We start from the raw sequence: 57,671 nt of genomic DNA on the forward strand, positions 1-57,671 counted from the left end.
TTCGGGCATCTTGACTCGCTGGCTTGTCTGATTTTTGTGGCGTTGAAAATCTATCGAATTCGGCCACCATTTTCAAGGACAATTTCGGCAGCCGACGAGAGGGCCGACTGCGCTCTCGCGGTGGGGGGACGGAGTCTCCGGATGCGTGGCAGGAGCGATAAGCCGACGGTGGGGCTTGCCTGTTGCGCCTCGTCTTTGCGAAGCCGCAGCCCTGCTCGCTGGCGCGCCGACGGCGAGCAAGCGCCACGCGTGCCTGTCAAGGCGTGTGAGGCGGCGGGGCTGAGCACATTCTTGCCCGTGGCGATCGGAGCGGCACCAGCGTGCTGTTGATGTAACCTTTTCCGCATTCTCCTCGTCTAAGGCAGTGTAGCGCGCAGGAAAGCAGAACAGGAGGGAAACATACGTGCTTTGTCGGGCCCTGGCGATTGCGTTGCCCACATCCATTGCCACAGTGACTGGCATTGCTGCTCGTCCTGCCCTCCAGGAGGTGGCCGCGGTGCCGCCCCGCGTGTTACAAGCAGTGCGCCTGGAGGGCGGCAAGGTGCGCCTCGACGGGCGCCTGGATGACCCTGTCTGGCAGGTGGCGCCCCTCGGTAGCGACTTTGTGCAAATGGAACCGGACGAAGGTGCGCCTGCCACCGAGCCGACTACGGTGCAGGTCGCCTATGATGATGAACACCTCTACGTGGCGGTGCGCGCATTCGATTCGGAGCCGGACAAGATCCGTGGGCTGCTGACCCGTCGCGATGTCGCATCTCCCTCCGACTGGATCCTCGTCGCCATCGATAGCTACGGCGACCATCGCACCGCCTTCCAATTTGGCGTGAACCCCGCCGGCACGCGCAGCGACCTCTACCGCTCCGACGACGTCAACGAGGACCCGAGCTGGGATGCCGTTTGGGATGTGGCAGTGGCCCGCGACTCCTCCGGGTGGACGGCCGAGTTCTGCATCCCCTTCAGCCAGCTCCGCTTCCCGCAGGGACACCATCGCTGGGGGTTTCAGGTCGGGCGCATCATCAGCCGGAAAAAGGAAACGGACTTGTGGCGCCTCATTCCGCGCAACGCCAACAGCGTGGTGGCCCTGTTCGGTGAACTTGAGGGGATCGAGGACGTTCCTGCGCCGCGCCGCCTCCAGCTGCTGCCGTACAGCGTGGGCAGCCTTGAGCGCCGGCCAGTGGAGCAGGGCAATCCCTTCTCCAGCGCGAAGACCTGGGCGGGCAGCGTGGGAGGGGACCTCAAGTACGGCCTCTCTTCAAACCTCACGCTTGACCTCACCGTTAACCCCGACTTTGGCCAGGTGGAGGCCGATCCCTCGGAATTCAACCTGACGGCCTATGAGAGCTACTTCGAGGAAAAGCGCCCCTTCTTTCTCGAGGGCAACAACATCTTCAATTTCGGCGTGGGAGTAGGCGATGGCGACATGGGCAACGAGACGCTCTTCTACTCGCGGCGCATTGGAAGGACTCCCCAACACTATCCGGACGTGTCCGATGAGGGCTATGTGAGCCTGCCTCGCCTGACGACCATCCTCTTCGCCGGCAAGGTGACCGGCAAGAGCCGCCACGGCTGGTCCATCGGCGTCCTTGAGGCGCTCACGGACCGCGAGGTCGCAGAGGTGGATGAGCAGGGGAGGCGGTACACCGAGACGGTGGAGCCGCGTGCCAACTACCTGGCCCTCCGCACGCAGAAGGATTTCCGGCAGGGCAGAAGCACGCTCGGCGCCATGTTCACCAGTGTCGTACGCGACATGGACAGCCCCGCGGTGCAGAGCTTGAACCGGCAGTCCTTCGCCGGTGGGGTCGACTTTAGCCATCGCTGGAACCAGGACCGCTTCTTCCTGGAGCTGAAGGTGGCTGCCAGCCACATTCGCGGTCACCGGGAGGCCATCGCTGAGGCGCAGACGAGCTCGGCCCGCTACTTTCAACGGCCGGATGCGCGGCACGTCAAGTTCGATCCTTCGCGCACCACACTCTCGGGTGTGGCCGCCTCCTACGTCGTCGGGAAAATGGCCGGCGGCAACTGGTCGTATGGGGTGGGAGGCGTTGTGCGCAGCCCAGGCTTTGAGGTCAACGACCTGGGCTACCAGCGCGATGCTGACTTTGTCATCCACTTCGGTTTTCTGGGCTACAACTGGTACCGTCCGGGAAGGGTCCTGCGAGACTACGGGGCGAATGTGAACCTCTGGCACGTGACCAACTGCGGGGGTGAAAAGCTGGGCATCGGGGGCAGTGCCAACTTCCGCTTTCGTTTTCTCAACTACTGGGGCGGGTTCGTGGGCGTCAATGGCAACGGCCCTCGCCTGTCGACCTCGAGCCTGCGGGGTGGGCCGGCTATCTTGGTGCCAGCCAACTTCAACCTCTTTGCCCGCTTTTTCACCGACGAGCAAAAAGCGCTTTCCTTGAGCGTACAGGCAATGTGGTCCGCAGACAGGTTCGGGACGCACTGGTTGCGGCTGATGCCTTCACTGGCAGTGCGGCCGGATGGCCGTGTGCAGTGCTCGTTGGGCTTCGGCATTGTGCCGCAGGTGGATGACAGGCAGTATGTGGACGAAATCGCCCAGCCGAGCGGCAGCAACTACATCTTCGCACGGCTGGACCAGAAGACGATTTTCGCTACCCTCAGGCTCGGTTACACGTTCACCCCAACGCTCAGTGTGCAGTTCTACGGTATGCCGTTTCTCACTGCGGGAGCCTACTCGCGCTTCCGCACGGTCGTCTCGCCTCGGGCGGCAGTCTATGAAGAGCGCTACGCCCCTTATGACTACCCGGACAACCCGAATTTCAACTTCCGCCAGTTCCGGAGTAACCTGGTGCTCCGCTGGGAGTACCGCCCAGGTTCCACTCTGTTTCTGGTGTGGTCGCAAGGGAGAACCAGCGTAGATGACCGGGGGACCTTTTCTCTGACTGGCGACGGCCGTGCGCTCTTCGACACCCAGTCAGAGAACGTCTTCCTAGTGAAAGTCAACCGCTGGCTCAGCTTCTGAAGGAGTCCTCCGCTTCAGCTGGTCTTCGCCGATGTCCGCGAACGCCCCTTTGTGTGGGTAAATAGACATGCGTTTGCGGAAACGCCAGGCCACGTGTGGCCCGTGGTGGTGGGAGTGGCGGAAACAAGGAAGAGGCCTGCGCACGGTGAAGCTCCAGGCGAAGATTGTCCTGCTTCTGGCAGTGCTCATCTTCTTCTTCACCACGGTGGAGTATGGCATCCTGCGGTTGCGCATCGCGCAGTACCACCGCGCCGTGGATCGCGACTACGCAGAGGCCAATTTCCGCCGGTGTGCGGCCTTGCTGCAGCAAGAGGAGCGGCAATTGCGCGCGGCGGCCCGTGCGCTCGCCGGACAGGGCGTCGCCAGGGTCAAGGCGCTCACTTTTTCTTGCCGCAGCATGCAGTCCGCGATGGGGTCGCTCGTCCCGCCGTTTGACTTTGCCGCCTTAGCTGACCGCGGGAGCCTGGAGTGGTTGATGTTCGCCGATTCGGCCACCGCCGCGCGGTGTGGGCAGAGTGTGCAGGTTGCTCTTGCTCCCCTGCTTCCGCTCTCCGCCGCCGACACCTCCGGCCTCCTCAATACCACGTCCGGTCCGGTGGCCTTGGCAATTGCTCCCTGTTGGCGAGAAGGCCAGCGGCTTGTAGTCGGTCGCTTCCTGCCGCAGCGCATCGCGCGCGCAGCCACGCCATGGGAGTTAGAGGCTACCTTCGGCAGCGTCGAAGACACAGGCGGTCCTCAAGAGGTAGTGATCGACTACGGCCGCCCGGCGCAGCTTGTGGCACGCGGCGTACTGCTTGACATCGCCGGCAGACCCACCATCCGCTTAGAGGTCGCTATCCCGAAGGTCTTCTTGGCGCGCGGCGAGCAGACGCTCCTTCTTGCTCTGCTGGCCAACACGGCCATCGGCCTGGCCGTAGCCTTCATCGTCATGGCCTTGTTCCAAAAGCTTGTCATCAAGCGCATTAACTCCCTGGTCGACCAGGTGGCGGCGATTCGTGCCACGGGGGACTTTGGGCTGCGCGTGCAAGTGGCCGGCACGGACGAAGTCGGCACCTTAGCGACGGCTTTCAACGAGGCACTGGCGCGGCTCCACCAAATGGCGCAGCGCATCGAAGAGTCCGAGCAGCGCTATGCCACGCTGGTCGAACAGTCCCGGGACGGCGTGGCCATTGTCGTGGACGGCAAGGTGCGATTTGCCAATCGCCGGCTGATGGACATGGCAGGGTGTACAGACCTCGAACAGTTGGCTGCGGGCGGCTTGAGCTCCTTGCCTGAGGAGGTACGTCAGCAGCTGAGCGCTTCCTCGCCTGGAGCACCGCCATCGTCGGGGACCGCGCCCGTTCGCCTCCTGGCTTCCAGCGGAGAGGAGATGGAGTTGGAGGTGGACCTGGTGCGCGGAACCTATGAGGGCCAACAGGCCACCTTCCTCTACCTGCGCGATGTTAGCGAGGAGAAGCGCATGGAGCGCCATCTGCAGCGGGTGGATAAGCTCACCTCGCTGGGCCAGCTTTCCTCTGGGATCGCCCACGAGATCCGCACGCCCCTTGGCAGCATCCAGCTCAACCTCGACCACCTCCTGCAATGCACGCAACTCACCAAAGAGCAGCGGCATGTGCTGGAGAGCAGTATGGAGGCCGTCAACCGCATCTCCAGCATTGTGCAACGCACCCTGGATTTTGCCCGGCCGGCCGAGCCGAGCCTCGAAAAGCTCCAGATCCGGCAGGTGGTTGACAATGTGCTGAAAATGATGGCTACCAACCTGAGCAAGGCTAAAGTCGCGGTGGTGCAAGAGTGGGCAGATGACCTTCCCCTGGTTCAAGCTGACTGGCAGAAGCTCAATCAGGCGTTTGTCAACATTGTGCTCAATGCCGTACAGGCTATGCCACGTGGCGGGCGTCTGCGCATTTGGGGCAAGCGACGCGCCGCCGGAGAGACGCCCATGGTGGAGGTCGGGTTTGAGGATACGGGCGTGGGGATTGCACCGGAGGACCTCCGCCGCGTCTTTGACCCCTTCTTCACCACCAAGTACGAAGGGGTCGGCTTGGGCCTCTCGGTGGTGCACCGCATCGTTGAATCGCATCGGGCCACCATTGGTATCACGAGCAAGCTTGGGGAAGGGACCACAGTCTGCATCCTTTTCCCGGCTGCCTGAGAGCAGAGAGGAGAAGATGGCTGAGAATGCCAGCAAGGTAAGGATTCGCGCGTTGACCGTCGAGGACGACCCCTTGATGCGCGAGTCTATCATCACCGCCCTGCAGGGCAAGTGCAGCGTCAGTGGGGTGGAAAGCGGCGAGAAAGCACTCAAGTACTTGGAGCGTGAGCGCTGGGACATCGTGCTCATCGATATCGGCCTGCCCGGCATGGACGGGTTCGCCCTCCTGGAGAAGATTCGCGCCGCGCACGAGGACGTCGTCTGCATCATGATCACGGGCTATGGACAACCGGAGAATGTGGTGCGCGCCATGCGACTCGGCGCCTACGACTACCTCACCAAGCCCATCAGCCGTGAAAACCTCTTTCACACGGTGGAGAAGGCTGCCGAGCGTGTTGCCCTCAAGCAGGAGATCGAGCAACTGCGCCGCGTGGAAGTGGAGCGTAATCGCCTGGACCAGATCGTCTGCCAGAGCCCGGCAATGAAAGAGATCATGGTGATGGTGGATAAGCTCATTAAGGTGCCTGGGGCGACCGTGCTCATCACCGGCGAGACCGGCACCGGCAAGGACCTCATCGCGCGCGCCATCCACTACTTGGGCCAGCGCTTCCAGCACCCCTTTGTGGTGGTAAACTGTGCGGCCATCCCGGAGAACCTCTGGGAGAGCGAGCTCTTCGGGTACGAACGCGGTACCTTCACGGGCGGGTTGGACAAGGGCAAGCCCGGCAAGTTTGAGTTAGCGCATCGGGGTACGCTCTTCCTGGACGAAGTCGCCGAGACCCCGCTCAGTCAGCAGGCCAAGCTGTTGCATGTGATCGAGAACCAGGAGTTCTACCGCGTCGGCGGGACGGAGAAGATCCAGGTCGACGTACAGATTATCGCCGCCACCAACCGCGACCTGCAGGCCGCGGTGCGCGAAGGCAAATTCAGGCAAGACCTGTACTACCGCCTCAACGTGGCGCAGATCGCCATACCCCCTCTGCGCGAGCACAAAGAGGATATTCGCCCCCTTGCCAAGCTCTACCTGAAGGAGTTCAACCGCAAGTTCAACAAGTCCTTCGTACGAATTCCTGACGGAACGCGCCGCTTGTTGGAAGAGTACCACTGGCCCGGCAACGTGCGCGAGCTGCGCAACGTCATCGAGCGCGCCGTGTTGACTCACGACGGTGAAGAGCTGCGGCCCGAGTTCTTGGACTTTGTGCGGCGCGAAGAAGGTGGTGCACCCAGCGCAGGTTTCTCTCTGCCACCGGATGGCATCGATTTGGAAGAGGTGGAGAAGAATCTGCTGAAGCAGGCGCTGGAGCGCGCTGGGGGCAACAAGGCGCAGGCAGCCCGCCTGTTGGGCATTACGAAACCCACTCTGGTTTACCGCCTGGAAAAGTACGGGATCGCTTAACGCGACCTCCCGAGCGCAGCATTTCATGCGCCAGCGCAGCAAATGCTGCGCTCCCCGAGGTGCTTGCCGCCTTGCCTCAAGCCTTAACTCCCACGAAATCAATGGGCCCACATTTGTGGCACGTCAGTTGCGAAATGGCGGACGGACGAGCAGGCCAGCCGCGCAGTGCGGGGTGGTGAAGAGGTGAAGGCGTGGTGAGCATCGTTCTGTGACAACCGCAACCCTGTGTGCACTGATCGACGCGTCGCCGACGCAAAGGAGACGAACTACGTGAGCGCAACCTTGCGGCACGAGGTGACCGGTGGGCGGTCGAGGATGTGGAAGGTGGATGGTCCCCGCGCCCAGGCCGATTGCGCAGAGGACTGGCAGCACTGGCATCGGGATGATGGGCGGTGAGGTGGAGGGCGATGCGGCGGAGGCGGTGACGGGTGGTGAAGGGGTGGCGTTCCAGGCGGCGATGAACACGGGGATTGCGGTTGTCACGGCGGCGTGGTCGGAGGTTTGGAAGTGGTGATGGTGCGCGGCCGGCCCTGGCACTGTGAACACGGGCGTGACGCCTGCAGTGGAAGTGCGGTAGGGCAATCCAGGGTGAAAGCAGGCCACACGCAAAGGGTGCGCTTCAATCCCACGATAAGAGGCCGGACCGAAACACGGTTCGGCCTCTCCTGCGCGGAGGGCAATACAGTGGAGACTCCCGGCCTGGACTCTCGGTGCTGGTTCAGACAATCTTCTGTGCCATGCAAGGTGCATGGGCGCGGCAACAGAAAAGCGCTTGGGCGCAACGAGCGGGGCGGCACGCTGGCCGTTTCTGCCGTTGCCCTTTTCATCTGTCTGCTGGTCTGCGGCTTGGCGATTGACATCGGTGCGATCTTAGTGGCGCGGTCCCAGCTGCAGGCAGCAGCAGATGCCGCTGCGTTAGCCGGAGCAAGGGGGCTGATAAACGGGCAGGAGGCAGCAATAGCTTCTGCTATCCAAGTCTTTGGGCGCAACAAGGTGCAGAATCGCGCGCTCTCTTTGGCGGCAGAAGAGGTTTCGTTTCCCGGCGCCGGACAGGTGGAGGTCAGGGTTACCAGGCCGGTCGAAATCTACTTTCTGCAGCTGGTGCGTGCCAACAGCGTGGATGTGTCGGCGCGTGCGGTGGCCGCCTATGGCAGCGCGCGGTCAGTGGTCGGGCTCAAGCCGTGGGCAGTGCCGGACCTGCACTGGCTCCCAGGGGACGCTGTGGTGCTGAAGGCAGGTCCGCAGGGCGAGGTGCCAAGTTGGCGCTATCCGGTGTGCTTCCCCCCGCTGAACAGGGGCAATCCAGTCACCGGGGCGGCAGCCTACCAGGACGCGATCGTCAATGGTTCCTCAATGGCCATTGAGATTGGCGACGAGCTGCTGTTGGAGACCGGCGACATGGTAGGCCCCACGCGTCAGGCGGTCGACCAGATCCTGGCGCTGGACCCAGACGCCTGGCTCAGTCCCAGCGGCATTCAGGGTTCCCGTTACCCGGGCGACAGCAGTCCGCGCATCTGCAAAATCGCCCTCCTGGACCCGAACTCTTTGCCTGGGCCGGGGCGAAGTTCCGTGACCGTCGTCCGCTTTGGGGTATTCTTCATCGAAGGCATGCAGGGACAGTCGCTCATCGGGCGCTACATGCGGGCGGCGACGATTGGCGAAATGGGCGGCGGCGGCTCTGACCTCTTTTGCGTGAAGCTGATTTCTTGAGAGTAACCTGACTTCCACGCAGAGAAGGAACTCCTCGTGAGCCGAGCAACCCTTGAGCGGATGAGGGCCGCCCAGTGCACGAGCAGAGGGAGCGCAGGATTTGCTGCGCTACCGCATGAAATGCTGCGCTTACTGGACCTTGGCCGGCCAGCCGAGGTGGTGCTAACTCTTTAAAAGTCATGGCCCGCGCAGGGGTGTCAAATTCTGGCACAGCAGTTGCGAAGAGATGGGACGAGGAAGTCGACAGGCCGCGCGGTGTGTGTGGTGGTGATGGGTTGGGTGCGGAGCGCGGCGGATGGTAGCGGTGAGCACCCGGAGGGCAAGAGTGCAGCAGAGCGTTCAACACGTTCGCAGAGCCTATGGCGACGCTCGAGCAGCGCTGGGAAGCGGCGGTTGGGTGAGGGGCCTGCTCGGCGATCAGCGAGGGAGCGCTCTTGCCTTAGCGACTGCAATGATGTTTGTGTTTCTTTGCTGCGCGGGGATGGCAATCGACCTGGGGTCGATCCTCTCCTCGCGCACCCAATTGCAGTCGGCGGTGGATGCGGCGGCGTTGGCTGGGGCGCGCGGGCTCATCCGCAACAACCAGACCGCCATCTCCTACGCGGTAGCAACCTTCGGGGCGAACAAGCTGCAGAACCGGTCACTGCAGCTCAACCCCAGTGAGGTCTCTTTCCCGGCGACGAATCAGGTCTCTGTCTCCGTCACGCGGCCTGTCAACCTCTTTTTTCTCCAGCTCATCGACTTGCGACGGGTGAACATCTCCGCGCAGGCCACCGCCACCTGCGGCACGGTGCGTTCCACCTATGGCCTCAAACCATGGGCAGTGCCTGACCAACAGTGGCAGGTGGGAGACCGTGTGGTGCTGAAGACTGGCGCCCATGGACATGGTGGCCCCACCGGGAGCTGGCACTACCCGGTATGCTTCCCGCCGGTGAATCGTGGGTCGCCGGTGCGCGGCGCCGACGCCTATCGGGACAACATCATCAACGGCGCATCGTGCAAGGTAGAGATCGGCGACCGCCTGATGGTGGAGCCGGGGAACAAGCAGGGCCCCACGCGCCAAGGGGTCAACAGCGTGCTGTCCCTTGACCCCAACGCCTACTGGGCTGGCGACCATGTGGAGGGGTCGAGTTACCCGGGCGACAGCAGCCCGCGCATCTGCAAGATCGCCCTCATCGATCCAAACGACGACCCCGGCAACGGACGCGGCGAGGTGACAGTCATCCGCTTCGGGGTGTTCTTCCTGGAGGGTATGGACGGACAGGACGTTGTAGGCTACTACATGCGCGCCGCGACGCGCGGTGAAATGGGCGGTGGCGGCTCCGACCTGTTTGCCATCAAGCTCAGCCAGTGAGTAATGATGGCCGCACAGGCAGGCAAGGATAGCGATGGACTGACATAGAAACTCCCTCTCTACTGCTTCACACTCTCATTCCACATTCGCTGCAGGGCCGCTCTTCAGAGATGGAAAGCGGCCTTTGCATTTCCCAGGACGGCTCCCTCGCGCCTTCTGCGCGAGCCGTTGGCACCGCCATTTTCTGCTTGCGAATGCCGTGGATATTGCTATATTTGTAGGTGCGCGATGAATGGCACGCGACGGCGAGAGGAGCACACTGCAGAAAGGGCTGGGGCGCGTGAAGAGAGCACGTCCGTTCACGATGGCACAGGGGATGGGGGCACTGTCCCTTCGTCTCCTCTGCCTTGTCGCCTTGCTCGGCGGCATGGTCGGCTGCGCGGCTGTTGCTATGTTGCCGCCGCCGCTGGTGCCGGTGAAAGAGGTTACCTACCAGGAGGGGACAGTCGCCGTTGAGCTTGCCGGTGGAGGGTGGTTCACGGTGCGCCAGCACCAGTGGGGGAACCGGGTGATCCTGGACCTGGCCCCGTGCGTGGTGAGCAAACCCGGCAGGGTCGGCGTGGATGATGACCAGGTAGCGGAGTACCACTGGGCCCAAAACGATCCCCAGACGGTCCGTTTGGTCGTCACAGTTCAGGCAGAGACCAGGGTCAGGGTGCGGCGCTTGCGCAACTACGTGGTGGTTGCGGTGGCGGCCAGGCCGAGAGCGCGGCCACGAGAACCAGAGCGCCCGATCATGGTCTTGATTGACCCTGGGCACGGCGGCACAGATGCGGGCGGCGTGGGCAGATTCGGTACCCTCGAGAAGGATGTCACGCTGGACATCTCGCGCCGTCTGGCGGCTCGCCTGTTGGCCGACCGCCGGTTTGACGTGCGCATGACCAGGATCGACGACAGCGGTCCCTCGTTGGTTGCGCGGCGGGACATGTCGCGCGCGCTGCAGCCGAACCTGATGATCTCCGTGCACCTGAACGCCTCCCGCGACCGGCAGAAGAGCAAGACCGAAGTCTACTTCTATTCGGAAAGAAGCCGGGAGTTGGCGCGGCACGTGGGGCTTGCCTTGATGAACGCCCTGCAGACCGATGAGCTCGTGTACGGCGGGAGGTTGTTCTATGTGCTGCGCTTTAATGGTGCTGCATACTCGATTCTTGTGGAGCCCCTCTACTTGTCCAATGCGGCGCACGAACGTTTTTTGGCCAGCGGCGCCGGGCGCGAGCGGGTGGCGCGCGTTCTCTATGAGGCGATAGCCAGCTACTTCCGCGACAAGCCGGGGAGGAGATAGGCCCGGCAACTGGCGATGACGCAGTTCGGAGGGAAATTCGGCAGTGCCAGCGAATTTGACCCCCGAATATCTGGAGGCGGAGCGCGAGTACAAGCAAGCGCGCACGCCGCAGGAACGGTTGGATGCTCTGCGCAAGATGTTGGCCACGGTGCCCAAGCACAAGGGCACCGAGAAACTGCAGGCGGACATCAAGCGCCGCATCGCCAAACTCAACGAGGAGATTCAAAAGTCCGGCAAGCGCAAGGGGTTTGCCCTTGCCGTGGCCAAAGAGGGTGCAGGGCAGGTCGCGCTCATCGGGGCGCCGAACGTGGGCAAGTCGCAACTTGTGGCGGCGCTGACCCACGCCACTCCCGAGGTGGCCCCCTATCCTTTCACTACCCGCGCGCCCTATCCTGCCATGATGCCTTTTGAGAACGTGCAAGTGCAACTGGTCGACTTGCCGCCCTTTAGCAGTCAACACATGGAACCCTGGGTGGCAGGCATCGTCCGCACGGCAGACGCTGCCCTCATCGTGATCGACTTGGCCTGTGACGACCCTCTGGGGCAGTTCGAGGAAACTTTGCGCCTCCTGCAACAGTGCAAGATCAAGCCGGTGGCTGGCCAGGCGCAGTTTGACCCATGGGCCAGCGTCATCGAGAAGCAGTGTCTGGTAGTGGGAAACAAGATGGACTGCCCCAACGCCGCAGAAACATTTGCCTTTCTCCAAGAGCTCTACGGCTGCGATTACCAGATGCTTCCGGTTTCTGCGCAGAGGGGCGACGGACTGGAGGAGCTGCGCCGCGCCGTCTTTGGCATGCTCAACGTGCTGCGCGTCTATTCCAAGCCGCCGGGGAAGGAGCCAGACTTTTCGCGGCCGTTTGTGCTCAGGCGGAACGCTACGGTGCTGGAGTTTGCCAATATGGTGCATCACGATTTTGGCGAGAAGCTTCGTTTTGCGCGGGTGTGGGGCAACGGCAAGTTCGATGGCCAGCGCGTGATGAAGGACTATGAGCTGCAGGACGGCGATGTCATCGAGCTGCACATCTGAGTTGGCCGTGCCACGGGTGTGGCAAGGGCCGGGGAAGGCCGAGTGCTTGGATCCGCGCGGCTCTGCAAGCCCTCTCCGTGCAAGAGTTGGCGAAACCCCGCGCGCCAGGGTTACGGGCAAGTGGCGCCTTCCCGTGCAGAGTGGCTTTCCGGTGGCCTTGAGCAGACATGGCGCGAGCGACGCGGCCCGCCCCATGGTAGAGGGCGGCAGCAGTCTTCCCGAGATGACCCTGCGTCACGAGGGCATGAGGGAGCTTGTCCGGGAATTGGCTGCTCGCGGATTCTTCGAGGGATGGCGGGCGGCCCCACGCGTTGTGCCATCGGCCGAGGCTTCCGGAGGCACCGCTTTTCTGCAGATTAATGTCGGGTGCCCGCACAACGGCTGCATCTTCTGCCCCTTTTTTAAGGATGTGGCCTTCTCAGAAAAGCCGCTCCCGCGCATTGAAAAGGAGGTGCGGCTCTTGGCAGCCGAGTGCAGCCGGCGAGACCTGCCGGTGCGCCGCCTGATGCTCCTGGATGCCGATGCCTTGTGCACCGCTCAGGCGAAGCTGGAGCAGGTGCTGCGTCTGGTGCGTGCTCAGTTCCCTGGTCGCAGAGTGTCAAGTGCGCAGGTGACCGCGTACGACGAGCTTTTTGAATGCATCTACTTCAGGAGAGTGGAATCGCGCGTGGAGCCTGTGGAGGTAAGTGCCTTCTGCCGCACGGAGAGCGTGCTTGCCAAGGATGTGGATGGGTTGCGGTGTCTGCGCGAGTTGGGCCTCGGCCTCCTCTGGTGGGGCGTGGAGAGTGGCTCGGGTCGCTTGCTGCGCCTGATGGGCAAGGGTCGAGTGCCAGGAGCGGAGCGGGAGCGCATCCTTGCCGCAGGGGAGATGCTCCGAGAGGCCGGCATCCATTTTGTGGCCATCATTCTCGTGGGGTTAGGAGGCGAACGCTTCTACGATGAGCATCTGCAGGAGACGCTCTCGCTGCTTCGCCAGCTCGATCCCCCGGGTGTCTCCTTCTCTGACCTGGTCGTGGTGCCGGGCACCGGTTACGCCGAGCTGGTGGAGGCGGGCCTCTTGGACGTGTTGCCCCCACAGAGAATGGCCGAGCAGCGGAGGGCATTCGAACAGAGCGACCTTGCAGTGGTGCAGTACGACTATGAGCTGGGCGCGGACCATGGGAACAAAGGCGTGGCTATTTCCGCCGCGAGGCCCTTACATGTGACTGAAAAGGTCGTGCTATGAGGTCGAGCTTGCGCAGGTACCTGTTTCTGGCCCTGAGCCTGTGGATGCTGGGCAGGGCACTTGGCGCCCAGCCCGCCCAACTCTTGGCGCGTGCTGATTCTCTACGCGTGAGGGGGGACCTGCAGGCAGCTCGCCAGCTCTATCAAAAGGTCCTGAAGGCGGACAGGTCCTCCTTAGGGGCGCGTGCCGGCCTGGGCAGGATCGCCGTGGCCAATGAGGATTGGGGCGAGGCCAACGACCAGTTCGGCGCGATCTTGGAACGCAAGCCAGACGATTTGGAAGCCCATTACTACCGGGGCATCTGCTACCGCGAGAGCGGCAAGTACAAAGCGCTGTTGCTGCGCAAGTTGGACTGGAACAAGGCTGAGAAGCATTTCAACGAGGTGCTGGCACGCGACTCCTCCTTCCAGGACGTGCTCTACCAGTACGCGGTGCTCTGTCGTTACCGCGAGCGCTACACGCAGGCCATCCAGGCGGCGCACGCGCAGCTGCGGCTACGGCCCGAGCTCGAGAGACCGCAAGTCGGTATCTTCCGCCTCTATCGCCATTTCATCACTCACACGAGGCTCGACAGCGCCCTGGCTTGGCTGGCGGAACAGCCGTGGGAGCATGCGCGCCACTCGCAGGCAGAAGCATGGCGCCGCGCCGGCAACTTGGCCGCGGCCGATTCTCTCCTGCGGGCTCTTCTGGAGCAACCCCTGACTATGCCTCGCCAGCCCGTCTATCTTTCCCTTGCGCGCGTCGCATACGAGCGGGGCAACGCGGCGGAAGGTGAGAAGCTTTTCTGGCGGGCCGTTGACCAGATCAGCTCGCGCGTGGAGGCGGATCTCGTTTTTGAGGACGTGAAGTACGTGCTGAACGACCAGGAGTTGGAGTTCTATCGCTCCCTCGGATCTGCCGATTCGCTCATCGCCTTCTTCCGTGCCATTTGGACGCAGCGCGACCCGACGCCGGCAGCGGAGACAAACTGCCGCCTCGCCGAGCACTATCGCCGTCTGCTCTATGCCGAGAAGAACTATGAGTACGATGGCTTCAGGACGCGCTTCAACAACCCGGACAAACTCAACCGCCTGCAGTTTTCCAAAGTGAGCAAGTTGAACGAGGAGTACAACGACAAGGGGCTCATCTTCATCAGGCACGGCGAGCCCGACGAGCGGGCAACCACGCTGGGTCAGGATGTGGAGGCCAATGAGTCGTGGCTCTACTACCAGACGCCCTTCAACCCGCGCATGACCTTCCACTTCATGCTGGAGAACTCTCCCACTGCCTGGCGCCTGGCGCCGTACATCGACGACCCGCGCATGCTGGAGGACCGCCTGACGTGGGGCGGAGAGTACGCACGACTCTTGCGCGCCGACCAGCTGGAACGCCTGAACTTAGTGGAGCAGATGGCGCAGGAGAGTCAAAAGGTGGTCGCGGTGGCGCTGGCCACCGACCGGCACACCTGGGACAAGGCGATCCAGCCACTGGAGGTGCCCTTCATATTGGCCACCTTCCGAGGGGAAAAGGGGCTCACTGCTCTGGAGCTCTGCTTTGCCGTGCCGCTGCGGCCGTTGGCCCAGCGCGCCAAGCAGGACACGCGGCTCGTGCACGTGGAGCATGGCGTGGCCCTGTTCGACCGCTCCCTCCGCCTAGTGGGCGAGGAGCGCCTCACCGCGGAAGTGGACCCGCACCGCAGTGGCGCGGCCTACATCGAGGCGCGGCGCTTCCTGCTGGCGGCAGGGACGTACAACGTCGGCTTCCACGTGCGCGTGCCCGAGCTGGATCTGCTGGGAGGCTTCAAGCTGCAACGTGCAGTGGAAGACTATGCGGCTCCCGGGTTGCATGTCAGCGACCTTGTCGTTGCAACACGCATCGCCCAGGCGACAAGGCCCTCCAATTTCGTGTGGAACGACCTGGAAATCGTCCCTAACCCCACTCAAACCTTCATGCGCCAGCAGCCGGTGTACGTCTATTTCGAGCTCTACGGCCTGCATCCGGACCAGGACGGGCGCACCGACTATGTGCTGGAGTATCGGCTTGAGGCCGTCAAGCGCGGGAAGAAGGGAGTCGGCACGGCATTTGGCCTGCTCGGCAGCGGACAGAAGCCATCGTTGACCATTCGCGCCGAGAGGAGTGGCACCTCCGAGTTTGCCTCGGAGTATGTGGCCATCGACGTCAGCAGTGTGGCCAGCGGCCAGTACACGTTGATGGTCAAAGTCAGCGACCGACACTCCGGGCAGGCCGCTGAACGAGCCGTCGGCCTGCGACTACTGTGAGTCAAGCGACTGCCCATGCGCTGCACGAAGGTGCGGACGGAGAATTGTTCCGCTTTCGGCAGGGCGAGTTGACGAGCTGGCATGAGCTGTCTTGAGAAAACGAACATGCGAAGGATTTCCGCCCTCATCGACGCGGAGGGTGTGCAGGAGTTGGTCCAGCTGCTGGACGCCTGGACCGGGCGCTGGCACCAGGAGTGCCCGAACATGCCCGCCAAGCCAGACGGGTTGCTCGAGCTGCTGCAGGCTCTGCATGTGTGCAATTTCTCCCTCTGGCATGAAGAAGACGAGGCGCGCCGTCCGGATGTGGCCGATGCGGTCATCGTCGCGCATAAGAGGGCCATTGACCACTGGAACCAGCGGAGGAATGACACCATCGAGCAGCTGGACGGCCACTTGCTTGCCGCGTTGCAACGACTGGGTGTTCGCCCCCATTCGGGTGCCACGCAAAACTCAGAAACGCCGGGCAGCATCCTGGACCGGTTGTCCATCGCCTCGCTGAAGATCTATCACATGGCCGAACAGGCGCGCCGCGAGGACGCGGGTCCGGGACACCGTGCCGCCTGCGAGGGGCGCCGTGCGGTCCTGCAGGAACAGCGGGATGACCTGATTGTCTCCTTAGAACGCCTGCTCAAGGAGATCCTGGCCGGAGAGAAGAGACTCAAGCTCTATCGGCAGTTCAAGATGTACAACGACCCTGCGCTGAATCCGGCGCTCTACGGTGCCGGAAAAGGGAGCACGAAGGACCCACAAAGCGAATGAGGGAGAAGCTGTACAGCTACCTGCGGGGGAGAGCTGGAGCTGTGCCCTCGGCCCAGTTGGTGAGGGACGTGCTGGGGATTGAAGGCGCCTCGCCGCAGATTGCAGAAAGGCTCATCGCTGCTGCCGTGGCAGGCGACACGCGCTTCGAGCACACCGCAGCCGGGTGGCAAGTGAAGGGGCGTGACCTGCACCAGGTGCTCTTCCTGGCGGCCGTCGGGTCGCGCGAGACAAGTCAACTGGCGTTCACGGTCCTACATGGTCTCAGTGTAGCCGGGGGAGGGGTCATTGCATTCGCCGGGGCGCAGCGCCTGCCCAAGGTGAGTTGGCAGGGCAGCATTCCTGCGTGCGGCGGTGGGAAGGGCAGCTTAGCTGACCTTCTTCGGGCAGTGCAGGCGGGCTGCGTCGTGGAGTTCAAAGGAACAACAGCGTTTCGTTGGTTGAACAGCTTGAGCGTGCGCGCCGGCTTCGGGGAGTTGGAGTGCGATGTCTTCTCCCTCCAGGGCCTCGCGCGTGGGGTATTGGAGCAGAAGGTGACTTCGGGAGAAAAACTTGCCGCCGTCCTCGGCTTGCCTTTGCGACTTGAAAACGGTCCTCTGTCCGTGAGCAGGCTCTTGGCGGAGGAGCTCACCGTGCTCCTGGAACATTGCTTGGAGAAAGGCATCTCCACCTTAGATGAGCTCGTGGAGCTTGCCGAGCCGCCTGTTCCGCCGGCGCATTGGTCCAGCCTCCGCTTTGGCCCTGAGTTTCTGCGGAGCCTGCCGCAGACGCCGGGTGTGTATCTCATGCTCTCCAAGCTTGGCGAGGTCCTCTACGTGGGCAAAGCGCGCAATGTGCGCCAGCGGGTGCGCAGCTACTTCCAGGCCTCGCGCGCTGAAGAGGCAAAGACTGCCTTGTTGCGCCACCACTTGCACGACATACCCATCGTGGAGGTGGGCTCTGAGCTTGAGGCCTTACTGTTAGAACATCGTCTGATTGCGGAGCACGATCCGCCAGTGAACCGGCAGTCGGAGGTGCATGCGCGGCCAGTTAGGGCGCGGGCGCGGGCCAACCGCATCCTGCTCCTTCCCTCCGTGGTGCCCGGGGCCGTGGAGCTGTTCTTCGCCACCCACGGCGGGGCGTTCGCGCAGTTGCGGGCACAATCCCCGCTGGCCGACGAGGAAGCGCGCGCCCTTTTGCACAGGCTCTACTTCTCTCCTGGCCAAAGGGCGCCAGGGGAATTGGAACAGCAGCTTGCCGAGATCCTTTTTAGCTGGTTGGAACGAAACCAGGACAGCGTGAGCTGGGTGGAAGTGGATGAGTCGCGCGATGCAGAGGACTGCCTGCGCCTCCTCAGGCTGCATGTGGACAACTTCATGCCGGGCACCAGGCAGATCTTCCGCTGAATCGGCCATGGCGCAAGGGAATTGTGCATGAGAATCGCGGGGAGTGCATCGTGAGGAAAGCGCTGCGCACCCGCGGAGGTATCCTCATTGCCGTCCTGTTGCTCTTGGGGGCAGCGGGAGATAGCAGGGCGCAGGTACCCAGCCCGGAGCAGTTTTTCGGCTTCCGCTTGGGCAGTGACCGCTGCCTTGTCGATTATGACCAGCTGGTGGCCTACTTTCGCTCCCTTGCTGAGGCATCGCCGCGTGTACGCCTGCATTTTGTGGGCCCCACGACCGAGGGCAATCCGTTTCTTGTAGTGGCGATCGGTTCCGAGGCTAACCTGCAGCGGCAAGGCTACCATCGTGAGGTGCAGGCCCAGCTTGCCGATGCGCGGCGCACGCCCCCGGTGCAAGCCTCGCGCCTTGTGCAAGAGGCCCGCGGCATCGTGAGCATCAACTGCAGCATCCATCCCACCGAGATCGGCGCCGCGCAGATGGCCCCAGAACTTGCTTATGAGCTGGCGACAGACGAATCCGCCGCCGCCCAGCTTGTGCGTGACGAAGTGATCCTGCTCTTGATTCCGGCGCACAACCCGGACGGCCTCAATATGGTCGTCCGCTGGTACCGCCAGCAGCTGGGGACGCCGTACGAGGGGAGCAGCCCGCCGTGGCTTTACCACCGCTACGCCGGGCACGACCTGAACCGCGACTGGTTCATGCTCACTCAGGCGGAAACCGGCCTCACCGTGGACAGTGTGTACAATGCCTGGCTGCCACACGTGGTGCTGGACATGCATCAGATGGGCAGTTTTGGTGCGCGTCTCTTCCTCCCGCCCTACGTCGACCCCATTGACCCTAATGTCGACCCCGTGCTGCAGGCAGCGATGACCATGCTCGGCACCGAGGTGGCTCTGGAACTTACCGCCCGAGGACTTGCCGGGGTAATCATGAATGCCAACTTTGATGCCTGGACACCGGCGCGTGCCTATCCAAACTACCATGGAGGCATTCGCTTCCTCTCCGAGGCCGCCGGTTGTCGGCTGGCGACACCGGTGACGATCCGCCCAGAAGAACTTGCCGCCCGTGGTCGCCAGGAGCTGCTCATGCGCCGGTGGAATATGCCCTTGCCGTGGACGGGCGGCAGGTGGACTTTGCGCCACATTGTGGACTATGACAAGGCGGTGGCCTGGGCGATCTTGCAGCAGGTGGCTCGCAATCGCGAGCAATGGGTGCGCAACGCCTACCTCGTCGCGCAGAACGCCCTCTGCCCCCGGGACGATGTCTCTGCCTTCCTGGTGCCGCCCCATCAGCACGACCGGGTGGCAGCCATCGAGATGCTGAAGATTCTGCGCCGTGGCTTGCTGAAGGTCTACCAGGCGGCCAAGCCCTTCCGTGTCGGGAGCCGCTCGTATGGGGCAGGCACGTATGTGATCCCGCTGGCGCAGCCATTTGGCAGTTATGCACGCACGTTGTTGGAGCCCGCGCGCTACGAAGCGCCTCGCGTACACCCAGAGGCGCCACCTGCAGAACCGTACGACGTCACCGCTCACCAGCTTCCCCTGCTCATGGGCGTGACGACCGAGAAGGTTGTTGGCCCCTTGCCGTCAGACCTGGTGCTGCAAGAAGCCGCGCTCCTTCCGCAGGGGGGCATTGCCGGGCGCCGAACCGGTGCGGCTTACCTCTTGTCGCCTGCTGACGATCGTGCCTTCGCCATCGTGAACTTTGTGCTGGCACGAGGGGGACGAGTGCAATGGGCTAAGCGGCACTTCGAGGCGGCCGGGCGCCGATGGCCCGCGGGCACCTTCGTGCTGGAACACATGTCTTTCTGGCGGTCGGTGGACAGCTTAGCAACTGTCCTGGGAGTGGAGCTGCTCCCAGTCGAAGCCATTCCTTCGGCAGAGGCTTGGCCTCTCCACCAGCCGCGTGTGGGGATCTACCAGAGCTATGTGCCGGTAGCCGACGAAGGATGGCTCAGATGGGTCTTGGAGCGCGATGGCTTCGCCTACAAGGTCCTGCACGATGCCGATGTGCGGGCCGGAGACCTTGCGCAGGCGTTCGACGTCATAGTGCTGCCGAGCATGGGGGAGCGGGTTCTCTTGGAGGGGGCCAGCAAAGAGCAATATCCGGCTGCGTACAGCGGCGGCCTCGGCCGTGCCGGTGTCGAGCAGCTTCGCGCGTTCGTCGAGCAAGGCGGAACGCTTGTCGCCTTTGGAGCTGCTTGCTCGCTGCCTTTGCGCCACTTCGCCCTGCCGCTGCGCAACGTGCTGGCCGGTGAGCAGGGGCGTGATTTTCGGTGCCCTGGCTCGCTCCTCCGCGTGCGCTGCGACACCCAGCATCCCCTTTGCTTTGGCATGCCTACCTCCGCGGCAATCTTCATGAGCGAGGCCATGGCCTTTTCCTGCGACACCGCTCAGGCGCCGATTTCTTTCGCCTCGGACAGCTTGCTGCTGAGCGGCTGGCTGCAGGGCGAGAGGCTGATCGCTGGGCGCGCTGCGCTGGCCGAATGCCAGCTCGGCAGAGGCAGGGCCATTCTCTTCGGCTTCAGGCCCCACTTCCGCGCTTGGACGGTGGCGACCTTCAGAGTCTTGTTCAACACGCTGTATTGGGCTGCAGTCGAAAAGCGCCGGTGACAGAGGCGCAGTATTGGCGAGGCTCCCATGCCTAATGACCTGTTCCGGCCCCAGGTGAGCGCATATGTGGTGAACATTCGCCCCTGGCGGATCGCCAGAGCGGTGCGCCAGTACCTGAAGACGTCTGACCGCTTCGCCACCCTTTTCGAGGGCTTTATCAGGGAACTCGGCGTGGCAGCCGAGGAGCTGGAGCGCGTCAGGGCCATGCTTCAGGAGGTCCACCACGACCTGACGCTTGTCTTCCGCCGCCCGGAAGATATCGCTGCCGGCAGGTTCCAGCAAGTGGGTAAATTCACCCCGCAGGGGCCGGAGCTGCGTTTCCTGGTCAATGTGGAGCTGCTTTGGCACAAGATGAAGGTGGTGGAGGAGTACCGCTGCGGCGTCGGGTACTACCACGACGACCAGGAAGGCAGGCAGACTATCCAGGAGACCCTTTCAACCAATCTGGTGAACATCAAGAGTCTGTTCGATGAGGGGCGGGAGCTTCTCCTCGAATTGATCGCATCGTATGCCGACGATGTGCCTCTGCTGGCATGGATAATCGAAGAGCCAGATGAGGTGGCTTTAGGCCTAGGGATGTCGGCAGAGAGGCTTTTGGCGCGCATCCTGGGCCCGGAAGGAGTAGCAGACGCCTATCGCAAGGTGGGCGAGTACTACTTGGAGAGCGGCTGGGGGGAACGAGCTGCACAGGTTCTTGCTGCCGGAGCTCGGCTTAAGGACGCAATGGCTAAGCCGGTCGCCCACGTTGAGCTCCGGCAGCACGAGAAATGAGTTGCAATCTTGGGCGGAAATTCGTAAATTGGAGCGGCTTTTGGGATGGACCAAGCACGCGGAGGAAGCTATGGCGATCAAAGAGCAGTTGCAGGGAGACGTCGCAGTCCTTCAGGTCAAGGGTAATTTGATGGGGGGTCCTGAGACGGTTGAGGTCCACGAGAAGGTCAAGGAACTGGTGGGCAGGGGCATCAAGGGCGTGGTCCTCGACTTGTCCAAAGTGAAGTGGGTGAACAGCTCCGGTTTGGGTGCCATCATGGGCGCCATGACCACGTTGCGCAATGCACAGGGCGACATCCGCCTGGCGGGCGTCGCCGAAAAAGTGCAAAGCCTGCTCATGATTACCAAACTGGTCACCATCTTCGAGACATTCCCCACGGTCGAACGGGCGGTCGAAAGCTTCCGGAAGTAGGGGGTTCTCCGCCGGTGAGCAAGGAGGCGAAAGGAGCTGCCATGGTTACTGGGTACTGCTGGAGTCGAGTGTGGCGTTGGGGTGCCACGGTCATGCTGCTTGGTGGGCCACTTTTGGCCGCAGACCTGCAGCGGCCCTACGACCCCGTGGTGCTGCAGGGACGCCATCTGGCGCTATTTGTCGGTGCGCCGGTGGCAAACATGCGGGTCTACTCCTATCGCGCCGACAGTGACCAGTGGCTCCCCATCCCGTTCCAGATTGACGAGCGCGACAACCTCTCCACCTACTTCGCCCCTGCCTACAACGGGGTGCTCGATTCCCTCGATGAGGTGGTCTTCATGGCCTCTGATGCGGGCGACCTCTGCCCCGAGGATGCCTGGGTGGCAGATGCGGAGGCGCGGGCCAATAGGCGCTATCTCGTCACCGTGGCGGACACTCTGGATGGACTAAGGCAGGGGTATGTGTACATCTACCTGTCGTCCTCCCTTGCCACCTCGTCCTCTCACTACGTGGGGTATGACTCTGCCATGGACCTGGTCACCGGTGTCAGCTACACCATCCAGAACGGAGTGAAGGGCTTTGCCGACTACTTGGCCATCAATGCTGCGGCCGGGGGCGATAGCCTCGACTTCCTTGACCGGCAGAAGTTTCGCCTGCAGGTGAATGTCTACGGCCTGAACATTGAGCCATTCACCGAGGACCACCCCTGGATCAGTCTGCGTCGGGTCGATGCTCGCGCCGGTGCGGTGCGGGTGATCCGCTCCCAAGTGATACTGTTCAGTGGGTCGGTGTTGGGCGTGTCGTTCACCGATAGCCTCAAGCTGACGACCTTCTACTATCCGTACCTGTCCTACATGGCCACTGGCGAGCGCTCGTTGGTGACCATACCAAACGTGAGCTTGCGCATGCTCCGTTTTTCCTACGACCTCAACTCCCGCGCCTTTGGCATGATTTTCTACAATCCCTACAACCAGGCCGGCAATCGCATCAATGCGATCGAGGCCGCGGGCTTCAAAGATACCCTGCTCTGGCCAGGGACCAACTGGTACCTGATCGTGGCCGATCCAAGCTATCCGGGGGCGGTACTCAGCAGAGCTTCGGTATTGGGTGTCGTCGCGTTGGGCGGGAACCCGATTAGCGACCGCTATCGGCTCTTTTTCCGCGATACCGCCTCACCGGAATCGCCGAACACCGGCGAGGACGGTTCTTACGGGGAGACCGGGCTTATCTTGGAAGACAATGACACGATGGTGGGCACCCTGAACTTGACCTACTGGTCGTACTACTTCCCGTTCAACCTCTCTTATCAGCAGGCAGAGCAACTGGGCAGGCAAGCAAGCGCAGCGCTGCAGGCGTGGGGGGTGCCCGAGGTCTACGACGTGATCCCACCTGCGCGAATGGCCGACCTCGGAGTGGTGGATGTCCAGCAACAGTCGGTGACACTCAGCCTCACCGCTCCAGGGGATGATGGGTGGTCTGGAGGAGCGGCCACAAGCTACGAGGTTCGCTACTCCACGCAAGCGGTGGGGGCCGATACGGCCGCCTGGTGGGCGGCAGCTGCGGCTCTTGCTGCTCCACCGCAACCTGGGCCGCCTGGGCAGGCGCAGGTCATCATCATCGCCGGCTTGCAGCAGAGCACGACTTACTACTTCGTCGCCGTGGCGCTCGACAACGTGGGCAACCGCTCCGCTTACTCAAACGTCGCCACCGCCACTACACTGCCGGCTCCAGACAACGTGCCCCCTGCGCGGATTGCCGACCTTGCAGTGGTGGATGTCCAGCGGCAAGCGGTGACGCTCGGCCTGACTGCGCCAGGGGATGATGGCTGGTCCGGAGGTCCCGCCTCAAGCTACGAGGTTCGCTACGCCACCGAGGCGGTGGGAGCTGACACAGCGGCGTGGTGGGCGACGGCTGCGGTTTTCTCGGCTCCTCCACCGCCTGGACAGCCGGGTGAACCGCAGACCATCACCGTCCCTGGGTTGCAGGAGAACACGACGTACTACTTCCTTGTCGTGGCCGTCGACGAGGTGGGCAACCGCTCTGGCTATTCCAATGTTGCGGAGGGCACCACACTGCCTGCTCCGGACGAGATTCCTCCTGCGCGGATCGCCGACCTAGCGATTGAGCAGGTGCAAGATGACTACGTGACCTTGAGCCTTACCGCCCCTGGCGATGACGGATGGCTCGGGGGCGCTGTGTCGGCCTATGAAGTCCGCTACTCCACGCAGCCGGTGGGCGCAGACACTACTGCCTGGTGGGAGGCCGCCACGGTCTTCGCGTCCCCGCCGCAGCCTGTACAACCGGGCCTGGGGCAGACCATCACGGTGATTGGATTGGCCAAGAACAGGACGTACTACTTTGTGGTCGTGGCGCTGGATGACAGGGGCAATCGCTCGCCCTATTCGAACGTGGCCTCTGCAACCACGCTCCCTGTGGAGTTGGCGAGCTTCCAGGCCCATCCAGGCGAAGGCCAGGTGGTGCTGGAGTGGACGACGAAGAGCGAGAGCAACAACTACGGTTTCGAGGTGCAGCGCAGGGAGGGAAACGGGGGCGAGTGGCTGGCCCTGGGCTTTGTGCGCGGCGGCGGCACCACCACCAGACCCCGGAGCTACCGTTTCGTCGACCAGAAAGTGTTGGCGCGCACCTACTCCTACAGGCTCAAGCAGCTGGACAACGACGGGCGCTTCGAGTACTCGCCGGTAGTGGAGGTTACGGTGGAGCCGCCCAGCGCTTTCGCATTGGCTGGCAACTATCCGAACCCATTCAACCCAGGAACTGAGATCTCCTACCGCATAGCCAAGCCTGCCGATGGTGAACAGGTCCACGTGCGGCTGACCATCTACAACATGCTCGGCCAGGAGATTGCAACTTTGGTGGACGCCCCCCAACCGCCGGGATGGTACGTTGTTGCCTGGGATGGCCGGGACGCATTGGGGCGCGCTGCTGGCTCCGGCCTCTACATCTGCCGCCTGCAGGCAGGGGCATTTGCCGCCACAATGAAGATGCTCAAAATGCAGTGAGGTAGTGCCGCTGGCAGAGACTCGGCGCAAGCATGGCTTTGCCTTGACCATCTGCTCGTTGAGAAGCGCTTTGGCGGCAACCAGAGCCTGTGCGCCGGTCGACGGTGGCTTTCTGGCAGCGGCTAGCCGACATGAGAAAGTTGCCAAACAGGCAAGGCGAGATGATGAGTAGGATAGCTTTGTGGACTCTTGGCGCATTGCTGGGTCTGACTGCCCTGGTGGCGGGTTGTGCCACTACGCCGCGAGGGAAGGAATCCACCTCTGCTGCCAAGAAGGTGAGCGGCGTGGTGGAGGACTGGGACCCGGCAAGTCTTAAGGAGAGCGAGCCGGCAATCCCCGTGCCGGAGGGGGTGGCTCGTCCCAGCAAGGGTGTGGTCACGCAGCCGGAACCTTTCGGCACAGAGACGGCAGCGCAGCCATCGTTGCTCCAGGGTTACCGGGTGCAAATCATCTCCACGCCCTTCGAGGAAGTGGCCCGTGAGGTGCGCAAGGAGGCTGTGCTCAAGTTCGAAGAGCCCGTGTACATGGTCTTCGATGCACCTTACTACAAGGTGCGGGTCGGTGATTGTCTCTCCCGTTTCGAGGCGGAGGAGCTCCAGCAAAAGGCCATCGAGAAAGGATTTGGCCAGGCCTGGGTGGTGCGCACCATGGTCACGCCTGGGGGTGCGTCGCAGCAGCCGTAGACATTCCCGACAGCGCCGCGTAGGGCGCAGGCTGGCCTCCTGTGCAACATTGCGAAGCCGCGGCTCTGCCCGCGGATTTTTCGTTTGCATATCGGGGCCAATTTTATTAAATTTAACAGCCAAAACAGAGAGGCCCGGCCTACGCCGGCAGACGATCAAGCCCGTGGGAGGAAGTGCATGTCCGGACATTCAAAGTGGCATAGCATAAAGCACAAGAAGGCCAAAGTTGATGCGGAGCGTGGTCGGCTTTTCACGCGGCTGATCCGCGAAATCACCACTGCTGCACGCGTCGGCGGTGGGGATGAGAACGCCAACCCTCGCCTGCGCGCCGCGGTCGCTGCTGCTAAGGCGGCCAACATGCCGGCGGCGAACATCGAAAAGGCCATCAAGAAGGGTACTGGGGAACTGCCCGGCGTCGTTTACGAGGAAGCGATCTACGAGGGTTACGGGCCAGGTGGGGCGGCCATCATGGTGGAGACGCTCACCGACAACAAGAATCGCACGGTCGCCGAGATTAGGCACCTGTTCAGCAAGTACAACGGCAACCTCGGCGAAAATGGCTGCGTGGCCTGGATGTTCGAGAAGAAGGGTGTGATCACGGTCAAGCCCTCGGGCAAGTCGGAAGACGATCTCTTAGCCATTGCCTTGGAGGCAGGAGCAGAAGACCTGCGCAACCAGGGGGAGACCTACGAAATCACGACCTCGCCGGCGGAATTTGAGAACGTCAAGCGTGCGCTCCTCGCCAAGAATCTTGAGATTGAAAGGGCAGAGCTCACTATGTATCCGAAGCGCACGGTGAAGGTGGAAGGCAAGAACGCCGAGACCCTTCTCAAACTCATGGACGCCCTGGAGGAGCAAGAAGACGTGCAGAACCTCTACTCCAACTTCGACATTGACGACAAGGTCTTGGAAGAGCTGGAGCAGAGTTAGCGAGGGTGTTCGCCTCCCAGGCTGCGGGCAGAACAGGTGTATGTGTTAGGCGTTGACCCTGGGGTGGCGCGCACTGGCTACGGCGTGGTAGTCGCAGACGGACAGCGCCTTAGCGCGGGCGGCTATGGCAGCATCATCACCGCAGCGCACCTCCCCCTCGCCAGGCGGTTGCGCACCATCTATGACGAGCTGGGCGCCTTGCTCGAGTCCTGTCCCGTGGAAGGGGTGGCGATTGAAGAGCTCTTCTTGGCCAAGAACCCACGCTTGGCCTTGAACGTGGGACACGCGCGCGGCGTCGTGCTCCTTTTGGCCGAACAGCATGGGCTCCCGGTGTTCGAGTACGCGGTCACCGAGGTGAAACGGGCGGTTGTGGGCAACGGAGTGGCCTCCAAGGAACAGGTGCGGTACATGGTAAGCAAGCTTCTCGGCCTGCAAGAAGCGCCGCGCATGTACGATGCGGCAGACGCGCTGGCTGTGGCCCTGTGCCACGCCCAACGCTGGGCCCTGAAGCAGAGGTGAATCGTGGATGTGGTGGCGCAATATGGCCGGATGGTGTCGAGCAAGGTAGCGCCCTTTCCTTCTGCGAACGGCCGACAACGGGTGCTGACGCGGGAATGATTGCCTACCTCAAGGGTACGCTGGTCCACAAAGCCCCCACGCGCGCCATCGTCGAAGTGGCGGGCGTCGGATTCGATGTTGCTATCCCCCTTTCGAGCTTCGAAGCTTTGGGAACCCCTGGGGGCGAAGTCCGGCTTCTCACCTACCTGCACGTCCGGGAAGACGGTCTGGAACTCTTTGGCTTTGCCACGGCGGAGGAGCGAGAGATGTTCGTCCGTCTGCTCTCGGTGACCGGCATCGGGCCCCGGTTGGCGCACACCATCCTGTGTGGGAGCACGGTGCACGACCTGCGCCAGCACATCGCCAGGGGGGACGCCGAGGCGCTGGCCGCGGTGCGCGGCATTGGCAAGAAGCTGGCCCAGCGCCTGGTGGTGGATTTGCAGGAGCGCTTCGCTGCAGAGCTGGAGACGGCCGGCGGCGTTCCCGGTGCCAGGGGTAAGGTGGCGCCCGAAGTGGTAGAAGATGCCCTGCTGGCGCTCGTTTCGTTGGGCCATACCCGTGACGCTGCGCAGAAGACCCTGCAGGGCGTACTCGCGCAAGTTGCGCCGCAAGAGGCGCTTACGGCCGAAGAGCTCGTCAAACGCGCTTTGCGCAACGTGTGAGGTAGAAAGATGGCGGTTCAGCGACACACGGTCGACAGAGCAACCAATCCGGGGCGACTCGATGGCGAGATCGAGTTCGATACCGCTCTCCGTCCTACCTCCTTTGACGAGTTCGTCGGGCAGAAAAAGCTGGTGGATAACCTGAAGGTGTTCATCCAGGCTGCAAAGCAGCGCGGCGAACCGCTTGACCATTGCCTCTTCTACGGCCCGCCGGGGCTGGGCAAGACGACCCTGGCCAACATCATTGCCCATGAAATGGGAGTCAACATCCGTTGCACTTCTGGACCCGCCTTGGAGCGGCCTCTGGACTTGGTGGGCTTGTTGAGCAGGCTTGAGGAACGCGACGTCCTGTTCATCGACGAGGTGCACCGCCTCAGCCGCGTGGTGGAGGAGTACCTCTACCCGGCGCTGGAAGAGTTCCAGGTGGACATTATCATCGACAAGGGGCCAAACGCCCGTTCTGTGCGCCTGAAACTGCCGCCCTTCACCATGATCGGGGCAACCACGCGCGCCGGTTCTCTCACCTCCCCTTTGCGCTCGCGCTTCGGCGTGACCAACCGTCTCGACTACTACAAGCCGGAAGAGCTCTTTCAGATTATCAAACGTTCGGCCCGCATCCTGGAGATTGGCCTCGACGAGGAGGCGGGGCTGGAAATCGCCAGGCGCTCGCGAGGCACGCCGCGGGTAGCCAACCGCCTGCTGCGCCGGGTGCGCGATTTCGCGCAGGTTGAAGGCCTGTCGCGCATCACCTTGCCGGTGACCCTCGATGCCCTCCGTCGCCTGGAAGTTGACGAGCTGGGTCTCGATGAGATGGACAAGCGCATCGTCTGCACCGTCATCGAAAAGTTCAAAGGGGGACCAGTGGGGCTCAACACCTTGGCGGTGGCAGTTGGCGAAGATGGCGAGACCATCGAGGAAGTCTACGAACCCTACCTGGTGCAGGAAGGGTTCATCGACCGCACCGCCCGTGGCAGGACGGCCACGGAGCGCGCCTTTGCCCACTTTGGCTTCAAGCAACCCCAGAGAAAGCAGGAAAGCCTGTTCTAAGGACCAAGGTACAGCGACCGGTGACTTCTGAGGGAGTGAAGCTATGAAGCTTGCGGACTTTCAATACAACCTACCAGAGAAGCTGATTGCTCAGTACCCTGCGAAGCGACGCGACCAGGCCTGCTTGATGATCGTCAACCGCGAGACCGGCGAGATTGACGAGGCCTTGTTCAGCGATGTGGTGGACTATATGAACGAGGGCGATTGCCTGGTAGTCAACGAGACCAAAGTCTTTCCGGCGCGCCTGTTAGGCACCAAGGACCGCACCGAGGCGCAGGTGGAGATATTCCTGCTCCGCGAATTGGAACCGAGCCTGTGGGAAGTGCTCGTCAAGCCGGCACGCAAAGTGCGCATCGGCAATCGTCTGACCGTGGGCAAGGAGCTGATGTGCGACGTCATTGACAATACGGTTTCCGGCGGTCGTGTGGTGCGATTCCACTATGACGGTGACTTTTACGCAATTGTCGAACGCATCGGCAAGTCGCCCTTGCCGCCGTACATCAAGCGCGAACCGGAGCCTTTGGACAAGGAGCGCTACCAGACGGTCTACGCCAAGACCCGTGGGGCAGTGGCCGCCCCGACCGCTGGCCTCCACTTTACCAGAGAGCTGTTGAAAAAGATCGAGAAGAAGGGGGTCAAGATTGTCCCGGTCCTTCTGCATCTCGGATTGGGCAGCTTCCGCCCAGTGGCGGTGGAGGACTTGAGCCGTCACAAGATGGACTCGGAATACTATGAGATTTCACCAGAGTCAGTGGACGCCATCAATGAGACCATGCGCTCCGGGCACAAGGTCATCGCCGTGGGGACGAGCACAGTGCGCGTCCTGGAGACAGTGGTCACCTCCGAGGGATGGGTCAAGCCAGGCAAAGGGTGGACTGACAAGTTCATCTACCCCCCGTATGAGTTCACGATTGTGGACCGCCTGATTACCAATTTCCACCTCCCGGGATCGACGCTGCTGATGATGGTGTGCGCTTTTGCCGGCCGGGACCTGATTTTCAAGGCGTATCGCAGAGCGATCAGGGAAAAGTTCCGCTTCTGCAGTTACGGCGATGCCATGCTGATCCTGTAGCCTGGTGCGCCAGAAGCGGAAGAGAGTGTGGCCGTGCGCACCACGGTGATAGTGGTGGCGGCGGGACGCAGCGCGCGTTTCGGTTCCGACACCCCGAAGCAATTTGCCCTCGTCCACGGGCGCCCGTTGCTCTTCTACTCCCTCAGCGCCTTCCAGCGCATGCCTCTGGTGGATGCTCTGATCGCTGTAGTTCCCGAGGGGCGCGAGCAGTGGGTGCAGGAGGAGATCGTCGACCGTTTTGACCTGCACAAAGTCGTCGCGGTGGTGCGAGGCGGCGAACGCCGACAGGACTCGGTGTGGGCCGGCCTGCAAGCTGTGCCGCAAGCGAGCGAGCTGGTGGCGATCCACGACGGTGCCCGGCCTTTGGTGAACCCCGAAGTGGTGGCCGCAGTCCTTTCGGCCGCGGAAAAGCATGGTGCTGCTATCCCGGGCATCCGGCTGGCGGACACCATCAAGGAGGTTCAAGGCGGGCAGGTGGTGCAGACGCTCAACCGTGACCGGCTCATCGCCGTGCAGACACCCCAGGCCTTCCGCTATGCGCTGCTTCTTGAGGCATACCGCGCCGCCCAGGGGCAAAGGGTAGAGGTGACCGACGATGCCGCGATGGTCGAGCGGCTGGGGCACCCCGTTTGGGTGGTCAAGGGGGACCCCCGCGCCGTCAAAGTGACGACGCCCCATGACTTGAGCATCGTGGTGCAATGGCTGGTCGGGCAAGAGGGCTGATGAGAGTAGGGCAAGGATACGATGTGCACCGGCTGGTCGCCGGCAGGCCGCTGATCTTGGGTGGCGTGCAGATCCCCTTCCCACAGGGGCTGCTGGGGCACTCGGATGCCGATGTGCTTTGCCATGCCATTGCCGATGCGCTATTGGGGGCTGCAGCAGCCGGGGACATTGGCAAGCACTTTCCCAACTCAGACCCGCAGTGGAAAGGGGTGTCCAGCTTGTTGATCCTGCGGCGGGTCGCTGACGTCGTCTCTGATGCGGGCTTTGTCGTAGTCAATGTGGATGCTACCGTGGTCGCGGAGCGGCCTATGTTGGCCCCCTACATCGAGCAGATGCGCGAGAACATCGCCTCCGCCTTGCAGGTTTGCCCCTCTGCGGTTTCGGTGAAGGCCACGACGACCGAAGGGCTCGGCATGGCAGGTAGAGGCGAAGGGATCGCTGCCTCGGCCGTGGCCCTCCTGGCTCATGCGCGTGGCGAAGCAGCAAGCGGTGAACATGCCGGTTAGTCCCAGGGTAGTTTTCTCTGTAGCTGATGCGGGTCATCTGAGCCTTGCCGAGGCGCGGCTGGCGCTGGTAAGCTGGTTGCTCGCCAAGAAGGGCGGCGGGACTTTTGTCGTCCGCCTCGACGACTTTGCCGGCGGTCTCCAGCCCGCGACGCAACTGAGCCTGTACCGGGACCTGCAGTGGCTTGGCATGGCTGCAGATGAAGGGCCTGGTATCGGTGGGGACTTTGCTCCGTATCGCCAGGCAGAGCGGCATGAGCTCTACGCCCGCTTCTTGGAGAAACTCCTGGCTGAACAGAGTGCCTTCCGCTGCTTCTGCGTGGGGGACGGAGCGAGGTCTCCTCAGCCCGCGCCGGCGCAGTGCAGTGCAGGCTGTTCGACGCTGCCGGCCCGCCGCGTGGAGGAGCTCTCCAGGCAGGGCGTGTCCTCCATCGTCAGGCTCAAGGGCCAGGCAGGCGAGATTGTGGTTGACGACTTGCTGCGCGGGCCTATTTCGCTGCGTGGGGAGGCGGTGGGCGATGTGGTGCTCGCCATGCCCAGCGGCGCACCCACACCTGAGTTTCGGGCTGCAGTGGATGACGCGCTCATGTTCGCCTCGCACGTGGTGCGCGACGAACAGGCGATGCCTTTCACCTTCCGCCAGGTGCTCATCTGTCGAGCCCTGGACTTGGAGCCACCGCAGGTTGCTCACCTGGCGTCGGTGCGCGCGCTCCCTGGTTTCGATCCGGCAGCAGAACACCGCCGGGTCACCATCGAGCGCTTGCGCCGCGAAGGTTACCTTGCCAGCACGGTGCTGGCCTTTGTCGCGCGCCTGGTGGGCATGGAAATCGCCCAGCTGACCGTACGCAGCGCGGCTGAACTGCTGCCGCTCTTTCGGCTGCAAGAGCTGCCCACCCACGAGGCAGTGCTCAACCTGGAAGTCCTCCGCGAAGAGAGCCGTCGCCAGCTCCGCCCCCTCAGTGATGAGGAGCTGCACGAAGCCTTGCGGCCCGCCCTGGCACGTGCGGGCTTAGGGAGCGACCCGCGCCTGCCGCAGCTGGTGGCCCTGTACCGGGACTGGGCTTTTTCCGTGGGAGACTTGGCGCAAAAGCTCTCGGTGTTTGGCAGGGAGTCGGTGCCGGTCATGGACAGGACCGCAGTGCAGTTCTTGGCGCGGGAGTCTTCGCAGAAGGTGCTTTGGTCTTTTGCACGTGGATTGAGGTCGCTGCGCCACCTCGATGCGGAGGTTTTCTCCCGGCTCATGACCAAGGTCAGGCAGGAGACCGGGCTCATGGGCCATGACCTGTGGGTGCCGGTGCGACTTGTCCTTACCGGCGACCGAGATGGCCCACCTCTGCCGCAAGTGGTAGCGCTCATGGGCAGAGATAAGTGCCAGAAACTTATCGAGAGGATACTTGGTTAACAAACTGAAGATTGCGGTGCTCACGGGCGGATATTCCCCGGAGCGGGATGTATCGCTGGCCTCTGGGCTGCAAATTGCCACTGCCCTCCGCGCTCGTGGCCACAAGGTCATCCTGGTGGACCCTGCCCTCGGCGATGGACCGATAAGGGAGGGAGACAAAGTCACCAGGCTGGGCATTGGCCCCGAACCACCGTCGCTCGAGGAGCTGCCCAGGGATTTTGGTCAACACTACATTCGGTGTATCGACTACCTTGCCCACCAGGGCATCGACGTGGTGTTCAACGGGCTACATGGTGGCGCTGGCGAGGATGGCACCATTCAGGGGTTGCTCGACTTGGCAGGCTTGCCCTACACTGGGACCGGCGTGTTGGGGAGCGCGCTGGCCATGAACAAGGTGGCCTCGAAGCGAATTTTTGAGCGCGTGGGCATTCGCACCCCGGAGTGGCTCCTGGTCGACGGGCAACTGTCGGAGTGGGAAAGCGTGGCGCGAGCAGTGGCCACCAGTTTCGGCTTTCCCGCAGTGGTCAAGCCGAGCAATCAGGGCTCCACGGTGGGCGTGAGCCGGGTCAATGGGCCGGAGGAGCTGGCCGAGGCCCTGCGCAAAGCGCGCATGTACTCGCAGGAGGTGATTATCGAGCGGTTCATCGCCGGCCGGGAAATCACCGTGGCGCTTCTGGCGGGTGAGGCCTTGCCTGTGGTGGAGATCATCCCCGAACATGGTTTTTACGACTATGAGTGCAAGTACTCGCACGGCAAGAGCCGCTACGAAGTGCCTGCCCCGATCCCCGAACCCACGCGCCTCGAAGCCCAGGAGATGGCAGTCAAGGCCTACCAGGTGCTCTACACCCAAGACTACGGCCGGGTGGACATGCGATACCGTGAGGATGGCAAAGTGTACTGCCTGGAGATGAATACGCTGCCCGGCATGACCGGTATAAGCCTGGTGCCTAAGGCGGCGCGTGCTGCAGGGATGGAGTTCGCGGAGTTGTGCGAGCGGATTGTCGAGCTCGCCCTGCGCCGCGCTCAGGGGAGTGCTCGTGAGCAGTAGTTTGCTTCGCGCTGCATTTGGCGTCGAGCAGCCGCTCATCGGCATGGTGCACCTGCAGCCGCTTCCAGGCAGCCCGCGCTTTGCAGGAGACTTTGGCGCGGTAATCGACGCCGCTCTGCGCGACGCAGAGGCGTTGGCGGAAGGCGGCTTTGATGGCTGCATCGTGGAGAATTTTGGCGACAGGCCTTTCTTTCCCGATCGTGTTCCGGAGGTGACTGTCGCCGCCATGGCCATGGTCACGGACCGCCTGGTTCGGGCCACGCGTTTGCCCGTGGGAGTGAATGTACTACGCAACGACGCAATGGCGGCGCTCGCGATAGCCGCAATAGTGGGAGCGCGGTTCATCCGGGTCAATGTGCTGGCGGGCGCGATGGTGACCGATCAGGGGCTTATCCAAGGCAGGGCCCACGAGGTGATGCGCACGCGGGCCGCACTGGGCGCGAAAGTCATGGTGCTTGCCGATGTGCTGGTGAAACACGCCGCACCGCTCGGCGAAGCGGACCCGGTGCGACAGGCGGCAGACCTGCTCGAGCGAGCCGGGGCGGACGCTCTCATCGTCACCGGCAGAGCTACCGGTGAGGCACCAAGCCCTGCTCTGGTGCAGCACCTCCGGGAATCATTTCCCAGTGCTGCCATCCTGGTGGGCAGCGGCGTTACCCCGTCCAATGCGGGTCAGTTTCTCCCGTTCTGCGACGGCCTCATCGTCGGCACCTGCCTTAAGGCCGGCGGGGCAGTTTCCGTCGAGCGAGTTCGCGAGTTGGTGTCGGCAGTGAGAGGGACATAGTATGGCACTCAAGTTCTACAACACGCTCACCAGGCGAAAGGAAGAGTTCGTCCCCTTGTACGAGGGGAGAGTGGGTATCTACGTGTGTGGTCCCACTGTCTATGACCATGCGCACATCGGTCATGCCAAGAGCTACGTCTCCTTCGACGTCATTGTGCGCTACTTGCGCTACTTAGGCTACCGGGTGCGCTACGTGCAGAACATCACCGACGTAGGCCACTTGCTGGATACGGGCGAGGACCGCATCCTGAAGGGTGCAGCGCGCGAGCGTATCGAGCCAATGGAGCTGGTGGAGCGTTACACGCGCAGTTACTTCGAGGACATGGATGCGCTCACTGTCGTCCGACCGGACATCTCGCCGCGTGCCTCTGGACACATACCCGAGCAGATCGAGCTGGTCAAGACATTGATCGCCAAGGGCTATGCCTACGAGGTCAACGGCTCGGTCTACTTCGACGTGACCAAGTTTCCCGACTACGGCAAGCTTTCCGGGCGGTCGCTGGATGAACAAGAGGCCGGCGCTCGCGTGGAAGTGAGTCCGGAAAAGCGGCACCCGGCGGATTTTGCCTTGTGGAAGAAAGCCGATCCCGCGCACATCATGCGCTGGCCCAGCCCTTGGGGGTGGGGCTTCCCCGGCTGGCACCTGGAATGTTCGGCCATGGCCATGAAGTACCTTGGCGAGACCATCGACATCCACGGCGGTGGCCTGGAGAATTCGTTCCCCCATCATGAGTGCGAAATCGCCCAGAGCGAGGCGGCCACGGGCAAGCCGTTCGTGCGCTACTGGCTGCACAACAACATGGTGCTGGTCAACGGCGTGAAGATGAGCAAGTCGCTGGGCAACTTTACCACCATCAAACAGGCCCTCACCAGGCACTCTGCTGAGGAGTTGCGTTTCTTCGTGCTCACCAGTCATTATCGCTCGCCTCTGGACTACAGCGACGAGGCCGTCAGCGCCGCGGGGCAGGGACTTGCCCGCCTCCATACCTTGCTCAGAACCCTGGAGCACCGTCGCGGCGATGCGGCCGAAGGCGAAGCCGATGCCGAGCTTGCGGCCGCGCTGCAGAGGCGCAAGTCAGAGTTCTTGGCAGCCATGGATGATGATTGCAACACGGCAGCGGCCATCGGCGCACTCTTCGAGGCGGTGCACGACGTGAATGTCTTCCTGGAAGCGCAGCCCGCGCCCACGCGGGGGAGCGTCGATGCGGCCCTGCAGTTTTTCAAGGAACTGGCGGGCGACGTTCTGGGCATCACTCCATTTTCCAAGGCGGGACTCTCGGAAAAGGCTCAGGCGCTGATCGAGCTATTGGTTGAGGTGCGCACGCAACTTCGAGGTGCTGGCGACTGGCAGCGTGCGGACGATATTCGCGCGCGGCTGAAGGAGATGGGAGTCGTGTTGGAGGACGGCCGCGACAAGACGACCTGGCGGTGGGCTTAGGGCTGGCTGGTGTGCCGCGAGCTCGCGCGCCGGTGCAACGGAACAAAAAATTTGCCAGTAACGAAAAAAAGTCCTTGACGCGGCGGTTTTTTTTTATAGATTAGTAAGCTGTCTTTTGGGAGAAGCGCACCTGCCAAGATTGTGGAAGTTCGTTTGGGTTGCGCCACCATAGCTCAGTTGGTAGAGCACCTCACTTGTAATGAGGACGTCGCGGGTTCGATTCCTGCTGGTGGCTCAGACAGACGTACGCACGCCACCTGCGTCTTCCCCAAAAGATCGACAATTTCTCTTAGTGCGTGGGGAGGTTCCCGAGCGGTCAAAGGGAACAGACTGTAAATCTGTCGGCTCTGCCTTCGGAGGTTCGAATCCTCCCCTCCCCACAGAAGCCGGGATTTGAAGAGTGCCATTCCGCGAAGTCTCATCGGCAGGTGGGCTTCTCACACAACTCTTCGATCCCGCAGCTTTGCGGGAGTAACTCAGCTGGCTAGAGTCACAGCCTTCCAAGCTGTTGGTCGCGGGTTCGAGTCCCGTCTCCCGCTCGGCTGCGCCCTGGCCGAGGCAAGAGGGGCGCGCTTCCCTGTACGGGGAGCTCCGGCAGTGCGAACACGTGACGCCTGGGCAAGGCGACGGTGGCAAGCGAGTAGCGGCACGCTGGGACGTTACGGCGGTGATGCCCACGTAGCTCAGTCGGTAGAGCGCATCCTTGGTAAGGATGAGGTCACCGGTTCAATCCCGGTCGTGGGCTCGGCTGTCCCGGCCTTGGAGGAGTCGCCAGACACCTTGTGGAGGAGATGAGCGATGGCGAAGCAGAAGTTTGAGCGGACGAAGCCGCACGTGAACATAGGGACGATTGGTCATGTGGATCATGGGAAGACGACGTTGACGGCGGCGATCACGCAGGTATTGAGTCGGCGGGGATTGGCGCAGGCGAAGTCGTACGATGAGATTGACAATGCGCCGGAGGAGAAGGCGCGGGGGTTGACGATCAACGTGCATCATGCGGAGTATGAGACGGAGGCGCGTCATTATGCGCATGTGGATTGTCCGGGGCATGCGGACTATGTGAAGAACATGGTGACGGGGGCGGCGCAGATGGACGGGGCGATTTTGGTGGTATCGGCGGCGGATGGGCCGATGCCGCAGACGCGGGAGCATGTGTTGTTGGCGCGTCAGGTGAATGTGCCGTACTTGGTGGTATTTTTGAACAAGACTGACCAGGTAGATGATCCTGAGTTGTTGGAGTTGGTGGAGTTGGAGGTGCGGGAGTTATTGAGTCAGTATGAGTTTCCTGGGGATGAGGTGCCGGTGATCAAGGGGAGTGCGTTGTTGGCGTTGGAGCATCCGGCTGATCCGGAGAAGACGCGGTGCATTGTGGAGTTGATGGAGGCGGTGGATCGGTACATACCGACGCCGGTGCGGGATGTGGACAAGCCGTTTTTGATGCCGGTGGAGGATGTGTTTTCGATAACGGGGCGAGGGACGGTGGGGACTGGTCGGATTGAGCGTGGACGGGTGCGGGTAGGGGATGAGGTGGAGATTGTGGGTTTGGGGGCGCAGCGGCGGACGGTGGTGACGGGGGTGGAGATGTTTCGGAAGATTTTGGATGAGGGGATAGCGGGGGACAATGTGGGGTTGTTGTTGCGGGGGATAGAGAAGGACGAGTTGGAGCGGGGTCAGGTGATCGCGGCGCCGGGGTCGATTACGCCGCATACGAAGTTTGCGGGCAATGTGTACGTGTTGACGAAGGAGGAGGGGGGTCGGCACACGCCGTTTTTCAATGGGTATCGGCCGCAGTTTTACTTTCGGACGACGGATGTGACGGGGACGATTCGGTTGCCGGAGGGGGTGGAGATGGTGATGCCGGGGGACAATGTGACGATGGAGGTGGAGTTGATCACGCCCATTGCGATGGAGGAGGGCTTGCGGTTTGCCATTCGTGAGGGTGGCCGCACCGTCGGCGCCGGCGTGGTCGGCAAAATCATCGAGTAACCACGGGCTTCGCACGGCGAGAGATCTCGGTGAGGAATTGCGGCGATGCAAGAGATTATCACGTTAGAATGCTCAGAGTGCAAGAACAGGAACTACACGACCACGAAGGATAAGAAGAAACACACGGCGAAGCTCGAGCTGCGCAAGTACTGTCCGTTTTGCAAGCATCACACGCTGCACAAGGAGACCCGATAGCCCGGCAGCACGGATGGTACCCAGCGGCACAGGCCTGTAGCACAATTGGCTAGTGCACCGGACTCCAAATCCGGCGGTTGGGGGTTCGAGTCCCTCCAGGCCTGCCGTCGGAGAGAGCGTCACACAACGCTCTCTCTTTGCAACAAGGAAAAGGCAGAGAGTGACCCATGTTTGAAAAAGCGATCAACTTCTTGCGGGAAGTAAAGATTGAGATGGCGAAGGTGAGCTGGCCCACGCGTGAGGAGCTCAAGGGGTCCACTACCATCGTCATAGTCACCACTTTGCTCTTTGCCGTCTTCATCTTTATCACCGATCAAATCATTTCGCGCATTGTTGGGGTCATCTTCAGGCTGGCCGGTTAGGCCGTGGACAGGTATATATCTTCGGGGCGTATAGATTTGGAAAATGACGAGCTAAAATGGTATGCCGTGCGCGTGCTCTCCGGTCACGAGCGCAAGGTGAAGGCCTACGTGGATAACGAGATCGACAGGAGCGGGCTTCGGCATAAGATCAAAGAGGTCCTTCTCCCTGCCGAGCAGATTACGGAGATGCGTCAGGGGAAGAAGAAGACCAAGAATCGCATCTTCTTCACCGGCTACCTTTTCTTGAACATGGTGCTGGACAAAGAAACGCAGCACCTCGTCTTGGAGACGCCTGGCGTCACCAATTTTGTCGGTTCCAAGGCCAAGCCGGAACCCTTGCGCCCCGAAGAGATCGATCGCATCTTAGGACGGGTGGACGAATCGCGCGCTAAGGAGCGCATCCACGTGCCGTTCCGCGTCGGCGATGCGATCAAGGTGATCGACGGGCCATTTACCGACTTTACCGGGGTGGTGGAGGAGATTTACGAGGACAAGAACAAGCTGAGAGTGATGGTGAGCATTTTCGGCAGGTCTACGCCTGTGGAGCTCGACTTCTTGCAGGTGGAGTTGGAATCGTAGTGGAGCGAGAATGGCGAAGAAAGTCGTCGCAACAGTGAAACTGCAAATCCCGGCGGGCAATGCCACGCCCTCGCCGCCGGTTGGTCCGGCCCTTGGCCAACACGGCGTCAATATTGTGGAATTTTGCAAGGCGTTCAACGCTCGTACGCAGGACAAACTGGGCTACATCATCCCTGTGGTCATCACCATCTATGCTGACCGCACCTTCACCTTCGTCACCAAGACGCCCCCGGCGGCGGTGCTGCTCAAGAAAGCAGCAGGCATCGAGAAAGGCTCGGGCGAGCCAAACCGCACCCGGGTGGGCACCGTGACCAAGGCGCAGGTGCGCGAGATCGCGATGACCAAGATGGAAGACTTGAACGCCAGCAGTCTGGAGAGCGCTATTTCGATGATTGAAGGAACTGCCCGGAGCATGGGCATCAAGGTGGTGGATTGAGCGGCACGCCTTACTTGTGCGGAGTCGGAATGAAACGGAGCAAACGATTTCAGCAGGCCCTTGCCAAGCGCGATGCCAGTAAGCAGTATCCTCTGGATGAGGCGGTGAGGCTGGTAAAGGAAACGGCCACCGCCAAGTTCGATGAGACTGTGGAGATGAGCGTCCGTCTGGGAGTTGATCCCCGCCACGCTGATCAGATGGTGCGCGGCTCGGTAACCCTCCCGCACGGGCTGGGCAAGACCAAACGGGTCCTGGTCCTCACCAAGGGTGACAAAGAGAAGGAGGCGTTGGACGCAGGGGCCGACTACGTCGGTTTGGATGAGTACCTGGAGAAGATTCAGGGCGGTTGGCTTGAGTTCGATGCCGTGGTGGCCACTCCTGACGTGATGGGGCAAGTGGGTAGATTGGGCAAGATCCTCGGTCCGCGCGGTCTGATGCCTAACCCGAAAAGTGGTACGGTCACCTTCAACGTGGCCGAGGCGGTGAAAGAGATCAAGGCAGGCAAAGTGGATTTCCGGGTGGACAAGTACGGCATCTTGCATGTTCCGCTGGGCAAGGCTTCCTTTCCGGCCGAGAGGCTGGTGGAGAACGCAAAGGCGTTCATGGAGGCGGTGCTGCGCCTGAAGCCGCCAACGGCAAAGGGGCAGTACGTGCGCAGCGTCACCCTTTCGAGCACCATGGGTCCGGGCGTCAAAATTGACCGCGGTGCTCTTCTCGACGAAGTGAAGGCGTGAGCACTCCCCTGGCGGGTGTGTGCGCAGATGTGAGGAAGGATAATGGCAAGACCAGAAAAAGAACGAGTCGTCGCTGAGATCACCGAAGGACTTTCGCGAGCACGGGGGATCTATGTGACCGACTTTTCGGGCCTCAACGTGGAGGAGGCGACCGAACTGCGCAAGACGTTGCGGAAATCCAAGGTGCAGTATCGGGTAGTGAAGAACACCTTAGCACGGCGCTCTGTGCAACAGGCGGGCTTCGACCAGTTGCTCCCTCACCTGGCGGGCCCCACAGCTTTTGCCTTGAGCTTCGATGACCCCGGTCTACCCGCACGACTGCTCAGGGACTTTGCGAAGAAGAAGAACAAGCTGGCCATCAAGGCCATTGTTTATGAAGGCGAGTTAGTGGATGCATCGCGTGTGGACGAGATTTGTGACCTTCCTCCGCGTGAAGTGATGTTGGCAAGACTGCTCGGCACCATGAATGCGCCGCTCAGCAGGCTGGTGTACACTCTCAATGGGATGCTGGCGCAATTGGTCAGGGTGCTCGATGCCATTCGCGCCCAGAAGGAAGGACAAGCATCGCTCTAATGGGTAATTCTGGAGGAGAGAACATGGCAGAAGAGAAAGCTGCCCAGGAAGTGACCGTGGAAGGCAAGGGCGGTGATGGCAAGATCGAGGCGGTGATCAGGGCCGTCGAAGGCTTGACCGTGCTCGAGCTGGCCAAGTTGGTCAAGGCTCTTGAGGAGCGGTTTGGCGTTACTGCCGCTGCGTCAGTGGTGGCCGCGGCGCCGGTAGCTGGTGCGCAGGCGAGCCCTGAGGCTGCCCCCGCCGCTGAGGAAAAATCCGAGTTCTCGGTGATCCTGCAGTCTGCCGGGGCGCAGAAGATCCAGGTGATCAAGGTGGTGCGCCAGCTGACGAATCTTGGCCTCAAGGAGGCGAAGGACTTGGTGGAAGGAGCTCCGGCTCCGGTCAAGGAAGGCGTTTCCAAGGAAGAGGCCAACGAGATCAAAGCCAAACTGGAAGAGGCCGGCGCCACGGTCGTGCTGAAGTAGGCCAGGGGCGAGAAGGCGAAGGCCCCAGCTGGGCCTCGGTTGGGCTTTGAAGGTTTTTTGGAGCGAAAGGAAGTGACTTCCTTGGCGAACGTTGCGCAGGTGACGAGAAAATCGTTCTCGAAAATCGCATCGGCCATCGAGCTGCCTGATCTCTTAGACGTTCAGCTCAAGTCTTTCGACGAGTTCCTGCAGCCGAATGTGCCTCCTGACAAGCGGCTGAATCAGGGGCTTCAGGCAGTATTCCAGTCGGTGTTCCCGATCATCGACAGCCGCGAGAACTTTCGGCTGGACTTTGTGGAGTACTACGTCGAAAGGCCTCGCTACAGCGTCGAGGAGTGCCAGGAACGCGGGGTGACCTATGCGGTGCCCCTGAAGGCAAAGCTCCGTCTGTCCATCAAGGAGGACAGTGGGGACGATTCCTATGCCGAGACCATCGAGCAGGTGGTCTATCTTGGCAATATCCCCTACATGACGGAGCGCGGCACGTTCATCATCAACGGCGCCGAGCGGATTGTGGTCAGCCAGCTTCACCGTTCGCCTGGTGTCTTCTTCGATGAGTTGCGCCATCCCAACGGCCAGAAGCTGTTTAGCGCGCGCGTCATCCCTCTGCGTGGCTCCTGGGTGGAGTTTACCACCGACATCAACGACGTCATGTACGCGTACATCGATCGCCGGAAGAAGTTTCCGGTGACCACTCTGCTGCGCGCTGTCGGCTATTCCACCGACAGCGAGCTCCTCGGCCTCTTTGACCTGAGCGTGGAGGTGCCGGCCAAGGCGGACAAGCTGCGTCCCTATCTGCACCACATCGCCTTGGAGGACATAGTCGACGAAGAAAGTGGCGAGCTCTTGTGCGAGCGCGACCAGAGGCTCACGGAAGAGACCATCGAGCAGATCGATCGCTCCAGCGTCAAGAGGGTGCGCCTGCTGCGGCCAGAAAGCCCTTCGGGCCCAGAGATTATCAGCAATACCCTGCGCAAGGACACGGCCCGGAGCGAGGAAGACGCTCTGGAGACCATCTACCGCCACCTGCGCGCCGGCGAGCCACCCGATTTAGAAGCGGCCCGTGGCCTGGTGGAGCGCCTCTTCTTCAACCCGAAGCGCTATGATCTAGGCAAGATCGGCCGTCACCGTCTGAACAAGAAGCTCGGCTTGGACATCCCCCTGGATGTGACCGTCCTCACCAAGGATGACATCGTGGCCATCATCAAGTACTTGGTGGACCTGCGGGACGGCAAGCGCGAGGCTGACGACATCGATCATCTGGGCAACCGGCGGGTGCGCACCGTGGGCGAGCAATTGGCCCAGCAGATGAGTGTCGGCCTGTCGCGGATGGCGCGCACCATCAAGGAGCGCATGAACCTGCGCGAGAGCGAAAACCTCACGCCGCAGGACTTGGTCAACGCGCGCACCATTCTGTCGGTGATCAACACTTTCTTCGGCACCAGCCAACTGTCGCAGTTCATGGACCAGACCAACCAGTTGGCCGAGCTGACACACAAGCGTCGCTTGTCGGCCCTGGGCCCAGGTGGTCTGACCAGAGAGCGCGCGGGTTTTGAGGTACGCGACGTCCACTACACCCACTACGGACGTCTCTGCCCCATCGAAACGCCCGAGGGGCCGAACATTGGATTGATCTCCTCGCTGACCACCTACGGGCGCCTCAACGATTTGGGCTTCATCGAGGCGCCGTACCGTAAGGTCGTCAACGGGCGGGTGACTGATGAGATCGTCTATCTGACTGCCGACGAGGAAGAGAATCAGATTGTGGCGCAGGCCAATGCGCCGTTGGACAAGGATGGCCGATTTCTCCAGGAGCGCGTGAAGGCGCGTCTGCGCGGCGACTTTTCGGTGGTGCCGCCGGAACAGGTGAGTTACATGGATGTTTCGCCGACCCAGACGGTGTCGGCGGCAGCCGCGCTCATCCCCTTCTTGGAGCACGACGACGCCAACCGCGCCCTAATGGGTTCCAACATGCAGCGTCAGGCGGTGCCTCTGCTCCGCCCGGAGTTGCCCCTCATCGGCACAGGTCTTGAAGGCAAGGTGGCGCGCGACTCGCGGGCGATCATCGTCTCCGACGTGGACGGCGTGGTGGAAGAGGTGGATGCCGATCACATCGTAATCCGCGTGGAGCCGGCACACGACCCAGAGAGCGAGCGCGAGGAACTGCTGGACTTTGAGGACCGCACGCGCCGGGTGTACCGTCTGACCAAGTTCATGCGCACCAACCAGGACACTTGCATCAACCAACGGCCTTTGGTGACGCAAGGGCAGCGCGTTACCAAGAACCAGGTGCTGGCCGACGGCTTTGCCACCGATCGCGGCGAACTGGCCCTCGGTCGCAACGTGCTGGTGGCCTTTATGCCGTGGCGTGGCTACAACTTCGAAGACGCCATCATCGTGTCCGAGCGCATTGTGCGCGAGGACATTTTCACGTCGCTGCACATCGAAGAATTCGACCTCCAGGTGCGCGACACAAAGCGGGGCGAAGAAGAACTGACGCGGGAGATTCCCAACGTCAGCGAAGAAGCCACCAAGGACCTGGACGAAAACGGTGTCGTACGCGTCGGCGCCGAAGTGCAGGCGGGTGATATCCTGGTCGGCAAGGTGACGCCGAAGGGCGAGACCGACCCGACGCCAGAAGAGAAGCTGCTCAAGGCCATTTTCGGCGAAAAGGCCGGCGATGTCAAGGATGCTTCCCTCAAGGTTCCGCCCGGCGTGAAAGGGATTGTCATCAATACGCGCCTGTTCACGCGCAAGAAGAAGGATACCAAGAGCAAGAAGCAAGAGAAGAAAATGCTCGATGACCTGACGCTGTGGCGCCAGGAAGAGGAGCAGAAGGCCAGGCGGCTGCGCGACCAGAAGCTCATTCGGGTGCTGGATGGGAAGACAGCACAGGCCGTGCGCGATATTCAGACCGACAAGGCCTTGGTGAAGGCCAAAACGGCGCTCCGCGCAGAGGGTAACTTGGCCCGACTGGACTTCGACCGGGTCAACTTCCGACTGGAAGTGACCGAAGATGCGGAGGCCAACCAGTTAGCGCGCGAGATCATTCGACGATACGAGCAGCGCCTGGCAGCCATTGAGCAGGAGTACGAGCAGAACAAGCTAAAGCTAACCATGGGCGATGAGTTACCTCCCGGCATTGTGCAGCTTGCCAAAGTCTACGTGGCCAAGAAGCGCAAACTGTCGGTCGGTGACAAGATGGCCGGACGGCATGGCAACAAAGGCGTGGTTTCCAAGATTGTGCCGGTGGAGGACATGCCGTTCCTGCCGGATGGCACGCCGGTGGACGTGGTGCTTAACCCGCTGGGCGTACCTTCGCGTATGAACCTTGGCCAGATTATGGAGTGCAACTTGGGCTGGGCGGCTGCTAAGCTGAACCAGTTTTATGCCTCGCCGGTATTCGACGGTGCTACCTATGAGGAAGTTGTCGAAGAGCTGAAGAAGGCGGGGCTTCCACCCGCCGGCAAGACGATCCTGTATGATGGGCGTACCGGCGAGCCGTTCGACCAGCCGGTGACCGTCGGCTATTTGTACTTGATGAAGTTGTCGCACCTGGTGGAAGACAAGATCCACGCCCGTTCCATCGGGCCGTACTCGCTGATCACCCAGCAGCCCTTAGGCGGCAAGGCACAGTTCGGTGGGCAGCGGTTCGGCGAAATGGAGGTCTGGGCCCTCGAAGCCTATGGGGCCGCGCACACGCTGCAGGAGATCCTCACCGTCAAGTCGGACGATGTGCGTGGGCGTTCCAAGGTGTACGAGGCCATTGTCAAGGGCGACAACTTGCCCGAGCCCAGCTTGCCCGAGTCGTTCAATGTGCTCATTCGCGAGCTGCAAGGTCTTGGGCTCGATGTGGAGCTGATCGATGGCCGGATGCCCCAGTGGTCCGCGCGCCCGCGAAAGGGACCACATGGGCTGAGACCTACCGAGGGCAGCTCTGTGATTCACGGTTAGCGCATCTTGCGGAGGTGTAAAGTTTGGTGCTCACGACCAGACAAGATGCAATAGGCAGGGGGCCAACTACTGCCATCGCCATCGGTCTTGCTTCTCCGGACAAGATCCTGGAACGGTCTTACGGCGAGGTGACCAAGCCGGAGACTATCAACTACCGTTCCTTCAAACCGGAGAAAGACGGCCTTTTCTGCGAAAAGATTTTCGGTCCGGTGCGGGATTGGGAGTGTCACTGCGGCAAGTACAAGCGCGTGCGCTACAAAGGGATCGTCTGCGACCGCTGTGGGGTAGAGGTCACCCAGAAGAGCGTGCGCCGCGAGCGCATGGGGCACATCACCTTGGCCGTGCCGGTGGTGCACATTTGGTACTGGAAGTCCATCCCCTCGAAGATCGGCTACCTGCTGAACATGAGCAGCAAGGAGCTGGAGAAGATCATCTACTACGAGTCCTATGTGGTGATCCAACCGGGGCGCAGTGGTCTGAGCGCCAGAGAGCTGATCTCCGAGGAAGAGTACCTGCGCATCATCAACGACTACCCGGAGCTCATCCAGACGGAAAACGAAGAGGAGCGCTTCGTGGCCAAGATGGGCGGCGAGGCGATCCTGGACTTGCTCAAGCGGGTCGACATCCAAAAGCTCTCCGAGGAGCTGCGCCAGCAGGCCAAGACCGAGACCTCGGTGCAGCGCCGCATGGAGTGCCTGAAGCGACTCAAGGTCATCGAGGCGTTCCGGCGCAGCGGCCTCAATGGGCGCGAAAACAAGCCAGAGTGGATGGTGATGACGGTGATCCCGGTCATCCCGCCGGAACTGCGCCCGTTGGTGCCGTTGGAAGGCGGTCGTTTCGCCACCTCGGACCTGAACGATCTTTACCGGCGTGTGCTCATTCGCAACAACCGCCTGAAGAAGTTGTTGGAGATCAAGGCGCCTGAGGTCATCCTGCGCAACGAGAAGCGCATGCTGCAGGAAGCGGTTGACTCGCTCTTTGACAATAGCCGCAAGGCTTCGGCGGTGCGAGGTGACAGCAACCGCGCGCTCAAGTCGCTTTCCGACATGCTGCGCGGCAAGCAAGGCCGCTTCCGCCAGAATCTGTTGGGCAAGCGCATCGACTACTCGGGCCGCTCCGTCATCGTGGTTGGCCCGGAGCTGAAGCTGCACGAATGTGGGCTGCCCAAAGAGATGGCGCTGGAGCTTTTCAAGCCGTTCATCATCCGCAAGCTGATCGAACGTGGGATGGTGAAGACGGTGAAGAGCGCGAAGAAGGTGGTCGACCGGCGCGGCGCCGAAGTGTGGGCCATCCTGGAGGAGATTATCCAGGATCACCCGGTGATGCTCAACCGCGCCCCCACGTTGCACCGCTTGGGCATTCAGGCCTTCCAGCCGCTGCTCATCGAGGGCAAGGCCATTCAGATTCACCCCCTGGTCTGCGCGGCCTTCAACGCGGACTTTGACGGGGACCAGATGGCGGTGCACGTGCCGCTGTCCTTCTACGCGCAGATCGAGGCCAAGCTGTTGATGCTGTCCAGCCACAGCATCTTGTCGCCGGCCAGCGGCCGACCCTTGGCCATCCCCAGCCAGGACATCGTGCTGGGAATCTACCACCTCACCAAGGTGAAGCGGGGCGACAAGGGCGAGGGGATGCTCTTCTCTTCCCCGGACGAGGTGATTATCGCCCACAACAATGGTGTGGTGGGTCTGCATGCCCGCATCAAGGTGCGGCTGGATGGGCGTGTCATCGAGACAACTACTGGGCGGGTTATTTTCAACCAGTGTGTGCCGCGGGAACTGGGCTTTTACAACGAGCTCCTCACCAAGAAGCGCATCGAGCAGATCGTATACGACTGCTACCGGCGTCTGGGGAGTGTGCGCACCACAGAGTTCCTGGATCAGTTGAAGGACATCGGCTTCCACTACGCCATGGTCTCCGGCGCGACGGTGGGCCTGACCGACGTGCTCACGCCGCCTGAGAAGCAGGCCATTCTGCAGAATGCTACGCAGGCGGTGGAAGCAATTCAGAAGCAGTACGAGCGCGGCGTCATCACCGACGGTGAGCGCTACAACCGCACCATCGACGTCTGGACGCACGCCACCAACGAAGTGACCGAGAAGATGTTCGAGGGGCTGCGGGACGATAAGGAGGGCTTCAATCCCATCTTTATGATGGCCGATTCGGGGGCCCGCGGCTCGCAGGACCAGATCCGCCAACTGGCGGGCATGCGTGGCCTGATGGCTAAGCCCCAGAAGAAGATGATTGGCCAGATGGGCGAAATCATCGAAAACCCGATCACGGCCAACTTCCGTGAAGGGCTCTCCGTGCTGGAGTACTTTATCTCCACGCATGGCGCGCGCAAGGGTTTGGCCGACACAGCCCTCAAGACCGCTGATGCCGGCTACCTGACCAGGAGGCTGGTCGACGTGGCCAACGATGTGGTGGTGACCATGAAGGACTGCGGCACCATCATGGGCGTACGCACCGGAGCCCTCAAAGAGGGCGAGGAAGTCATTGAGCCGCTCATCGACCGAATCGTGGGCCGGGTTGCCGCAGAGGACGTCTATCACCCCGATACCGGCGAGGTGATGGTGCAAGCTGGCCAGCTCATTGACGAGGAGTTGGGCCAGGCCATCGTGGACGCCGGCATTGAGGAGGTGAGCATCCGCTCGGTGCTCACCTGTGCCGCCCGACGCGGTGTGTGCGCCATGTGCTATGGGCGCAACCTGGCTACTGGCCGCATGGTGCAGGTCGGCGAGGCTGTTGGGGTAATGGCTGCGCAGTCCATTGGGGAGCCTGGCACGCAGCTTACCCTGCGTACGTTCCACATCGGTGGCACGGCCTCGCGCATCGCGGCGCAGAGCAGCGTGGTCACCAAGCGGGGCGGCACACTGCAGTACGAAAATGTCAGAGCCATCCGGCAGGAGGATGGATCGCAAATCTGCATTTCCCGCACTGGGCGGATCAACATTGTTGACGAGAACAATCGCGTGGTGGAAAAGTACACCGTTCCCTATGGTGCCACCATCCTGAAGCAGGAGGGGCAGAGCATCGGCAAGGGCGAGGTGTTCTTCCAGTGGGATCCCTATAGTGCGAGTATCATTTCCACCCACAGCGGTACGGTGCGGTTCGAGGACATCAAGGAGAATGTCACCTACCGGGAAGAGCTGGATGAGACCACGGGGCTGAAACAGAGCGTCATCATCGAGGCGCGCAACCGCAACCTTAACCCGCAGGTCTTGGTGGTCGACGCAAAGGGCAAAGTTCTTGCTCGCCACCACATGCCGGTGCGGGCGTTCCTCCAGGTGCGTGAGGGCCAGGAGATTAAGGCGGGGCAGGTGATTGCCAAGATCCCCCGCGAAATCGCTAAGACGCGGGACATCACGGGCGGACTACCTCGGGTGGCCGAGCTGTTCGAGGCGCGGCGGCCGAAAGACCCAGCAGTGGTCAGCGAGATCGACGGCATCGTCAGCTTTGGCGAAATCCGCCGCGGCGTGCGCAGGATCGTGGTCACCTCCGAGGACGGTCACGACCAGCGCACCTACACCATCCCCTACGGCAAGCACGTGTTGGTGCACGACGGGGACCGAGTGCGGGCGGGCGAGAAACTGTCTGAAGGAGCTGTGGCACCCCACGACATCCTGGCGATCATGGGCGCCAACAAGGTGCAGGAGTATCTGCTGAATGAGATCCAGGAGGTCTATCGCCTGCAGGGCGTGCGCATCAACGATAAGCACATCGAGATCATCGTACGGCAGATGCTGCAGAAGGTGCGCATCGAGGACCCCGGTGACACCGACTACCTGGAGGGTGAGCAGGTCGATCGTCTCTCTTTCATGGAAGAGAACGATCGCATGAAGGAGCAGATGGTCATCACCGCGCCAGGCGACTCGACCTGGCGAGTGGGGCAGAGGGTGAATGCTGCCGAGTTCAAGGAGGTGTGTGCAACGCTGGAGAAGGACGGAAAGCAGGTCCCTGAGGCCCGTCCGGCCAAGCCTGCCACCTTCGAGCCGCTCCTGCTCGGCATCACCAAGGCGTCGCTGTCCACCGACAGCTTCATTTCGGCCGCTTCGTTCCAGGAGACCACGCGGGTGCTGGCCGATGCCTCGGTGGAGGGAAAGATCGACCGCTTGCTTGGTCTGAAGGAAAACGTGGTGATGGGCAACCTCATCCCCGCAGGAACAGGCCTGGCCAAGTACCGCGACATTCGCGTGTTCGCACCCAGCCAGGAAGAGGCTGAGCAGGTCACGAACGAAGTGGCTGCGTCTGAGTAACAGATGAGCAACGCCCGTTGTCGAGCGAAAAAGTAGTTGGATTTCGTAGGCTGTTTGCTTATATTTGGCGTTCGCAGAAGAGGAGGAAGCTTGCCGACGATTAATCAGCTTGTGCGCCATGGCAGGGCGCGCGTACTGGCCAAGAGCAAGGCGCCAGCACTGACGGGGTCGCCGCAGCGGCGTGGCGTGTGCACTCGGGTGTACACCACTGCGCCCAAGAAGCCTAACTCTGCGCTGCGCAAAGTGGCCCGTGTGCGCCTGACCAACGGCTACGAAGTGACGGCCTATATCCCAGGCGAGGGCCACAATTTGCAAGAGCACTCCATCGTGCTCGTCAGAGGTGGCCGAGTGAAGGACCTCCCTGGTGTGCGCTACCATATCATCCGGGGAACGCTGGACACCGCAGGCGTCAACGACCGTACCCAGGGGCGCTCCAAGTACGGGACGAAGAGGCCCAAGAAGTAACAGGCAAGCGAGACGAATTGTTCATACTCTGAGAGTGAGAGATGCCGAGGAGAAAACGGCCGGTCAAACGTGAGGTGCTCCCAGATCCGAAGTTCCAGTCGGTGCTGGTCACCAAGTTCATCAACAGCATCATGAGGCGCGGCAAGAAGAGCGTGGCAGAGACGATTTTCTACCGCGCGATCGATATCATCGAGAAAAAGACCGGGCAGAATGGCCTGGAGGTTTTTGAGAAGGCGGTGGAAAACGTGAAGCCGCTGTTGGAGGTCAAGTCACGACGGGTCGGAGGCGCCACCTATCAGGTTCCTGTGGAAGTGCGCCCCGAGCGCCGGCAGAGCTTGGCGATCCGCTGGATCATCAGCAACGCTCGCGCCAGGTCGGAAAAGACCATGGCCGAGAAACTGGCTGCCGAGCTCATAGCTGCCTCCAAGAACGAAGGCGCTTCCATCAAGAAGCGCGAAGACACGCACAAGATGGCGGAAGCCAACAAGGCGTTTGCCCACTTCCGCTGGTAGTTTCGTGCCGGGCTTGGCCTGGCGAGGTAACAACAACAAGCGCTCCCCTTAGCCAGGGAGTGCACAACCATGTGACAATCTCGAGCAGGACGCAGGAGCTAAAGGAAACCACTGCAGTTTTGGCGTGCCGTCGTCCTCCGAGCTTAGGTGAGAGACCAGAACGGGTCTTTCCAGATTTGGCGGACTTTTTTAATGTCAACACGATACCCAATCGAAAAAATTCGCAACATCGGCATCATGGCGCACATCGATGCCGGCAAGACCACGACCACCGAGCGCATCCTGTTCTACACGGGCAAGGTGCACCGCATCGGCGAGGTGGATGATGGTGCTGCCACCATGGATTGGATGGAGCAGGAAAAGGAGCGAGGCATCACCATCACTGCCGCCTCCATCAGCTGCGAGTGGGACGGTCACCGCATCAACATCATCGACACGCCGGGGCATGTGGATTTCACCGTGGAAGTGGAACGCTCCCTGCGCGTGCTGGACGGCGCCGTTGCCTTGTTCTGCGCAGTTGGTGGCGTGGAGCCGCAGTCGGAAACCGTGTGGCGACAGGCGGACAAGTATCGCATCCCGCGCATCGCCTTTGTCAACAAGATGGATCGCATTGGCGCGGACTTTTTCAACACCGTGCGCATGATCCGCGAGCGGCTGGGCGCCAACCCCATCCCCGTGCAAATTCCCATGGGGCAGGGCGATATGTTCACCGGCCTCATCGACCTCATTCGCATGAAGGCCGTCACCCACAGGGAAGATACGCTTGGCAGCCAGTGGGAGGAGTTTGATATCCCCAAGGACCTATTGGGGCTCGCCAACGAGTACCGCACCAAGCTCTTGGAAGCCATTTCGGACTATGACGACACCCTCTTGGAGAAATACTTAGAGGGCAAAGAGATTGGGGAAGAGGAAATCATCAGCGTGGTGCGCAGGGCGACGCTGGATGTGAGCATCGTGCCGGTGCTTTGCGGTTCAGCTGCGCGGAACAAGGGTATCCAGCGCCTGTTGGATGCGGTGGTGCGCTATCTGCCTTCGCCGATGGATTTGCCGCCGGTGCAGGGCGAAAACCCCTACATCGGCAAGATGGAGACGCGGCGCCCTTCGGAGGATGAGCCTTTCGCGGCCTTGGCCTTCAAGGTGATGTCCGATCCGTACGTGGGCCGTCTGACCTACTTCCGCGTCTATTCGGGGAAGATCCAGACGGGTGCGACGGTGCTCAACGCCAATCTTGGCAAGCGCGAGCGCTTGTCGCGCATTCTGCAGATGGCCGCCAACAAGCGCGAGGACCTGGAAGAGATTACCTGTGGCAACATTGCTGCCGCCGTGGGTTTGCGGCTCACTCAGACAGGTGACACGCTGTGCGACCCCAAGAAGCCCATTGTGCTGGAGGCGATGCGCTTCCCAGAACCGGTGATCAGCATCGCCATTGAGCCGAAGACCAAGGCCGATCAAGAACGCTTGTCCCTTTCCTTGGCGCGCCTGGCCGATGAGGACCCGACCTTTCAGGTGAAGGTGAACCAGGAGACGGGGCAGACCCTCATCTCCGGTATGGGCGAGCTTCACCTGGAGATCCTGACCGACCGCCTGCTGCGCGAGTTTAAGGTGGGGGCCAAGATCGGCAAGCCGCAGGTCAGCTACCGCGAGACGATCCGGCGCAAGGTGACTAGCGAGGGCAAGTTCATCAAGCAGAGCGGTGGACGGGGGCAGTACGGACACGTCGTGTTGGAGCTGGAGCCGAACGAGCCGGGCAAAGGGTTCGAATTCGAGAGCAAGATCATCGGCGGCGTCATTCCCAAGCAGTTCATCAAGCCGATCGCCGATGGGGTGAAAGAAGCGATGGGCGAAGGCGTGCTGACAGGCAGCCCCATGGTCGATATCAAGGTGGCCCTTATCGATGGCTCATATCACGAGGTGGACTCGTCGGATATTGCCTTCAAGATCGCGGCCTCGATGGCGTTCCGTGATGGAGCACGACGTGCCGACCCCATGCTCTTGGAGCCGTTGATGAAGCTGGAAGTGGTGGTACCGGAGGAGTACCTGGGCGACGTGGTGGGCGACCTGCGTATGCGGCGCGCCAAAATAAAGGCCATGGCGCCCCGCGCCGACGGCCAGGTCATCGATGCAGAGATACCGGTGAGCGAAACCTTCGGCTACGCAACGCAGCTACGCTCCATGACCCAGGGCCGGGCAATCTTTACGTTGCAATTCCTGCGCTATGCCCCGGCCCCCGACGAGGTAGCCGAAAAGCTGTTGGGCGAACATCGCCCCTATGCGATGGCCCGGTGAGCGGCCGACGTGGCAACTTGAAAGAGCAATCAGGAGGAGATGAGCGATGGCGAAGCAGAAGTTTGAGCGGACGAAGCCGCACGTGAACATAGGGACGATTGGTCATGTGGATCATGGGAAGACGACGTTGACGGCGGCGATCACGCAGGTATTGAGTCGGCGGGGATTGGCGCAGGCGAAGTCGTACGATGAGATTGACAATGCGCCGGAGGAGAAGGCGCGGGGGTTGACGATCAACGTGCATCATGCGGAGTATGAGACGGAGGCGCGTCATTATGCGCATGTGGATTGTCCGGGGCATGCGGACTATGTGAAGAACATGGTGACGGGGGCGGCGCAGATGGACGGGGCGATTTTGGTGGTATCGGCGGCGGATGGGCCGATGCCGCAGACGCGGGAGCATGTGTTGTTGGCGCGTCAGGTGAATGTGCCGTACTTGGTGGTATTTTTGAACAAGACTGACCAGGTAGATGATCCTGAGTTGTTGGAGTTGGTGGAGTTGGAGGTGCGGGAGTTATTGAGTCAGTATGAGTTTCCTGGGGATGAGGTGCCGGTGATCAAGGGGAGTGCGTTGTTGGCGTTGGAGCATCCGGCTGATCCGGAGAAGACGCGGTGCATTGTGGAGTTGATGGAGGCGGTGGATCGGTACATACCGACGCCGGTGCGGGATGTGGACAAGCCGTTTTTGATGCCGGTGGAGGATGTGTTTTCGATAACGGGGCGAGGGACGGTGGGGACTGGTCGGATTGAGCGTGGACGGGTGCGGGTAGGGGATGAGGTGGAGATTGTGGGTTTGGGGGCGCAGCGGCGGACGGTGGTGACGGGGGTGGAGATGTTTCGGAAGATTTTGGATGAGGGGATAGCGGGGGACAATGTGGGGTTGTTGTTGCGGGGGATAGAGAAGGACGAGTTGGAGCGGGGTCAGGTGATCGCGGCGCCGGGGTCGATTACGCCGCATACGAAGTTTGCGGGCAATGTGTACGTGTTGACGAAGGAGGAGGGGGGTCGGCACACGCCGTTTTTCAATGGGTATCGGCCGCAGTTTTACTTTCGGACGACGGATGTGACGGGGACGATTCGGTTGCCGGAGGGGGTGGAGATGGTGATGCCGGGGGACAATGTGACGATGGAGGTGGAGTTGATCACGCCCATTGCGATGGAGGAGGGCTTGCGGTTTGCCATTCGTGAGGGTGGCCGCACCGTCGGCGCCGGCGTGGTCGGCAAAATCATCGAGTAAAGCCGCCTCCCTGAGGCAAACACAGCACGCAGACTGCTGGAGAGTGCATGGCTGGGCAGACCATCAGAATCAAACTGAGAGCGTACGACCACTGGCTCCTGGACAAGTCCACGGAGAAGATCATCCAGACGGCCAGGAATACGGGCGCCGAGATATCCGGCCCCATCCCCTTGCCGACGCGCAGGACGGTGTACACGGTCTTGCGTTCGCCGCACGTCGACAAAAAGTCGCGGGAGCAATTCGAGACGCGCGTCCACAAGCGCCTCATCGACATCCACAACTCGACACCAAAGACGGTGGATGCGCTCATGAAGCTAGAGCTGCCCGCGGGCGTGGACGTGGAGATCAAGGGGTGAGGAGCCCCGCTACCAAACTGAATGGGCAACAGACGAGAGAGCTATGTTGGGATTGATCGGTAAGAAGGCGGGCATGACGCGGCTCTTCGACGCGTCGGGCAAGCTGGTGCCGGTGACGGTAATCGAAGCCGGGCCCTGCTACGTCGCGCAGATAAAGACCGCAGAAAAAGATGGCTACAACGCCGTGCAACTGGCCTTTGGCGAGCGACGTGCCAAGTTAGCCAATAAGCCCCTGCTGGGTCACTGCGAGAAGGCCAACATCAAGCCGCCGCGCGTGCTGCGCGAGTTCCGCGACTTTGCCCTGGCAGAGAGCGTGAAGCCGGGAGACGTGCTCAAGGCGGATCTGTTTAGCGAAGGCGATGTGGTTTCCGTTACGGGTGTGTCCAAAGGGCGCGGGTTCGCCGGCGTGGTCAAACGGCACCACTTCGGTGGCGGCCCCAAGAGCCACGGCCAGAGCGACCGTCATCGCGCCCCGGGTTCCATCGGCTCGTCGTCGTTTCCGTCCCGCTCTTTCAAGGGACTGCGCATGGCGGGGAGAATGGGTGGCGACAGGCTGACTGTCCGCAACCTGCAGGTGGTCAAGGTGGACGCGGAGAAGAACCTGATTGCAGTGAAGGGCGCCGTGCCTGGTGCGCCGAATGGCATCGTGATCATTAAGAAAAAGTAGATAGCGCCATGAAACTTGCGTTACACAAGACCGATGGGAGCACCGCCGCCGAGCTTGAGGTGCCCGACGAGATCTTCGCAGCGGAACCGAACCAGGGAGTGATCCACCAAGCAGTGGTAGCCGAGTTGGCCAACCGCCGGCAAGGGACCGCCTCCACGCGCACGCGCTCCATGGTGCGCGGTGGTGGGCGCAAACCCTGGCGCCAAAAAGGGCGGGGCACGGCCCGCGCCGGCACGATTCGCTCCCCTCTTTGGGTTGGTGGCGGCCGCGTGTTTGGTCCCCACCCGCGGGACTATCACCAGAAGCTGTCGAAGAGGATGAAGCGCCTGGCGCGTATATCGGCCCTCTCGGCTAAGGCGAAGGCCCAGGAAGTCCTGGTGGTCGAGGACTTTTCTGTGGAAAGCGGCAAGACGCGCGACATGCTCGGCATCCTCAAGGGGATTGGCGTGGCCGATAAGAAGACGCTGCTTCTTATCCCCACCGCCGATGAGATGCTGCTGCGGGCGGGACGCAACCTGCCCAACTTGGAGATCCGCCAGGCCAGTGCGGTATCGACCTGCGACATTCTCAATTGCCAGATGTTGGTCATCCAGAAGAGCGCCTTGGACGAAATGCAGAAGGTGTTGGTGTCATGAGAAAGCCGCACACTATCTTGCGCCGGCCCATAGTCACCGAGAAGATGCTCAAGCTGCAGGAGACGCACCGGCAGTATGCCTTCGAGGTCGACGCCGAGGCCACCAAGATTGCCGTCAAGGAGGCGGTGGAGAAAAGGTTCGACGTCACCGTGGAAGGCGTGCGCATCATGAACGTGAAGGGCAAGACCAAGCGCATGAACACCAGGCGTGGCCTCACCCGTGGGCGGCGCGCCAACTGGCGTAAGGCCATTGTCACCCTGCGCGAGGGCGACACCATCGACCTGTTCGGTACGCGGTAGCAGATGAGAAGCTTAAGATAGAAAGAGACCCTGATGGCAGTCAAGACGTTCAAACCGGTAACCCCGACGCTGCGGTTTCGCACGGTTTCGGCATTCGACGAAACTACCGAGACCAAGCCGGAGAAGAGCCTGCTGGCTCCGCTGCGCAAGACGGGCGGCCGCAACAACGTGGGAAGGATCACTTCGCGTCGCCGCGGTGGCGGCCACAAGCGGGCCTATCGGCTCATCGATTTCAAGCGCGACAAGCTGGAAATCCCCGCGCGGGTGGCTTCTATCCAGTACGATCCGAACCGCTCGGCCAATGTGGCGCTCTTGCACTACGCCGACGGCGAGAAGCGCTACATCCTTGCTCCGGTGGGCCTCAAGGTGGGCGACGAACTGCTCTCTGGGGAGAAGCCGGAGATCCGGATCGGCAATGCCATGCCGCTGCGCAACATCCCGCTGGGCACCTTCATCCACAACGTGGAGCTGAAGCCCGGCAAGGGCGGGCAGATCGCGCGCGGCGCCGGAACCTATGCGCAGCTGGTGGCGAAAGAGGGCGACTATGGCCATGTGCGTCTCCCCTCGGGCGAGGTGCGGCTCATCCGCCTTGAGTGCAGAGCCACGCTCGGCCAGGTGGGCAACGTTGAACACGACTCGCTGAGTCTGGGCAAGGCCGGTGCCTCGCGCTGGCTGGGCCGTCGCCCCAAGGTGCGCGGCGTGGCAATGAACCCTGTGGACCACCCCATGGGCGGAGGCGAGGGCAAGAGCTCCGGAGGTCGCCACCCTTGCTCGCCGTGGGGTCAGTTGGCCAAAGGGTTGAAGACCCGCGGCCGGAAGCCTTCTGACAAGCTGATTATCAGGAGAAGAAAAGGCTAAGCGAGGAGACATGGCGCGCTCGGTAAAGAAAGGTCCGTACGTCGACCAGAAGCTGCTCAAGAAGATCGAAGCGTTGAACAAGGCCAACCAGAAGAAGGTCATCAAGACGTGGGCTCGCCGCTCCACCATTCCGCCGGAGTTTGTCGGCCATACGCTGGCGGTGCACAACGGCAACAAGTTCATCCCCGTGTTCATCACCGAAAACATGGTGGGACACAAATTGGGCGAGTTCGCACCGACGAGGACTTTCCGCGGCCATCCAGAAAGGGCAAAGGAAAAGGCGACGCGCGTACATTGATGGCGAGCAGAGGCATTCTCAGCGGAGATAGGTGATGGAAGGACGTTGCGTGGCAAAATACTTGAGGACGTCGCCGCGAAAGATGCGCCAAGTGGCGGACTTGATCCGGGGCCGGGGCGTAGAGGATGCGCTGAACATCCTCCACTTCAGCCCCAAGGCGGCGTCTCGTCCTTTGGAGAAAGCGCTGCGCTCGGCAGTGGCGAATCTCATGAACAGCGACGAGGGCGCGAAGCTCTCGCCAGAGGAACTCTTCGTTAAGGAGATCCAAGTCAATGCGGGCTTTACCCTGCGCCGGTATCGCGCGGGGTCCATGGGGCGGGCAAGCAGGATTCGCAAGCGCACCTGCCACGTTGCCATCGTGGTCGCTGACGCCGGCGAGAAGGCAGCTCACGCTTAAGTGGTGCCGTTGGTTACCCTGATCACCAGCAGGAGGAGAGTTTGGGACAAAAGGCAAATCCAATTGGCATGCGCGTAGGCATCACCCGCACCTGGGAGTCGAACTGGTTCGACGAGCGGGATTTTGCCAGCAAGTTGTCGGAAGACTTGTTGTTGCGCAACTACATCAGGAATCGACTCCAGCGCGCGGGCGTGTCCAGGATCGAGATTGAGCGTACCGCAAAGAATAGCAAGGTCACCATTCACACGGCACGGCCAGGGATTGTGATCGGGCGCAAGGGCGCCGAGGTGGACAAGATCAAAGAAGAGCTGGAGCGGCTGACCAAGACAGAGGTTCACATAAACATTCAGGAGATCAAGCGACCGGAGCTGGATGCCTACCTGGTGGCCGAGAATATCGCCAGTCAGCTGGTGGCGAAGGTCTCTTTTCGCAAGGCAATGAAGCGCGCCATCATGTCCACCATGCGCATGGGGGCCGAAGGAGTGCGCATCGTCTGCTCCGGAAGGCTGGGCGGCGCGGAAATGGCCCGTACCGAGCAATACCGGGAGGGAAGGATCCCCCTCCACACCTTCCGCGCGGACATCGATTTTGCCCGCGCGACCGCGCGCACGACCTACGGCACGGTGGGCGTAAAGGTGTGGATCTGCAAGGGTGAAGTCTTCGGCGCCAAGAGCGCCGTGGAACATAGTTGACACTGATACGGAGATAGCACCTTATGTTAATGCCAAAGCGCACCAAGTGGCGCAAGCAGCAGCGTGGTCGCATGAAAGGCATCGCCACCAGAGGAGCGATGCTTACTTTCGGCCACTACGGGCTCAAGGCGCTGGAGCCGGCCTGGATCACGCAGCGGCAGATCGAGGCGGCGCGTATCGCCATGACCCGCCATATCAAGCGTGGTGGCCGAGTGTGGATTCGTATCTTCCCCGACA

At 61.7% G+C, this 57,671-nt stretch carries 51 protein-coding genes, 5 tRNA genes and 1 pseudogene (2 of these 57 only partly in view); 56 read left to right on the forward strand and 1 reads right to left on the reverse strand.

Annotated elements, in window-relative coordinates:
- On the reverse strand, positions 1–9 hold the start of the coding sequence (gene mutL / locus NUW13_07280) for a DNA mismatch repair endonuclease MutL (protein ID MCR4438830.1). It extends 1,725 nt beyond the left edge of the window; only the first 9 of its 1,734 coding nucleotides appear in the window; its start codon is at positions 7–9; its stop codon lies off the left edge, out of view.
- Between the two features lie 394 nt (positions 10–403).
- On the opposite strand from mutL, the gene NUW13_07285 reads away from it, so the two are divergent.
- The 56 genes and pseudogenes from NUW13_07285 to rplP all read left to right on the forward strand — a co-directional run.
- The gene (locus NUW13_07285) at positions 404–2,983 is read left to right on the forward strand and encodes a carbohydrate binding family 9 domain-containing protein (protein ID MCR4438831.1); all 2,580 of its coding nucleotides are present in this window, start codon (positions 404–406) and stop codon (positions 2,981–2,983) included.
- Between the two features lie 67 nt (positions 2,984–3,050).
- The gene (locus NUW13_07290; protein ID MCR4438832.1) at positions 3,051–5,135 is read left to right on the forward strand and encodes an ATP-binding protein; all 2,085 of its coding nucleotides are present in this window, start codon (positions 3,051–3,053) and stop codon (positions 5,133–5,135) included.
- A 16-nt stretch (positions 5,136–5,151) separates the two neighbouring features.
- Positions 5,152–6,531, forward strand: coding sequence for a sigma-54 dependent transcriptional regulator (locus tag NUW13_07295; GenBank protein ID MCR4438833.1), 1,380 nt, complete (start codon positions 5,152–5,154; stop codon positions 6,529–6,531).
- Positions 6,532–6,859: 328 nt separating this feature from the next.
- Positions 6,860–7,045 carry a hypothetical protein gene (locus NUW13_07300; GenBank protein MCR4438834.1) on the forward strand — a complete coding sequence of 62 codons (186 nt, stop codon included), beginning with the start codon at positions 6,860–6,862 and terminating at the stop codon, positions 7,043–7,045.
- A gap of 218 nt (positions 7,046–7,263) precedes the next feature.
- Positions 7,264–8,241: a pilus assembly protein TadG-related protein gene (locus NUW13_07305; protein ID MCR4438835.1), complete on the forward strand. Its 978-nt coding sequence runs from the start codon at positions 7,264–7,266 to the stop codon at positions 8,239–8,241.
- Positions 8,242–8,566: 325 nt separating this feature from the next.
- Positions 8,567–9,595 (forward strand): pilus assembly protein TadG-related protein, encoded by a 1,029-nt coding sequence (locus tag NUW13_07310; protein MCR4438836.1) that lies wholly within the window; start codon positions 8,567–8,569, stop codon positions 9,593–9,595.
- A 232-nt stretch (positions 9,596–9,827) separates the two neighbouring features.
- The gene (locus NUW13_07315; protein MCR4438837.1) at positions 9,828–10,877 is read left to right on the forward strand and encodes an N-acetylmuramoyl-L-alanine amidase; all 1,050 of its coding nucleotides are present in this window, start codon (positions 9,828–9,830) and stop codon (positions 10,875–10,877) included.
- 43 nt (positions 10,878–10,920) lie between these two features.
- Entirely contained in the window at positions 10,921–11,904 is a 984-nt protein-coding gene (locus NUW13_07320; protein ID MCR4438838.1) for a TGS domain-containing protein, read from the forward strand.
- 133 nt (positions 11,905–12,037) lie between these two features.
- Entirely contained in the window at positions 12,038–13,129 is a 1,092-nt protein-coding gene (locus NUW13_07325; GenBank protein MCR4438839.1) for a radical SAM protein, read from the forward strand.
- A gap of 8 nt (positions 13,130–13,137) precedes the next feature.
- On the forward strand, positions 13,138–15,387 hold the full coding sequence (locus tag NUW13_07330; GenBank protein MCR4438840.1) for a tetratricopeptide repeat protein: 2,250 nt from the start codon (positions 13,138–13,140) through the stop codon (positions 15,385–15,387).
- A gap of 105 nt (positions 15,388–15,492) precedes the next feature.
- On the forward strand, positions 15,493–16,146 hold the full coding sequence (locus NUW13_07335; protein MCR4438841.1) for a DUF4254 domain-containing protein: 654 nt from the start codon (positions 15,493–15,495) through the stop codon (positions 16,144–16,146).
- The gene (locus NUW13_07340; protein ID MCR4438842.1) at positions 16,143–17,528 is read left to right on the forward strand and encodes a nucleotide excision repair endonuclease; all 1,386 of its coding nucleotides are present in this window, start codon (positions 16,143–16,145) and stop codon (positions 17,526–17,528) included. Before NUW13_07335 ends, NUW13_07340 begins: the two co-directional genes overlap by 4 nt.
- 50 nt (positions 17,529–17,578) lie before the next feature.
- Positions 17,579–20,137: a M14 family metallopeptidase gene (locus NUW13_07345; protein ID MCR4438843.1), complete on the forward strand. Its 2,559-nt coding sequence runs from the start codon at positions 17,579–17,581 to the stop codon at positions 20,135–20,137.
- Positions 20,138–20,164: 27 nt separating this feature from the next.
- Complete coding sequence (locus NUW13_07350) at positions 20,165–20,908, forward strand: hypothetical protein (protein MCR4438844.1); 744 nt, start codon at positions 20,165–20,167, stop codon at positions 20,906–20,908.
- A gap of 70 nt (positions 20,909–20,978) precedes the next feature.
- A complete protein-coding gene (locus NUW13_07355) occupies positions 20,979–21,320 on the forward strand; it encodes an STAS domain-containing protein (GenBank protein MCR4438845.1) in 342 nt (113 codons plus the stop codon).
- 41 nt (positions 21,321–21,361) lie between these two features.
- Positions 21,362–24,340: a T9SS type A sorting domain-containing protein gene (locus tag NUW13_07360; GenBank protein ID MCR4438846.1), complete on the forward strand. Its 2,979-nt coding sequence runs from the start codon at positions 21,362–21,364 to the stop codon at positions 24,338–24,340.
- A gap of 161 nt (positions 24,341–24,501) precedes the next feature.
- Complete coding sequence (locus NUW13_07365; protein MCR4438847.1) at positions 24,502–25,023, forward strand: SPOR domain-containing protein; 522 nt, start codon at positions 24,502–24,504, stop codon at positions 25,021–25,023.
- A gap of 177 nt (positions 25,024–25,200) precedes the next feature.
- Positions 25,201–25,953, forward strand: a complete 753-nt coding sequence (locus NUW13_07370; protein ID MCR4438848.1) for a YebC/PmpR family DNA-binding transcriptional regulator — start codon at positions 25,201–25,203, stop codon at positions 25,951–25,953.
- 36 nt (positions 25,954–25,989) lie between these two features.
- Complete coding sequence (gene ruvC / locus NUW13_07375) at positions 25,990–26,472, forward strand: crossover junction endodeoxyribonuclease RuvC (protein ID MCR4438849.1); 483 nt, start codon at positions 25,990–25,992, stop codon at positions 26,470–26,472.
- A 95-nt stretch (positions 26,473–26,567) separates the two neighbouring features.
- Entirely contained in the window at positions 26,568–27,173 is a 606-nt protein-coding gene (gene ruvA, locus NUW13_07380; GenBank protein ID MCR4438850.1) for a Holliday junction branch migration protein RuvA, read from the forward strand.
- Between the two features lie 9 nt (positions 27,174–27,182).
- Positions 27,183–28,220 (forward strand): Holliday junction branch migration DNA helicase RuvB, encoded by a 1,038-nt coding sequence (gene ruvB, locus NUW13_07385; GenBank protein ID MCR4438851.1) that lies wholly within the window; start codon positions 27,183–27,185, stop codon positions 28,218–28,220.
- A 43-nt stretch (positions 28,221–28,263) separates the two neighbouring features.
- On the forward strand, positions 28,264–29,292 hold the full coding sequence (queA, locus tag NUW13_07390; GenBank protein MCR4438852.1) for a tRNA preQ1(34) S-adenosylmethionine ribosyltransferase-isomerase QueA: 1,029 nt from the start codon (positions 28,264–28,266) through the stop codon (positions 29,290–29,292).
- Positions 29,293–29,325: 33 nt separating this feature from the next.
- Positions 29,326–30,015 carry a 2-C-methyl-D-erythritol 4-phosphate cytidylyltransferase gene (ispD, locus tag NUW13_07395; protein ID MCR4438853.1) on the forward strand — a complete coding sequence of 230 codons (690 nt, stop codon included), beginning with the start codon at positions 29,326–29,328 and terminating at the stop codon, positions 30,013–30,015.
- On the forward strand, positions 30,012–30,521 hold the full coding sequence (gene ispF / locus NUW13_07400) for a 2-C-methyl-D-erythritol 2,4-cyclodiphosphate synthase (protein MCR4438854.1): 510 nt from the start codon (positions 30,012–30,014) through the stop codon (positions 30,519–30,521). Before ispD ends, ispF begins: the two co-directional genes overlap by 4 nt.
- Positions 30,481–31,920 (forward strand): glutamate--tRNA ligase family protein, encoded by a 1,440-nt coding sequence (locus NUW13_07405; GenBank protein ID MCR4438855.1) that lies wholly within the window; start codon positions 30,481–30,483, stop codon positions 31,918–31,920. Before ispF ends, NUW13_07405 begins: the two co-directional genes overlap by 41 nt.
- Positions 31,913–32,968, forward strand: a complete 1,056-nt coding sequence (locus NUW13_07410) for a D-alanine--D-alanine ligase (GenBank protein MCR4438856.1) — start codon at positions 31,913–31,915, stop codon at positions 32,966–32,968. Before NUW13_07405 ends, NUW13_07410 begins: the two co-directional genes overlap by 8 nt.
- Entirely contained in the window at positions 32,958–33,752 is a 795-nt protein-coding gene (locus NUW13_07415; protein ID MCR4438857.1) for a BtpA/SgcQ family protein, read from the forward strand. The genes NUW13_07410 and NUW13_07415 overlap by 11 nt, the downstream gene beginning before the upstream one ends.
- A gap of 1 nt (position 33,753) precedes the next feature.
- Positions 33,754–35,190, forward strand: a complete 1,437-nt coding sequence (gene cysS / locus NUW13_07420; protein MCR4438858.1) for a cysteine--tRNA ligase — start codon at positions 33,754–33,756, stop codon at positions 35,188–35,190.
- 162 nt (positions 35,191–35,352) lie between these two features.
- Positions 35,353–35,425, forward strand: a tRNA-Thr gene (locus NUW13_07425).
- A 63-nt stretch (positions 35,426–35,488) separates the two neighbouring features.
- A tRNA-Tyr gene (locus tag NUW13_07430) sits at positions 35,489–35,570 on the forward strand.
- 85 nt (positions 35,571–35,655) lie between these two features.
- A tRNA-Gly gene (locus tag NUW13_07435) sits at positions 35,656–35,729 on the forward strand.
- A gap of 133 nt (positions 35,730–35,862) precedes the next feature.
- Positions 35,863–35,935: transfer RNA gene (locus NUW13_07440), tRNA-Thr, on the forward strand.
- Positions 35,936–35,988: 53 nt separating this feature from the next.
- Complete coding sequence (gene tuf, locus NUW13_07445) at positions 35,989–37,179, forward strand: elongation factor Tu (protein MCR4438859.1); 1,191 nt, start codon at positions 35,989–35,991, stop codon at positions 37,177–37,179.
- A gap of 45 nt (positions 37,180–37,224) precedes the next feature.
- A complete protein-coding gene (gene rpmG, locus NUW13_07450; protein MCR4438860.1) occupies positions 37,225–37,374 on the forward strand; it encodes a 50S ribosomal protein L33 in 150 nt (49 codons plus the stop codon).
- 30 nt (positions 37,375–37,404) lie between these two features.
- Positions 37,405–37,478 (forward strand) — tRNA-Trp (locus NUW13_07455).
- 63 nt (positions 37,479–37,541) lie between these two features.
- Positions 37,542–37,736 carry a preprotein translocase subunit SecE gene (gene secE / locus NUW13_07460; GenBank protein MCR4438861.1) on the forward strand — a complete coding sequence of 65 codons (195 nt, stop codon included), beginning with the start codon at positions 37,542–37,544 and terminating at the stop codon, positions 37,734–37,736.
- A gap of 36 nt (positions 37,737–37,772) precedes the next feature.
- Positions 37,773–38,315 (forward strand): transcription termination/antitermination protein NusG, encoded by a 543-nt coding sequence (gene nusG, locus NUW13_07465; GenBank protein ID MCR4438862.1) that lies wholly within the window; start codon positions 37,773–37,775, stop codon positions 38,313–38,315.
- Positions 38,316–38,325: 10 nt separating this feature from the next.
- Positions 38,326–38,751: a 50S ribosomal protein L11 gene (gene rplK / locus NUW13_07470; protein ID MCR4438863.1), complete on the forward strand. Its 426-nt coding sequence runs from the start codon at positions 38,326–38,328 to the stop codon at positions 38,749–38,751.
- Between the two features lie 29 nt (positions 38,752–38,780).
- The gene (rplA, locus tag NUW13_07475; GenBank protein ID MCR4438864.1) at positions 38,781–39,485 is read left to right on the forward strand and encodes a 50S ribosomal protein L1; all 705 of its coding nucleotides are present in this window, start codon (positions 38,781–38,783) and stop codon (positions 39,483–39,485) included.
- Between the two features lie 42 nt (positions 39,486–39,527).
- On the forward strand, positions 39,528–40,058 hold the full coding sequence (rplJ, locus tag NUW13_07480) for a 50S ribosomal protein L10 (protein ID MCR4438865.1): 531 nt from the start codon (positions 39,528–39,530) through the stop codon (positions 40,056–40,058).
- Positions 40,059–40,081: 23 nt separating this feature from the next.
- Complete coding sequence (rplL, locus tag NUW13_07485; GenBank protein MCR4438866.1) at positions 40,082–40,522, forward strand: 50S ribosomal protein L7/L12; 441 nt, start codon at positions 40,082–40,084, stop codon at positions 40,520–40,522.
- Positions 40,523–40,603: 81 nt separating this feature from the next.
- A complete protein-coding gene (gene rpoB, locus NUW13_07490; protein ID MCR4438867.1) occupies positions 40,604–44,476 on the forward strand; it encodes a DNA-directed RNA polymerase subunit beta in 3,873 nt (1,290 codons plus the stop codon).
- Between the two features lie 26 nt (positions 44,477–44,502).
- Positions 44,503–48,732, forward strand: a complete 4,230-nt coding sequence (gene rpoC, locus NUW13_07495) for a DNA-directed RNA polymerase subunit beta' (protein MCR4438868.1) — start codon at positions 44,503–44,505, stop codon at positions 48,730–48,732.
- Positions 48,733–48,822: 90 nt separating this feature from the next.
- Positions 48,823–49,197 carry a 30S ribosomal protein S12 gene (gene rpsL, locus NUW13_07500; GenBank protein ID MCR4438869.1) on the forward strand — a complete coding sequence of 125 codons (375 nt, stop codon included), beginning with the start codon at positions 48,823–48,825 and terminating at the stop codon, positions 49,195–49,197.
- 41 nt (positions 49,198–49,238) lie between these two features.
- Positions 49,239–49,709, forward strand: coding sequence for a 30S ribosomal protein S7 (gene rpsG, locus NUW13_07505; GenBank protein ID MCR4438870.1), 471 nt, complete (start codon positions 49,239–49,241; stop codon positions 49,707–49,709).
- A 192-nt stretch (positions 49,710–49,901) separates the two neighbouring features.
- The gene (fusA, locus tag NUW13_07510; protein MCR4438871.1) at positions 49,902–51,995 is read left to right on the forward strand and encodes an elongation factor G; all 2,094 of its coding nucleotides are present in this window, start codon (positions 49,902–49,904) and stop codon (positions 51,993–51,995) included.
- A gap of 46 nt (positions 51,996–52,041) precedes the next feature.
- Positions 52,042–53,232, forward strand: coding sequence for an elongation factor Tu (tuf, locus tag NUW13_07515; GenBank protein MCR4438872.1), 1,191 nt, complete (start codon positions 52,042–52,044; stop codon positions 53,230–53,232).
- A gap of 47 nt (positions 53,233–53,279) precedes the next feature.
- Positions 53,280–53,588 carry a 30S ribosomal protein S10 gene (gene rpsJ, locus NUW13_07520; protein ID MCR4438873.1) on the forward strand — a complete coding sequence of 103 codons (309 nt, stop codon included), beginning with the start codon at positions 53,280–53,282 and terminating at the stop codon, positions 53,586–53,588.
- A gap of 43 nt (positions 53,589–53,631) precedes the next feature.
- Entirely contained in the window at positions 53,632–54,255 is a 624-nt protein-coding gene (gene rplC, locus NUW13_07525) for a 50S ribosomal protein L3 (GenBank protein MCR4438874.1), read from the forward strand.
- 8 nt (positions 54,256–54,263) lie between these two features.
- Positions 54,264–54,890, forward strand: coding sequence for a 50S ribosomal protein L4 (rplD, locus tag NUW13_07530; GenBank protein MCR4438875.1), 627 nt, complete (start codon positions 54,264–54,266; stop codon positions 54,888–54,890).
- The gene (gene rplW / locus NUW13_07535; protein ID MCR4438876.1) at positions 54,887–55,189 is read left to right on the forward strand and encodes a 50S ribosomal protein L23; all 303 of its coding nucleotides are present in this window, start codon (positions 54,887–54,889) and stop codon (positions 55,187–55,189) included. The genes rplD and rplW overlap by 4 nt, the downstream gene beginning before the upstream one ends.
- Before the next feature lie 33 nt (positions 55,190–55,222).
- A complete protein-coding gene (gene rplB, locus NUW13_07540) occupies positions 55,223–56,047 on the forward strand; it encodes a 50S ribosomal protein L2 (GenBank protein ID MCR4438877.1) in 825 nt (274 codons plus the stop codon).
- A gap of 10 nt (positions 56,048–56,057) precedes the next feature.
- A complete protein-coding gene (gene rpsS, locus NUW13_07545; GenBank protein MCR4438878.1) occupies positions 56,058–56,345 on the forward strand; it encodes a 30S ribosomal protein S19 in 288 nt (95 codons plus the stop codon).
- A 34-nt stretch (positions 56,346–56,379) separates the two neighbouring features.
- A complete protein-coding gene (rplV, locus tag NUW13_07550) occupies positions 56,380–56,742 on the forward strand; it encodes a 50S ribosomal protein L22 (protein ID MCR4438879.1) in 363 nt (120 codons plus the stop codon).
- 41 nt (positions 56,743–56,783) lie between these two features.
- Positions 56,784–57,407 (forward strand): annotated as a pseudogene (rpsC, locus tag NUW13_07555) (30S ribosomal protein S3).
- 50 nt (positions 57,408–57,457) lie between these two features.
- Positions 57,458–57,671, forward strand: the 5' portion of a protein-coding gene (gene rplP, locus NUW13_07560; protein ID MCR4438880.1) for a 50S ribosomal protein L16. It continues 206 nt past the right edge of the window; 214 of the gene's 420 nt are visible here — the first part of the coding sequence; its start codon is at positions 57,458–57,460; its stop codon lies off the right edge, out of view.

It is taken from the genome of candidate division KSB1 bacterium (genome assembly GCA_024655945.1).
Lineage (GTDB): Bacteria > Zhuqueibacterota > Zhuqueibacteria > JANLFK01 > Oleimicrobiaceae > Oleimicrobium.

What these genes read in the sequence shown, in the direction of transcription:
- NUW13_07370 (MCR4438848.1), top strand. Translation starts at nt 25,201, where the DNA reads ATGTCCGGACATTCAAAGTGGCATAGCATAAAGCACAAGAAGGCCAAA.
- NUW13_07300 (MCR4438834.1), top strand. Translation starts at nt 6,860, where the DNA reads ATGGTCCCCGCGCCCAGGCCGATTGCGCAGAGGACTGGCAGCACTGGC.
- queA (MCR4438852.1), top strand. Translation starts at nt 28,264, where the DNA reads ATGAAGCTTGCGGACTTTCAATACAACCTACCAGAGAAGCTGATTGCT.
- rpsJ (MCR4438873.1), top strand. Translation starts at nt 53,280, where the DNA reads ATGGCTGGGCAGACCATCAGAATCAAACTGAGAGCGTACGACCACTGG.
- NUW13_07295 (MCR4438833.1), top strand. Translation starts at nt 5,152, where the DNA reads ATGGCTGAGAATGCCAGCAAGGTAAGGATTCGCGCGTTGACCGTCGAG.
- rplD (MCR4438875.1), top strand. Translation starts at nt 54,264, where the DNA reads ATGAAACTTGCGTTACACAAGACCGATGGGAGCACCGCCGCCGAGCTT.
- NUW13_07290 (MCR4438832.1), top strand. Translation starts at nt 3,051, where the DNA reads ATGCGTTTGCGGAAACGCCAGGCCACGTGTGGCCCGTGGTGGTGGGAG.
- tuf (MCR4438872.1), top strand. Translation starts at nt 52,042, where the DNA reads ATGGCGAAGCAGAAGTTTGAGCGGACGAAGCCGCACGTGAACATAGGG.
- NUW13_07405 (MCR4438855.1), top strand. Translation starts at nt 30,481, where the DNA reads ATGCGCGTGGCGAAGCAGCAAGCGGTGAACATGCCGGTTAGTCCCAGG.
- rplA (MCR4438864.1), top strand. Translation starts at nt 38,781, where the DNA reads ATGAAACGGAGCAAACGATTTCAGCAGGCCCTTGCCAAGCGCGATGCC.
- rpsG (MCR4438870.1), top strand. Translation starts at nt 49,239, where the DNA reads ATGCCGAGGAGAAAACGGCCGGTCAAACGTGAGGTGCTCCCAGATCCG.
- NUW13_07360 (MCR4438846.1), top strand. Translation starts at nt 21,362, where the DNA reads ATGGTTACTGGGTACTGCTGGAGTCGAGTGTGGCGTTGGGGTGCCACG.
- ruvB (MCR4438851.1), top strand. Translation starts at nt 27,183, where the DNA reads ATGGCGGTTCAGCGACACACGGTCGACAGAGCAACCAATCCGGGGCGA.
- fusA (MCR4438871.1), top strand. Translation starts at nt 49,902, where the DNA reads ATGTCAACACGATACCCAATCGAAAAAATTCGCAACATCGGCATCATG.
- rplL (MCR4438866.1), top strand. Translation starts at nt 40,082, where the DNA reads ATGGCAGAAGAGAAAGCTGCCCAGGAAGTGACCGTGGAAGGCAAGGGC.
- rplC (MCR4438874.1), top strand. Translation starts at nt 53,632, where the DNA reads ATGTTGGGATTGATCGGTAAGAAGGCGGGCATGACGCGGCTCTTCGAC.
- secE (MCR4438861.1), top strand. Translation starts at nt 37,542, where the DNA reads ATGTTTGAAAAAGCGATCAACTTCTTGCGGGAAGTAAAGATTGAGATG.
- tuf (MCR4438859.1), top strand. Translation starts at nt 35,989, where the DNA reads ATGGCGAAGCAGAAGTTTGAGCGGACGAAGCCGCACGTGAACATAGGG.
- rplV (MCR4438879.1), top strand. Translation starts at nt 56,380, where the DNA reads ATGGAAGGACGTTGCGTGGCAAAATACTTGAGGACGTCGCCGCGAAAG.
- NUW13_07355 (MCR4438845.1), top strand. Translation starts at nt 20,979, where the DNA reads ATGGCGATCAAAGAGCAGTTGCAGGGAGACGTCGCAGTCCTTCAGGTC.
- NUW13_07335 (MCR4438841.1), top strand. Translation starts at nt 15,493, where the DNA reads ATGCGAAGGATTTCCGCCCTCATCGACGCGGAGGGTGTGCAGGAGTTG.
- NUW13_07315 (MCR4438837.1), top strand. Translation starts at nt 9,828, where the DNA reads ATGGCACGCGACGGCGAGAGGAGCACACTGCAGAAAGGGCTGGGGCGC.
- cysS (MCR4438858.1), top strand. Translation starts at nt 33,754, where the DNA reads ATGGCACTCAAGTTCTACAACACGCTCACCAGGCGAAAGGAAGAGTTC.
- NUW13_07350 (MCR4438844.1), top strand. Translation starts at nt 20,165, where the DNA reads ATGCCTAATGACCTGTTCCGGCCCCAGGTGAGCGCATATGTGGTGAAC.
- rplB (MCR4438877.1), top strand. Translation starts at nt 55,223, where the DNA reads ATGGCAGTCAAGACGTTCAAACCGGTAACCCCGACGCTGCGGTTTCGC.
- NUW13_07365 (MCR4438847.1), top strand. Translation starts at nt 24,502, where the DNA reads ATGATGAGTAGGATAGCTTTGTGGACTCTTGGCGCATTGCTGGGTCTG.
- NUW13_07340 (MCR4438842.1), top strand. Translation starts at nt 16,143, where the DNA reads ATGAGGGAGAAGCTGTACAGCTACCTGCGGGGGAGAGCTGGAGCTGTG.
- rpmG (MCR4438860.1), top strand. Translation starts at nt 37,225, where the DNA reads ATGCAAGAGATTATCACGTTAGAATGCTCAGAGTGCAAGAACAGGAAC.
- ruvA (MCR4438850.1), top strand. Translation starts at nt 26,568, where the DNA reads ATGATTGCCTACCTCAAGGGTACGCTGGTCCACAAAGCCCCCACGCGC.
- rplW (MCR4438876.1), top strand. Translation starts at nt 54,887, where the DNA reads ATGAGAAAGCCGCACACTATCTTGCGCCGGCCCATAGTCACCGAGAAG.
- rplJ (MCR4438865.1), top strand. Translation starts at nt 39,528, where the DNA reads ATGGCAAGACCAGAAAAAGAACGAGTCGTCGCTGAGATCACCGAAGGA.
- rplK (MCR4438863.1), top strand. Translation starts at nt 38,326, where the DNA reads ATGGCGAAGAAAGTCGTCGCAACAGTGAAACTGCAAATCCCGGCGGGC.
- rpsS (MCR4438878.1), top strand. Translation starts at nt 56,058, where the DNA reads ATGGCGCGCTCGGTAAAGAAAGGTCCGTACGTCGACCAGAAGCTGCTC.